The following is a 57671-nucleotide window of genomic DNA, read 5'->3' as shown; positions in this document are numbered from 1 at the left end:
CGGTCCAGGTCGTCCAGACCCTGACCGCCGGCATCGACGACGTACGGGGCCGCCTCGGAGACCTGCGTCCCGGCGTACGGCTGTGCAACGCCGCCGGGGTCCACACGGCCAGTACCGCCGAACTCGCCCTCGCGCTGGTCCTCGCCTCGTTGCGCGGGATCCCCGGCATGGTCCGTGGTCAGGACCGCGAGGAATGGCGCTCCGGCTTCTACGACGCCCTCGCGGACAAGTCGGTTCTGATCATCGGCTACGGATCGATCGGCTCCGCCATCGAGGACCGGCTCGTGGCCTTCGAATGCGGGCCGGTCGCGCGGGTGGCGCGGACGGCACGGGCCGGCGCGCGCGGGCCCGTGCACGCCCTCGCCGACCTTCCCGCGCTCCTGCCCCGCGCCGACGTGGTGATCCTCGTGACGCCGCTGACCGATGCCACCCGGGGCCTGGTGGGCGCCGACTTCCTCGGACGGATGAAGGACGGCGCCCTGCTGGTGAACGTGGCGCGCGGCCCCGTCGTCGACACCAAGTCCCTGCTGGCGGAGGTGGAGTCGGGCCGGCTGCGCGCGGCACTCGACGTCACCGACCCGGAACCGCTGCCCGCGGGCCACCCGCTCTGGCATGCTCCGAATGTCCTGATCACACCTCATGTCGGCGGCAGCAGCTCGGCGTTCGAGCCGAGGGCCAAGCGCCTGCTGGCCCGCCAGCTCACCCGGTTCGCCGCCGGGGAGCCGGTGGAGCACACGGTGTTGATCACCGAGTGACGCGTGATGCGCACGCTCCGCAGTCACTCGAATGCGCTGCGTGGGCACAACTCCCCGATCGGTAACGGAGAGTAGAGAGACTATGTCCCTGAGTGACGAAAGTGGTGTATCGTCCGGAAGAAGGGGCTGCGCCGGGAACGTCTGGCGCTGGGGAGTGATCGGACACTTTGGGGGGCGACGGGCGATGCACGGCCAATGGACGAAGGATCCGACGCGGTACAACCGCCGAAGGCGACGCGGCCGAGACTGGGCTGCACCGGAACCAGGCAGCGAGGGGGACCGGTGAGTACCCCGGGGGCGGCTCTCCTGAACCGGCCGTCCGTCTCGGGCGGAGGCAAGGGCCTGGCGATGCAGCTGCTCCTCGCGGTGGTCAGCGGCGGGTACGCCGTCGGCGCCGCACTCAACTGGGGCTCGGAGGAAGTCGCCGAGATCATGGGCGACTTCGGGCTCAGCGCGGCCGGCTTACTCGCCGCGGTCTCCTGCTACTCCTACGCCAGGGCGATCGACAGCCGCGAACGCCCCGCCTGGCTGCTCTTCGCCTTCTCCTCCCTCATGGGAGCCGGCGGGAACGCGGTCTGGGGCTGGTACGAGGTGATCCTGGGCGAGGAAGTGCCGAAACCCTCGCTCGCCGACTTCGCCTTCCTCTGCTTCGCCCCGCCCGCCATCGTGGGCCTGCTCGTCCTCGCCAAACGCCCGGTCACCCGCGCCGGCTGGGTGTGCCTCGGGCTCGACTCCTGGCTCATCGGCGGCTCGCTGCTCACCCTCTCCTGGAGCCTGGCCCTGGCCCACGCGGCCCGGACCGCCCAGTCGGGCGCCCCCGGCAGCGTCCCGCGCGCCGCGCTCTCCCTCGCCTATCCGCTCCTGGACATCGCGCTCGTCTCGATGGTCCTGGTCCTGCACTTCCGGCGCAGCGAGACCAACCGCTCCGCCGTCAACACCGCCATCGCGGCGCTGGCCCTGACCGTGCTCAGCGACGCCCTGTTCACCTCGCCCCTGCTGAGCGCCGAGTACCAGTCCGGACAGCTGCTCGACGCGGGCTGGTTCGCGGGCTCGCTGCTCCTCGCGTACGCGCCCTGGGGCGCCCGGCGCCTCCATCCGGGCCCGGAGCCGCTCGGACGCCCGCGGATGGACCGGACGCAAAGCCGCCCGATCACCGGCTCGCTCCCCGCCCTCACCCCGTACCTCGCGGCCGCCGTGTGCACCCTGGGGATCCTGTACAACGTCGTGGACGGCCGGAAGGTGGACCGGATGGTCGTCTTCACCGGCTGCACGGTCGTGCTCGCCCTGGTCATCCGGCAGGGCATCATGCTCCTCGACAACATCGCGCTGACCCAGGAACTGGCCCAGAAGGAGAACCACTTCCGCTCCCTGGTCCAGGGCTCCAGCGACGTCATCATGATCGCCGCACCCACCGGGACCCTGCGCTACGTCAGCCCCGCCGCCGCCGGGGTCTACGGCCGCGAGGCCGAGGAGCTGGTCGGCACCGAGCTCGCCACCCTGATCCACCCCGACGACCTCGGCCGGGTGGTCCACGAGGTGCGCCGCTTCCTCGCCGCACCGCCGACCGAGGAACCCACCACCCGAATCGAATGCCGCTTCAAATCGGGCGGCGGCGAATGGCTCAACGTGGAGTCCACCGTCAACCGGCACCAGGGCGGGCTCATCCTCAACAGCCGGGACGTCACCGAACGGGTCAGGCTCCAGGCCCAGCTCCAGCACAGCGCCGAACACGATCCGCTGACCGACCTGCCCAACCGGGCCCTGTTCACCCGGCGCGTGCGCCAGGCCCTGACCGGCCGGCGCGCGGGCGACCACAGCACCGCCGTGCTCTTCATCGACCTCGACGGCTTCAAGGCGGTCAACGACACCATCGGCCACCAGGCCGGTGACGAACTGCTCGTCGAAGCCGCGCGCAGGCTCCAGGACTCGGTCCGGGCCGGGGACACGGCGGCCCGCCTCGGCGGCGACGAGTTCGCCGCGCTGATCCTGGGCGACGGCAGCCGCGACCCCGGCGCCCGTGAGTACCAGGTGCGGGAGATCGCCGACCGGCTGCGCACCACCCTTTCCCAGCCGTACCGGATCGGCGGCAGCGAGGTCCGCGTCGCCGCGAGCATCGGGGCGGCCTTCGCCGACCCCGGCATCACCCCTTCGGACCTGATGCGCAACGCGGATCTCGCGATGTACAGGGCCAAGGCGGGCGGCAAGGACCGCGTCGAGATGTACGCCCCCCAGATGCAGGCCGAGGTCGTCCGCAAGGCCGAGCTGGCGGGCCGGCTGCGGACCGCGCTGCACGAGGGCGAGTTCGCCCTGCTGCACCAGCCCGTGGTCTCGCTGACCACCGGCGAGGTGTCGGCCGTGGCCGCACAGGCCCGCTGGCGCTCCGCCCAGGGGATCCTCTTCACCCCGGCGGAGTTCCTCCGGGTGGCCGAGTACAGCGAGGGCGGCGCCGGCGGGGCGGGCGCCCCCGGCGCCGCCGGCCAGGACGCCTCACGCACCGCCGAGCTGGGGCGCTGGCTGCTGGAGGAGGCCGTGGAGCAGGCCGCCGACCGGCACCGGGCCGGGCACGACGTCCCCGTGGCCGTGCGGATGACCGCCCAGCGGCTCCTGGACCGGTCCATGCCGCTCGGCTCCGTGGAGGCGCTGCTGACCCGGCACGGGCTGCCCTCCGGGGCTCTGGTGCTGGAGCTCGCCGTATCCGACCCCAGAGTGCCCTTCGACGACCTGGAGCGCCGTCTGACAGCCCTGCACCGGCTCGGGGTGGGTATCTCCCTGGACGGCTTCGGCAGCGGCTACGCGGCCATCAGCGCCCTGCGTCGGCTCCCCGTGGACATGCTCAAGCTGGACCGGGGCCTGGTGGAGGGCGTGGTCGAGTCCGCCCGGCTGCACAAGATCACCGCAGGACTCTTGCGGATCGCAAACGACCTGGGCATGCGGTCGGTGGCGGACGGCGTGGACCTGCCCGAGCAGGTCCTGGCGCTGCGCGCGATGGGGTGCACGCACGGCCAGGGAATGGCCTTTTCCGGACCGCTCGACGAGTACAGGCTGCGGCGTGCGCTGGTGCGCGGTACGTTCCCAGTACCGGGCGGAGCGGCCCAACCAGCACTGGCCGGCGGTCCCCCCGGCGGCTCCATGGCCATCCGTAGAGGCTCACATAATGAGACGCCCGTCCCACCTACTTGACATCACCCTCCCGCCGGAGGGAGGGTCAATGCCATGCGCACCCGAATTCTCGTACTTGGAAAGCGCGTCGGCTGAAGCTGGGACCTGCATGTCCCCGCTCAACACCCCCGACGCGCTCCCCTCGCTTGCCTCCTGGCACGAGGGGTTTTTTGTTGCACTGGCACAGAGTCGAATCCGCGTAAAACCCTCAGCTTCGAGAAGAGAATGCCGATGACCGAGCAGGCCACCGGGGCCCACCATCCGCAGCCGCGGCCCCGTTCCGGCGGACAGCAGTCCGCCGCAGTTGAGCACGTCACGGGTGCGCAGTCCCTCATCCGCTCTCTCGAAGAGGTGGGGTGCGACACCGTCTTCGGTATTCCCGGCGGCGCCATCCTTCCCGCGTACGACCCGATGATGGACTCCAAGAAGGTCCGTCACATCCTGGTCCGCCACGAGCAGGGGGCCGGCCACGCCGCCACCGGCTACGCCCAGGCCACCGGCAAGGTCGGCGTCTGTATGGCCACGTCCGGTCCGGGCGCCACCAACCTCGTCACCCCCATCGCCGACGCGCACATGGACTCCGTCCCGCTCGTCGCGATCACCGGGCAGGTCTCCTCCAAGGCGATCGGCACCGACGCCTTCCAGGAGGCGGACATCGTCGGCATCACGATGCCGATCACCAAGCACAACTTCCTGGTCACCAAGGCCGAGGACATCCCGCGGACGATCGCCGAGGCGTTCCACATCGCGGCCACCGGCCGTCCCGGCCCGGTCCTGGTCGACATCGCCAAGGACGCCCTGCAGGCGAAGACCACCTTCTCGTGGCCGCCCACCCAGGATCTCCCCGGTTACCGGCCGGTCACCAAGCCGCACGCCAAGCAGATCCGCGAGGCCGCCAAGCTCATCTGCCAGGCCAAGCGCCCGGTCCTGTACGTCGGCGGCGGTGTCATGAAGTCCGGCGCGACCGCCGAACTGAAGGTCCTCGCCGAGCTGACCGGCGTCCCGGTCTGCACCACCCTGATGGCGCTGGGCTCCTTCCCCGACAGCCACCCGCTGCACGTCGGCATGCCGGGCATGCACGGCTCCGTCACCGGCGTCACCGCGCTGCAGAAGTCGGACCTGCTGATCGCGCTCGGCACGCGCTTCGACGACCGTGTCACCGGCAAGCTGGACAGCTTCGCCCCCTTCGCCAAGATCATCCACGCGGACATCGACCCGGCCGAGATCGGCAAGAACCGCGCGGTCGACGTCCCGATCGTCGGAGACGCCCGCGAGGTCATCGCCGACCTGATCCAGGCCGTCCAGGCCGAGCACACCGAGGGCAACGCCGGCGACTACACCGCCTGGTGGAACGACCTCAGCCGCTGGCGCGACACCTACCCGCTGGGCTACGACCTGCCCGCCGACGGCAGCCTCTCCCCGCAGCAGGTCATCGAGCGGATCGGCGCCCTCGCCCCGAAGAGCACGATCTTCGCGGCCGGCGTCGGCCAGCATCAGATGTGGGCCTCCCACTTCGTCAAGTACGAGGAGCCCCGCACCTGGCTGAACTCCGGCGGCGCCGGAACCATGGGCTACGCGGTCCCGGCCGCGATGGGCGCCAAGGTCGGCATGCCCGAGCGCACGGTCTGGGCGATCGACGGCGACGGATGCTTCCAGATGACCAATCAGGAACTGGTCACCTGCGCCCTGAACAACATCCCGATCAAGGTCGCGATCATCAACAACGGTGCGCTGGGCATGGTCCGCCAGTGGCAGACGCTGTTCTACAACCAGCGGTACTCCAACACCGTTCTGCACGCCGACGAGACCGGGCACGACACGGTCGGCTCCCAGCTCGGCGAGTCCATCTCGCCCCGCAAGGGCACGCGCGTCCCGGACTTCGTCAAGCTGTCGGAGGCCATGGGCTGCGTGGCGCTGCGCTGCGAGGACCCGGCCGACCTGGACAGGGTCATCGCCGAGGCCAACGCGATCAACGACCGTACCGTCGTGATCGACTTCATCGTCCACGAGGACGCCATGGTGTGGCCGATGGTCGCCGCCGGCACCTCCAACGACGAGGTCATGGCAGCCCGGGGCGTCCGTCCCGACTTCGGCGACAACGAAGACGACTGAGCCGAGAGAGCCGAGAGAGAGAACGCCCCACATGTCCAAGCACACGCTCTCCGTCCTGGTCGAGAACACGCCCGGCATCCTCGCCCGGATCGCCGCCCTGTTCTCCCGCCGCGGGTTCAACATCGATTCCCTCGCGGTCGGTGTCACCGAACACCCCGACATCTCCCGCATCACCATCGTGGTCAACGTCGAGGACCTCCCGCTGGAGCAGGTGACCAAGCAGCTGAACAAGCTGGTCAACGTGCTCAAGATCGTCGAGCTGGAGTCCCACAACGCCATCGAACGCGAGCTCGTCCTGGTGAAGGTCCGTGCCGACAACGAGACCCGGTCGCAGATCGTCGAGATCGTCCAGCTGTTCCGCGCCAAGACGGTCGACGTCTCCCCGGAGGCCGTCACCATCGAGGCCACCGGCGGCTCCGACAAGCTCGGCGCGATGCTCAAGATGCTGGAGCCCTTCGGCATCAAGGAACTCGTCCAGTCCGGCACGATCGCCATAGGGCGTGGCGGCCGGTCCATCACGGACCGCAGCCTGCGCGCGCTCGACCGCAGCGCCTGACCCGGCCGGCCGGGGGCGGCCGCGGTCCAGCGGCAGCCCCGGCCCCGGCAGACACGCTCAGCTCGCATAGCGAGACCGAGAAACTCAGATTCCGTTCCCCGCCGTACGGTGGGAGCAACACCAGCGCACCAAGGAGATATCCCAGTGGCCGAGCTGTTCTACGAGAACGACGCCGACCTGTCCATCATCCAGGGCCGCAAGGTCGCGGTCATCGGTTACGGCAGCCAGGGCCACGCCCACGCGCTGTCGCTCCGTGACTCCGGCGTCGACGTCGTCGTCGGTCTGAAGGAGGGCTCGAAGTCCAAGGCCAAGGCCGAGGAGCAGGGTCTGAAGGTCGTCCCCGTGGCCGAGGCCGCCGCATGGGCGAACGTCATCATGATCCTCACCCCGGACCCGCTGCAGGCCGAGATCTACGAGGAGTCCATCAAGGAGCACCTCGAGGAGGGCGACGCGCTCTTCTTCGGCCACGGCTTCAACGTCCGCTACGGCTTCATCAAGCCCCCGGCCAACGTGGACGTCGCCCTCGTCGCCCCGAAGGGCCCGGGTCACCTGGTCCGCCGTCAGTACGAGGAGGGCCGCGGCGTTCCCTGCATCGCCGCCGTCGAGCAGGACTTCACCGGCTCCGCCTTCGCCCTCGCGCTCTCGTACGCGGCCGGCATCGGCGGCACCCGCGCCGGCGTCATCAAGACCACCTTCACCGAGGAGACCGAGACCGACCTGTTCGGTGAGCAGGCCGTCCTCTGCGGTGGCGCCTCCGCGCTGGTCAAGGCCGGTTTCGAGACCCTGACCGAGGCCGGCTACCAGCCGGAGATCGCGTACTTCGAGTGCCTGCACGAGCTGAAGCTCATCGTCGACCTCATGTACGAGGGCGGCCTGGAGAAGATGCGCTGGTCGGTCTCCGAGACCGCCGAGTGGGGCGACTACATCACCGGCCCGCGCGTCATCACCGACGCCACCAAGGCCGAGATGAAGAAGGTCCTCGCGGAGATCCAGAGCGGCGAGTTCGCCAACACCTGGATGGCCGAGTACAAGGCCGGTCTGCCGAAGTACAACGAGTACAAGAAGGCCGACGAGGAGCACCTGCTGGAGACCACCGGCAAGAAGCTGCGCAAGCTGATGAGCTGGGTCGACAACGACGAGAGCTGATCTCGTGACGGAGGGGCCGGGACACGCGAGGTCCCGGCCCCGCCGTGCATCACCGGACGGGTGTCGCACGCCGGGAATCCGGCCCTCACGGGCGCGGGTTGTCCACGCCGGCCAACCACGGACGGGTGATCCTTCCGTACAGGCGGAAATCCGGCCCGCCGGCGCCACTACACTGCTCAACACATACGCGTCAGGCCCACAGTGTCGTGCGTCTTCCACGCGGCTACCCCCTCCACCGCCTGCGGCCGTCGGGACGGCCGTCCGCACTGGACTTGTGAGGACCCACGTGAGCTCGAAACCTGTCGTACTCATCGCCGAAGAGCTGTCGCCCGCCACCGTCGAGGCGCTGGGCCCGGACTTCGAGATCCGGCACTGCAACGGCGCGGACCGCGCCGAGCTGCTGCCCGCGATCGTCGACGTCGACGCGATCCTCGTCCGCTCCGCCACCAAGGTCGACGCCGAGGCCATCGCCGTGGCCAAGAAGCTGCGGGTCGTCGCGCGTGCCGGCGTCGGTCTGGACAACGTGGACGTCTCGTCCGCCACCAAGGCCGGCGTGATGGTCGTCAACGCGCCGACCTCGAACATCGTGACCGCGGCCGAGCTGGCCTGCGGCCTGCTCGTCGCCACCGCCCGCAACATTCCGCAGGCCAACACCGCCCTGAAGAACGGCGAGTGGAAGCGGAACAAGTACACGGGTGTCGAGCTCAGCGAGAAGACCCTCGGCGTCGTCGGCCTCGGCCGCATCGGCGTCCTGGTCGCCCAGCGCATGTCGGCCTTCGGCATGAAGATCGTCGCGTACGACCCCTACGTACAGCCCGCGCGCGCCGCCCAGATGGGCGTCAAGATGCTGACGCTGGACGAGCTCCTGGAGGTCGCCGACTTCATCACCGTGCACCTGCCCAAGACCCCCGAGACCCTCGGTCTCATCGGGGACGAGGCCCTGCACAAGGTGAAGCCGTCGGTCCGCATCGTCAACGCCGCCCGTGGTGGGATCGTCGACGAGGCCGCGCTCTACACGGCCATCAAGGAGGGCCGCGTCGCCGGCGCCGGCCTCGACGTGTACGCGAAGGAGCCCTGCACGGACTCCCCGCTCTTCGAGCTCGACCAGGTCGTCTGCACCCCGCACCTGGGCGCGTCCACGGACGAGGCCCAGGAGAAGGCCGGTGTCTCGGTCGCCAAGTCGGTACGTCTCGCGCTCGCCGGTGAGCTCGTACCGGACGCCGTCAACGTCCAGGGTGGCGTCATCGCCGAGGACGTCCGTCCGGGCCTGCCGCTCGCCGAGAAGCTCGGCCGCATCTTCACCGCTCTCGCGGGCGAGGTCGCGGTCCGCCTCGACGTCGAGGTCTGCGGCGAGATCACCCAGCACGACGTCAAGGTGCTGGAACTCTCCGCCCTCAAGGGTGTCTTCGAGGACGTCGTCGACGAGACGGTCTCCTACGTCAACGCCCCGCTGTTCGCGCAGGAGCGCGGCGTCGAGGTGCGGCTGACCACCAGCTCGGAGTCCCCGGACCACCGCAACGTGGTGACCGTACGCGGCACCTTGTCGGACGGTCAGGAGGTCTCGGTCTCCGGCACGCTCGCGGGCCCGAAGCACCTTCAGAAGATCGTCGGCGTCGGGGAGTACGACGTGGACCTGTCGCTGGCCGACCACATGGTCGTGCTGCGCTACACCGACCGCCCCGGCGTGGTCGGCACCGTCGGCCGCGTCCTCGGCGAGGGCGGTCTGAACATCGCGGGCATGCAGGTCGCCCGCGCCGAGGCGCACGGTGAGGCGCTCGCCGTCCTCACCGTCGACGCCGCGGTTCCGGCGAACGTCCTCGCGGACATCGCCACCGAGATCGGCGCCGTCTCGGCGCGCACCGTCAGCCTCGCCTGAGCCCGCAAGGGTGATCACGTGAAGGAAGGGCCCGGGGGAGACCCCGGGCCCTTCCGCGTTCCGTCGGCCGTGCGCAGCGGCGGGCGGTTCAGTGGTACGACGCCTCGTGGAGGCGGTCCTCGGTCCGGGCCCCGGGCTCCGCCGCGGGCGGGGCGGGCGCTTCGATCCCCCGCATCAGAGCCGCGGCGAGCACGGCCGCCCCGAGCAGCAGCGCCGCACCGCCCCAGGCCGCGTACTGCATCCCGTGGACGAAGGCCTCCCGGGCCAGGGCGAGAACCTGCTCCCCGGCCGGCCCGCCGATGTGGTGGGCGGTGGCGACGGCGCCGCCCAGGGTCTCCCGTACCGCGGGCTCGGCGTCGGCCAGGTCGGCGCGGTAGATCGCGGTGCCCAGGCTGCCGAGGACCGCCATGCCCAGGGCGCCGCCGAACTCCGTCCCGGTCTCCAGCAGGGAGGCGGCGGATCCGGCCTTCTCGGCGGGGGCGGAGGCCAGCGCCATGTCGGACACCAGGGACAGCACGGTGACGATGCCCGAGGCCAGCACCCCGGCACCGGTGAGGATCAGCCACAGGGAGTCGGTGTCCACCAGGCCGACCAGGACGAATCCGGCGGCGGCCAGGACGAACCCACCGGCGATCACGTAGGCCCGGTCCAGCTTCTGGGCGAGGGCGGCGGAGACCGGGGCCGCGGCGCCGATGACGACCGAGGGGGCCAGGCTCCACAGGGCGGCTTCCAGGGTGCCCATGCCGAGCACCGACTGGAGGTACTGGGTGGTGAAGTAGGCGGAGCCCATCATGGCGAAGGCGGCGACGGTGTTGAGGCCGATGCCCGCCCCGAAGCCGCGGCCGGCGAACAACGCCCGGCTCACCATGGCGTCCTCACGGGAGCGCTGACGGCGGACGAAGGCGTACCCGAAGGCCAGTCCGGCGGCGAGGCAGCCGGCGTAAAGGGGTTCGAAGCCCTCGGCGGCGATCTCCTTGAGTCCGTAGACGACCGGCAGCACCGCGGCCATGGACAGCGGGACGCTCAGCAGGTCGAAGCGGCCGGGGGTCGGGTCCTTGAACTCCGGCACCAAGGCCGGGACCAGGAGCAGCAGGAGCAGCATCGCGGGCACGTTGATGAGGAAGACGGAGCCCCAGTAGAAGTGGTTCAGCAGCACCCCGCTGAGCACCGAGCCGAGGGCGATACCGCCGGTCATCGCCCCGGACCAGATGGCGATGGCCTGCCCGCGCTGCTTGTCGTCCTGGAAGAGGTTCCGTACGAGGGCCAGCGTGGAGGGCATCAGGGTGGCGCCGCCGACACCGAGCAGCACGCGGGCCGCGATGAGCATCTCGGCGCTGGTGGCGCAGGCGGCGCCGATCGAGGCGAGGCCGAAGGCGGTCGCGCCGATCAGCAGCAGCTTGCGGCGGCCGATCCGGTCACCGAGCGAGCCCATCGTGATCAGCAGGCCGGACAGGGCGAAGGCGTAGCTGTCGAAGATCCAGAGCTGCTGGGTGGAGCTCGGGTCGAGCTGCTCGGTGATGGCCGGGATGGCGAAGTAGAGGACGGAGACGTCCATCGAGACCAGGAGCAGCGGCAGCAGGAGGACGGTGAAGGCGGTCCATTCGCGGCGGCCGGCACGGGGCGCTGTGACAGCGGGGTTTGTCATGAGCAGGAATATACAGACGTCTTAAACGTCTGTCTATGACGTCTGTCTAGAACTGTTGTCTTGGACGCTTGTCTTGCTACCGTGTGGTCATGGGACACCGCGAAGATCTGCTTGAAGGCGCCAAGAAGTGCCTGGTCGAGAAGGGGTTCGTGCGTACGACCGCACGCGACATCGTCAGCGCCTCCGGGACGAACCTGGCCTCCATCGGCTACCACTACGGCTCGAAGGACGCCCTCCTCGCCCAGGCGTTCATCGGTCTGATGGAGGAGTGGGGCGCGGTTTTCCAGGACGGACTGGCCGGCGAGGGCGGGTCGTCGGAGCGCTTCCGCGCGCTGTGGGAAGGCGTGCTGGCACAGCACGAGAAGTCGGGCCCGGTCTGGGCCGCCAGCCTGGAGGTGGCGCTCGGCCGGGACCAGCGGCCGGAGTTGAGGTCCATGCTCGCGGCCTCGCAGGCCGAGGGGCGCCGGGGGCTGATCTCGATGCTCACCGGAACCCCGGAGGACCAGCTCGACGAGCGGGACGTACGTACCCTGGGCGGCTTCTACCAGGCGCTGCTCAACGGCCTGATGATCCAGTGGCTCTTCGACCCGGAGTCGGCCGCGACCGCCGAGGAGTTCACCGAGGGCATGCGGCGCGCGGCGGAGGCGATGACCCGCTCCGGGGGATGACCGAAGCCGGAACCGGAGGGGCCGCTACGTCAGGCGCGCGGCCTTGAGGGCCATGTGGAGCAGCAGGCGGTCCTCGCCCTCGTCCAGGTCGAGCCCGGTCAGCTCCTCCACCTTGGCCAAGCGGTAGTAGAGGGTCTGGCGGTGGATGCCCAAGGCGGCCGCCGCTCGGCCCGCTTGGCCCGCGCAGTCCAGGTAGACCTCGGCGGTACGGGCGAGTTCGCGGTGGGCCGGGGTCAACAGGGTGCGCGCCGCCGGGTCGTCCACCGGATCGGCGGCGAGCGCCGCCAGCATCCGGTACGGGCCGATCGCCGACCACTGGGCGACCGGGCCGAACCGGGGCTGGGCCGCCGCGGCCCGGGCGGCTGCGACGGCCCGCTCCCAGGCGGTGGGCAGGTCCGCGAGACCCCGTACGGGATCGGCGACGCCGGCGGTCGCACCACGGGCCGTGACCGTGGCGGCCGTGGTGGTGGCGGTGGCCCCGGCGCTCCCGCCCTTTCCGCCCGTCCCCTTTCCGCCCGCGCCCTCTCCACCCGGGACCTTTCCGCCTCCGGCCTTTCCGGCCGTGTCCTTGCCGCCCGTTCCGGTCACCTCCGCCGCGCGCGGCAGCAGTCGGGCCACCGCCGCCAGGGCCGGAGTCAGCGCGTCCGTCGAGCGCAGCCGGAGCAGTACCGCCAGAGCCGGTTCACCCGCGGCGTGCGACCCGGACCCCGCTCCCGTACCGGTACCCGCCCCGGCGCCCGGCTCGCCCCCGCCCCGCCGCGGTACGACGCACACCGCCGCCGCGCCCGGTACCGACGCCGGAGCCTCCCCGGGCCAGGGCGTCACGCAGACCGCCGCGTGCAGTCCGTCCCCGCCCGGGCCGAGGGCCACCCGCAGCGCGGCCACCGCCATGTCCTGCTGCCAGCCCCGGCCGGCCGTGAGCACCGCCAGGAACTCCCGCGACAGGTCGGCCCCCGCCTTCGCCTCCTCGGCGAGCAGCACACCGATGCGCTGGGCCACCTCCATGGCCGCGTCCAGCGCCGCGGGCCCCGGCCCGGGCTTGCCGGGCTCCTGGTCGAGCAGCCATACGTAGCCCTGCACGATGCCCCGGTACCGCACCGGCAGGCAGATCCGCCCCCGGAACACCCCCGCGTCGGGCGCCGCCGGGATCCGGACGGGTCCGGTGGCGCGGGCGATGCCGAAGGCCTCGAACCAGGACCGGACGTCCGCCGTGGACTGTCGGGTCAGGATCGAGCGGGTCCGGACCGGGTCCATGGCGAGATCGTCGTCGCTGTCGTGGGCGCCGAAGGCGATCAGGCGGAAGTCCCGGTTCTCCAGGGTCGCCGGGGCGCCGAGCAGCGCGGAGATCTCGTCCACCAGGTCCTGGTAATCGCCCTTCACGCGGATATTCTCCCACCCCGGAGCGGACCCTTCAGACAGATGTATGAGATCCGGGACACGGATGCGTGACAGCTGTCGATGGCAGAGGATCAAAGCGATCCTTAGGTTTCACGGTGGTTTCACTTGCGCTTTTCTTCTGCCACCCGCTGGAGGTGCCCCGTGCTGGGTCCCGTGATCCTCGCCGCTTCGCGCAGCGACAAGATGCGTCGTATCGTCTCCGCCGCCCCGGTGACCAAGCCCGTGGTGAATCGGTTCATCCCCGGCGAGACCGTCGATCAGGTCATCCCGATCGTCGAGGAGCTCACGCGGGCCGGCCTCGAGGTCACCCTCGACGTCGTCGGCGAGGACATCACCGAGGTGGCGCAGTCCCACGCCGCCCGCGACGCCTACCTCGAGCTCATCGAGCGCCTCGCGGAGCTCGGCCTCGGCGAGAAGGCCGAGATGTCCGTCAAGCTGTCCATGTTCGGCCAGGCCCTGGAGGGCGGCCACGAGCTGGCGCTCGCCAACGTCCGCCCGGTCGTCGAGGCCGCCGCCGCCATCGGTACCACCGTGACGCTGGACGCCGAGGACCACACCACCCTCGACTCGATGTTCGCGATCCACGAGGAGCTGCGCCGGGACTTCCCGCAGACCGGCTGCGTGATCCAGGCGTACCTCTTCCGCACGGAGGCCGACGCCCGCCGCCTGGCCGCCGCCGGCAGCCGCGTCCGTATCGTCAAGGGCGCCTACAAGGAGCCCGCCGAGGTCGCGTACCTGGACAAGGCGGAGATCGACAAGGCGTACGTCCGGATCCTGAAGATCCTCATGGACGGCGAGGGCTACCCGATGATCGGGTCCCACGACCCCCGCCTCATCGCCATCGGCCAGGAGCTCGCCCGCAAGGCCGGGCGCAAGCTGGACGAGTACGAGTTCCAGATGCTGTACGGCATCCGCAGCGAGGAGCACCTGCGGCTGGCCGCCGAGGGCCACCGGATGCGTGTCTACACCGCCTACGGCACGGACTGGTACGGCTACTTCATGCGTCGCCTCGCGGAGAAGCCGGCCAACCTGCTCTTCTTCGTCCGCTCGATGATCACCAAGAACTAGGCACCCCACTAGCTCAAGGAGTTACCAGCCCCATGGATGCTGTGACCCAGGTCCCCGCGCCGGTCAACGAGCCGGTCCACTCGTACGCCCCCGGCACCCCGGAGCGCACGCGGCTCGAAGCGCAGCTCAAGCAGCTGTCCGAGAACCCGATCGACCTTCCGATGACGATCGACGGCGTCAAGCGGATGGGCGGCGGTGAGCGTTTCGACGTGGTCCAGCCGCACGACCACAAGTCGGTGCTCGGCACCTACGCCAACGCCACCGAGGCCGACGCGCAGGAGGCCATCGACGCCGCCCTCGCCGCCGCCCCGGCCTGGCGCTCGATGTCCTTCGACGACCGCGCCGCGATCATCCTGCGCGCCGCCGAGCTGCTGTCCGGCCCGTGGCGCGAGAAGCTGGCCGCCTCGACCATGCTGGGCCAGTCGAAGACCGCGCAGCAGGCCGAGATCGACACCCCGTGCGAGCTCGTCGACTTCTGGCGCTTCAACGTCCACTTCGCCCGCCAGATCCTGGCCGAGCAGCCGGTCGCGAACTCCGCCGGCGTGTGGAACCGCAGTGACCACCGCCCGCTCGAAGGCTTCGTCTACGCGATCACGCCGTTCAACTTCACGGCCATCGCCGGCAACCTGCCGACCGCCCCCGCCCTCATGGGCAACGTGGTCCTGTGGAAGCCCTCCCCGACGCAGACCCACTCCGCGATCCTCCTCATGGAGCTCCTGGAGGAGGCCGGCCTGCCCAAGGGCGTCATCAACCTGGTGACCGGCGACGGCATCGCCGTGTCCGAGGTGGCCCTGAACCACCCCGAGCTGGCCGGCATCCACTTCACCGGCTCGACCAAGACCTTCCAGTACCTGTGGAAGACGGTCGGCAACAACATCGAGAAGTACAAGTCCTACCCGCGCCTGGTCGGCGAGACCGGCGGCAAGGACTTCGTCGTCGCGCACCCGTCCGCAGACCGTGCCGTCCTGAAGACCGCCCTGACCCGCGGTTCCTTCGAGTTCCAGGGCCAGAAGTGCTCTGCGTCCTCGCGCGCCTACGTCCCGGCCTCGATCTGGAACGACGGCTTCAAGGAGGCCTTCGCGGCCGAGGTCGACGGCATCACCATGGGCCCGGTCACCGACCTCACCAACTTCATCGGCGCCGTCATCGACGAGCGCTCCTTCGCGAAGAACAAGGCCGCGATCGACCGCGCCAAGGCCGACCCGACCTGCGAGATCATCGCCGGTGGCACGTACGACGACTCGGAGGGCTACTTCGTCCGCCCGACCGTCATCGCCTGCACCGACCCGGAGAACGAGGTCTTCACGACCGAGTACTTCGGCCCGATCCTGGCGATCCACGTCTACGAGGACGCCGACTTCGACGTGATGCTGGCCCAGATGGAGTCCGTCTCGGCGTACGCCCTGACCGGCTCGATCATCGCGGGTGACCGCTACGCGGCCGCGGACGCGATGGAGAAGCTCCGCTTCGCGGCGGGCAACTTCTACATCAACGACAAGTCCACCGGCGCCGTCGTCGGCCAGCAGCCCTTCGGCGGTGGCCGTGCCTCGGGTACGAACGACAAGGCGGGCGCCGCGTCGAACCTGATGCGCTGGACCTCCACCCGCTCGATCAAGGAGACGCTGGTCGCGCCGACCGACTACGCGTACCCCCACATGGGCTGACCTCCGCCCCCTGCTGAACCCCGCCCCCGCTCCGGTACCCCCAAGTCCGGAGCGGGGGCGGTATCCATTTCCCCCCTCGGCAACTCCTGCTAGCCTGGCCGCAGTTGTCGTGTACGGCGACCAGCTCCGCCACTCGGGCCCGGACACCCGAGGGAGCCAAGGGCTCTGACGAGTTCCCGTACGGGGTGGCAGCAGACCGCTGGAGATACGCAACCTCTACGCGCCCGTACCGGGACCGGCGCCCGGGGAGACGTATGTCCAGGCGCACCGACAACCACCACCGTGCCGCATCCATCTGCCGTGAGGCCACCGGCCTGCCGCACCGCACCTGTCTCGGCTGGGCCGAAGCCGGCCTCATCACCCGCAGCCGACCGGTCCCGGAGCCCGAGGACGAGGCGCAGCGCGCCCTCGAATCGCTCCTGGTGGCCGAGCTGGCCGACGGGCTCCGGGAACACGAGCGCCGTGACGGGGCCCTGCTCGGCTTCACATCCGCCCGGCCGGCCCGCGTGGGCCTGACGCTGGCCCTGCACCCGGCGCTGGCGGACCGGGTCCTCGCCACGGTGCTGCCACGCATCGACGAGCGCCACGGCGGACTGCGCGGTGTGCCGGGGCTGCGCATCGTCGCGACGGGCGGCAGTTGGGCGCTGAACCAGCTGCAGGGGCGGGCCACGGTGGCACTGGTGCACCCCGACCCGGACTGGCGCCCACTGCTGCCGGAGCACGGTGACGGACTGATGCAGGTGTGGCGGCGCGACGGACACCGCCTGCACCCCGCCGAAGCGGCGGAGCTCACAGGCCGCGCCGGCTCAGGGGGCGACCCCGGGTCGGTCAGGGCACAGGACTGGTTGAACAGCAGGCTGCTCAGGCGCCCGGGGCTGCTGGGCGCTGCCGGAGCCGTGCACGGATCGGCGAACGTCTACACCCACGGCGGCGGGGACGTGGTCGTCGAATGGTGCTGCGGCGTGGAACGGGACGAACTCGAACGACGGCTGCGCCGCAGCGGCCTGGCGAAGCGGCCGGACCGGATCGCCGAGCGGCTGCGGGACCAGCCCTGGTTCCCCGGTGAGATCGCCATGGGCGGCGCCTTCGTCACCCTGCGGCGCGGGCCCTGCTACGCGCCGCACCCCACGGCGCGGAGGGCCCACTGATGCTGACCGCGGTGATGGTGACGGCGGCCGTGCTCGGCGTCGCGAAAGTGGTCCGGGACTGGCTGATCCTGCGGCAGGTGCGGGCCGCCATGGACGCCGGCACCCCGCAGGACCGGGTGCGGATCGGGATGCGGCTCGCCGAGGCCCTCGGGGGCGGACCGGCCGCCGAGGCTCCGGGGCAGGTCCCGGAGCCGCCCGGCGGCGAGACGCTCACACCTCGACCATGACCTGGTCCAGGGACTTGCGCAGGAGGTCCGGGACCTCGCAGTCGTCCGCCGGGTAGCCCACCGGGACGACCGCGAAGGCCTTCTCGTTCTCCGGGCGGTCCAGGACGTGGCTGAGGAAACGCATGGGGCTGGGGGTGTGGATCAGCGCCGCCAGGCCCGACAGGTGGAGGGCGGACAGGAGCATGCCCACCGCGATGCCGACCGACTCGTCGACGTAGTAGTGCTTGCGTTTCGTGCCGTCCGGGCCGAGCCAGTAGCGCTGCTGGAAGACCACGATCAGCGCCGGGGCGTCCGTGAGGTGGGTCTTCACCGCGTCCGTGCCGATGGGGCGCAGGGCGGCGAGCCATTCGTCGCCCAGCCGGCCGTCGTAGGACAGTTGCTCCTCCTGCTCGGCGGCGGCCCGGATCTGCTGCCGTACGGCCGGGTCCTTGACCAGGACGAAGGTCCACGGCTGTTGGTGCGCCCCGGAAGGGGCGGTCGCGGCGCAGGCGATGGCGTCCCGGACCACCTGTTCGGGCACCGGGTCGGGGGAGAAGTGGCGTACGGTCCGCCGCTCCTCCATCCGGGCCCGCAACCCGGCGGCGTGCGCGAGGGATTCCTGGTGCGGCATCCGTTCGGGACGGTAGGCGACCGGGCGGTAGGGATCGCCGTGGGTGGGCGTCCACCGCCCGGTCCCAGGAGCGGTCCCGGAGGCGGTCTCGGGTGTGGTCTCAGGCGACATGGAGCAGATCCTCACGCCGCCGTGCGACCCGCCGCCAGGGCGGTACACGAATCTCTCGCCCGGTATGGGAGGACCCGGGCGTTTTCGGAGGCGGTGATCACCGGTCGATTCCTCGGGCGCGGCGGCCTCCTCCACCGGTGTGACCTCGGCCCCGGCGGATCCGCTCGGGGGCCCGCCCGGGGCCGCCGGGCACGGGTGGACCACCCCGCCCCCACCGGCCGTACGTCCCTTCGGCGGGCTGGGCGGCGAGGCCGCGGCCGCGGTGGACCACCGGGCCCGCATCCGCCCGCCGGCCCGGTGTCCGCCCGCCCGGGTACGGCCACGGGGGACACGGGCGGCCCGGTCCCGCGGCTCTCCGGGTTTCGAACCCCTCGGCTGTTTCCGGCCTTTCCCGGCCCCACCGGGGCCGCCGACGCGCGTTGGTACGGTCGCCCCATGGAGAACCTCGTACGGCACACGGCGGAGCTGACCGGTACGGAGCTCCGCGAGATCCGGACCCTGCTCGACGGGGCCTTCGACGGTGACTTCGCCGACGAGGACTTCGAGCACGCCCTCGGCGGGATGCACGTGCTGGTCCGGGACGCGGGCGGCGACCTCGTCGCGCACGGCAGCGTCGTCATGCGGCGCGTCGTGCACCGGGGGAGGGCCCTGCGCACCGGGTACGTCGAGGCCGTGGCCGTACGGGCCGACGCGCGGCGTCGCGGCCTCGGCGGGCAGGTCATGGCCCGGCTGGAGCAGGTCATCGGCCGGGCGTACGTGCTCGGGGCGCTGTCGGCGTCGCGGGACGGGGCGGGGCTGTACCTGGGCCGCGGCTGGCAGGTGTGGGGCGGGCGGATCGGCGCCCTCTCGCCGGCGGGGCCCGTCCCGCTCCCGCAGGAGGAGGGGTCGACGTACGTGTGGGCACCGCCCGGCGGGATCCGGCTGGACCCGGCCGGGCGGCTCGACTTCGACTGGCGGGACGGGGACGTGCTCTAGGCGCGTCTTTCGGATCAGGACGGCCTAGGAGCCCGAGATACTGGCCGCGCCCGTTTCGATGTGGCCCGTGTAGCGGCGCGACCAGGTGCCGTCGCAGTCGCCGAGGATCGTGAAGTCGTACCAACCCTTGCTGTAGGCGACGGCGTTGAAGTAGTCCTCACGCGCGGAGTTCGCCGGGACCGTGTACGTCCACGGGCCGTCCGTGCGGTAGGCGTTCGAGCGGATGGTGAAGGTGACGGGGGAGCCGGAGGAGTTCTTCATCTTGAAGTAGACCGCCGGCTTGCCGGTGCCGGGCTCGACCGCGAAGCGGGCCGCCACCTCGATGTCCTTGCCCGGCTTCGACGCGTCGCCGATGAAACGGCGCAGGAAGCGGTTCGGCCCGTGCATCGAGATGTCGTACTTGCCCGAGCCGTACCCCAGGCCGATGTGGAAGTAGTCGCCGGCGGTACCACCCGGGTCGACCGTGTACTGCCAGGGCGTCGTGTCCCGGTGCTGGTGCGGGTGGATCGAGAAGTGCGCCGCCCGCTTCGCCTGGGCCCCCTGGTTGGTCATCGAGAACCAGGCCGTGATCTGACCGGCCGGCCCGAATTCGAAGCGGTCCAGATTGCCGTTCACCTGGTACGGCAGGGCCCGCGCGGGGCGGGTGCCGGGCTCCTGCGCCGGGAGGGCGTTGTCCTGCGGCGCCGGGTTGGGGAGCGGGGCGCAGGTCGCCTGGCCGATCACCTTGGCGGTGGAGGGCAGACCCGCGGGGTACCCGTGGACCGGGTGTGCGAAGTCGAAGACACCGGTCAGGTCGCCGACCACCTTGCGGCGCCAGTCGCTGATGTTCGGGCAGGTGGCGGGGGTGCCGAGGGCTGCGGTCCACTTCTCCATGAACCGCAGCACCGAGGTGTGGTCGAAGACCTCCGAGCTCACCCAGCCACCCCGGGTCCAAGGGGACATCACGATCATCGGGACGCGGAAGCCGAGGCCGATGGGGAGGCCGTCGAGGTACTCGCCGGGGGTGCCGGGCGGGGCGACCGGCGGCGGCACGTGGTCGAAGAACCCGTCGTTCTCGTCGTAGTTGAGGAAGAGCACCGTGGAGTCGAACACCTCGGGGTCGGCGGCCAGGGCGCGGTGCACCAGGTCCACGAAGTGGGCGCCGTCGCCGGGCGGGGCGTACGGGTGCTCCGAGAAGGCCTCGCTCGCCACGACCCAGGACACCTGGGGGAGCGTGCCCGCCACCACGTCGGCGCGGATCGCGGCCGCGATGTCGTCCGGGGTGGAGCCGGTGACCTTGGGGACCGAGCCCATGCCCCGGTCCCACAGCGGATCGCCGGGGCCGGCGTCGGTGAACCGCTTGAAGTAGGCGAGCCCGTTGTCCCCGTAGTTGTCCTGGGCGTTCTGGTAGACCTTCCAGCTCACGCCGGCCCGCTGGAGGGCCTCCGCGTACGTCTCCCAGGTCAGCCCGGACTCCTCGCCGCCGTCCTTGCTGGTGGCGTCGATCTTGCCGCTCCACAGGAAGGTGCGGTTCGGGCCGGTCGCGCTGAGGGCGGAGCAGAAGTACGCGTCGCAGACCGTGTAGGTGTCGGCGAGGGCGTAGTGGAAGGGGATGTCCCCCCGGTCCAGGTGGCCGAGGGTACGGGCGTTGCCGACGCCGGTGACCCAGCTGTCCATCCGGCCCTTGTTCCAGGCGGCGTGCTGCGAGGTCCAGCTGTGCGGGAGGTCGCCGGTGCACTGCGCCAGGGTCTCGCTGTCCACGCCACCCGCCGGCGGGGTGGCCGACAGCTTCCACGGGTACTGGCGGCCGACCCAGTTGGGCTGGTTGAACATGCCCCAGCCCCCCGGGATGTTGCCGGCGGCGCGGTCGCCGAACCCGCGGACGCCCTTCAGCCTGCCGAAGTAGTGGTCGAAGCTGCGGTTCTCCTGCATCAGGATCACCACGTGCTTCACATCGGTGATGGTGCCGGTCGCGGCCGCCGCGGCCGCCGTCGTGGGTGTGACGGCGGGCAGGGTGGCGCCCGCCACGAGCCCGGCGCCGATTCCCACGAAACCTCTGCGGCTGATCGGTGTCACTGGCCTCTCGCCTCCAACTCAAGTGCCCCGTCGGCACATCGACGGAAAGAGTGGCGGCGCCGGGGTCAAAGGTCTACATCCGTGCGGTAAGAAATCGGTGAACATAAGGGTGGCCGGAATCAGGCGCCGATCCGGACGGGCATCCTGCCCGGATCGTCCCCGCGGAGCATACCCAGGAAGGCCTCCACCGTCCGGTCGAAGCCCTGGACAACAGTGGTGCCGGCGCCGATCCGACCGCTGCGCGGATGAGGGACCGGGAAGTCCTCCAACTCCTCCTGGTGATTGGTGTGATTGCGAACCAATACCCCTTCCCGGCGACGGGACTTGTCCACGGCCTCGAAGAGGTGCCGGGAAGCGGGGTGCTCGCGCGGGAGGCGTACGGCTGGTCACCCGGTCGGTCACCCGTCGGTCACGCGGACCCGAGGGGACCGCCGCTCATGGACCGGGACGAGATCCGCGGCTCCGCCGCCCGCTCCTGGTGCGCGCCCAGGACCGGATCCCGCAGGCGACGGTCACGGCGGACGGCGACGCGGCGGCGCTGACGACGGTCGGCTGCGGGCTCGGTACGGCGATCACGCCCGAGCCGCCCCTGAAGGAGACGACCGAGGCGGTGGACATCGCCGATCTGGGCCGAACGGGGCCGCTGAGACAGGTGGGATACGTCACTACCGCGGAATCTGCCTCGACTTTCGCCATATGGGCTCTGATCAGGGAATTTCGCTCCGACAGGGGCTGAAACGGACCCACGAGGCGGGGCTTTTCGGGGGGCCGCGCGTCTCAGATAGTAGGAAGCCCGAGTAATTGCCGAGACATACAACGGGACCTGCCCTAGCTTTGTAGAAGCCGAACGTCTCGCCGATCAGGCGAATGGCGGTCGAGAGCGCGCGCCCCTGGCAGGCAACCCCTGCGGCGCATCGCTCCCCGCCTCTTCCGGCGCCTTGAAGGAACCCCTCATCCGTGGCCCCGCCACGCCGTGATCTCAAGGAGTCGATCACCATGACCGCTTCCACCGCCACCCGCCGCGTCCGCCACAGCTCCGCCTCGGCCGACGACCGCAAGAACGCCGCCGCCGCTCTGCAGCGCGCCCTCGACCGCCGTGACAACGGCGGGTCGACCGGACACTGACCTGCGCCGCCCGAGATGTTCTGCGTCCACATGGACCCGCATACGTCCACATGGTGGACGCAGAATGTCTGAGGGCTGGGACACGGAGTACGGTTCCGTCATGTCGACCAGCATCAATCTCGCAGTGATCCCCGGTGATGGCATCGGCCAGGAAGTCGTGGCTCAGGGACTCAAGGTCCTTACCGCGGTCCTGCCCCAGGATGTGAAGCTGGAGACCAAGCAATACGATCTCGGGGCCCAGCGCTGGCACCGCACCGGTGAGACCCTCCCGGAGGCGGAGCTCGAAGAGCTCAAGCACCACGACGCGATCCTGCTCGGCGCCATCGGTGACCCGTCGGTCCCGTCCGGCGTGCTGGAGCGCGGTCTGCTGCTCAAGCTCCGCTTCGCCTTCGACCACTTCATCAACCTGCGCCCGTCGAAGCTGTTCCCGAACACGGCCACCCCGCTCGCCGGCCGCCCGGAGATCGACTTCGTCGTGGTCCGCGAGGGCACCGAGGGTCCGTACACCGGCAACGGCGGCAGCCTGCGCACCGGCACCCCCGCCGAGGTGGCCACCGAGGTCAGCATCAACACCGCGTACGGCGTCGAGCGGGTCGTGCGTGACGCGTACGAGCGGGCGAACGCCCGCCCCCGCAAGAAGCTGACGCTGGTCCACAAGAACAACGTCCTCGTGTACGCGGGCCACATGTGGAAGAACATCTTCGACAAGGTCGGCCAGGAGTACCCCGAGGTCACCACCGACTACCTGCACGTCGACGCCGCGACGATCTTCTTCGTCACGCAGCCCGAGCGCTTCGACGTCATCGTCACGGACAACCTCTTCGGTGACATCCTCACCGACCTGGCCGCCGCCGTGACCGGCGGAATCGGCCTCGCCGCCTCCGGGAACATCAACCCGACCGGCGCCTTCCCGTCCATGTTCGAGCCCGTCCACGGCTCGGCCCCGGACATCGCCGGCACCGGCAAGGCCGACCCGACCGCGACGATCCTCTCCGTCGCCCTCCTGCTGCGTCACCTGGGCTACGAGGCCCAGGCCGCCCGTATCGAGGACGCGGTCTCCGCCGACCTGGCGGAGCGTGACGGAACCTTCCGCTCCACCGACGCGATCGGCGATGCCCTCGCCGCTCGAGTAGCCGGCTGACCCGGCAGTTCCACTTCAGGAAGCCGCCGGGTCACAATGGGACCCGGCGGCTTCACCTGTGCGGCCCCGGGTGCCACCATCTCCCCTGGGCCGCTTTCCCCGCTTCTCCGAAGCCTGCTCGCGCGCGATAATCGAACGCGAGGCCGCGGAATGCGGGGAAGCTCGGACGTCCTAGTACGCCGTGAGCGCGGTCCGCCATACACAACCGGTGAAGGACAAGCACTCATGACGACGCCCACGATCGAGCTCAAGCCCTCCTCGAACCCGCTGTCCGATGCGGAGCGCGAGGCGATCCTGGCCAGCCCCGGCTTCGGCCGCCACTTCACCGACCACATGGTGACGATCAAGTGGACCGAGGGTCGCGGCTGGCACGATGCCGAGCTGGTCCCGTACGCGCCGCTCGCGATCGACCCGGCGAACATGACGCTGCACTACGCGCAGACGATCTTCGAGGGCCTCAAGGCCTACCGCCAGCCCGACGGCACCGTGGCCACCTTCCGCCCCGAGGCCAACGCAGCGCGCTTCCAGTCCTCCGCGCGCCGCATGGCCATGCCGGAGCTGCCGACCGAGCTCTTCATCGAGGCCTGCGACGCCCTGATCAAGCAGGACCGTGCCTGGGTGCCGGACTCCGGCGAGGCCTCCCTGTACCTGCGCCCCTTCATGTTCGCCTCCGAGGTCGGCCTCGGCGTCCGCCCGGCGAACGAGTTCCTCTTCATCGTCATCGCCTCGCCCGCCGGCGCGTACTTCCCCGGTGGCGTCAAGCCCGTCTCCGTCTGGCTCTCCGAGGACTACGTCCGCGCGGTCAAGGGCGGCACCGGCGCGGCCAAGACCGGCGGCAACTACGCGGCCTCGCTGGTCGCGCAGGCCCAGGCGGCGTCCCACGGCTGCGACCAGGTGGTCTGGCTCGACGCCGTCGAGCACCGTTGGATCGAGGAGATGGGCGGCATGAACCTGTACTTCGTGTACGGCGACCGCATCGTCACCCCGGAGCTCACCGGCTCGCTCCTTCCCGGCATCACCCGCGACTCTCTCCTCACCATCGCCCGCGACCTCGGCTACACCGCCGAGGAGGGCCGCCTGACCACCGAGGACTGGCAGCGCGACAACGAGAACGGCACCCTCACCGAGGTCTTCGCCTGCGGTACCGCGGCCGTCATCACCCCGGTCGGCTCCGTGAAGTCCGAGCGCGCCAACTGGACCCAGGGCGACGGTGAGCCGGGCCAGGTCACCATGCGCCTGCGCAAGGCGCTGCTGGAGCTCCAGACCGGCCACAGCGCCGACACCCACGGCTGGATGCACCCGCTGGGCTAGTCCCCGCGCGTCCTGCTCACGCCACAGGCCCGCACCCCCGGATGTCCGGGGTGCGGGCCTGTGGCGTACGTACGGGGCGTGGTCTCAGGCGTTCGCCGGCTCCTCGGCGGCGGCGACCGCCACGGCCGGGGCGGGGGAGCGGCGGGCGGTGAGCGCGGCGTAGACGAGCCCACCGGTCAGTCCGGACAGGACGAACGAGCAGTCCACGCCGCCGGTGAGGGCGAGCAGCGGGCCCTCGTAGAAGGGGGTGGTCACGGCGAGCAGGCCGACGCCGGCGCCGATCGCCCACGAGGCGGTGGCGGCGAGGTTCCAGCCGGAGCGGAACCAGTAGACGCCGCCCACCGAGCGGCGGTTGAAGACCTGCAGCGCGTCGGCGTCGTAGCGGCCGCGGCAGCGCACGTAACCGATGAGGGTGATCACGGCCCATGGGGTGCCGATCGCGGTCAGCAGCAGCACGAACGAGGTCATCGCGGACTGCACGTCCCACTCGAAGGAGCCGATGAAGACGAAGGCCGTGGCGACGGCCGCCGCGACCAGGGTGGCGGTGGTCCGGGTGGCCTTGGGCACGATGGCGTCGAGGTCGAGGCCCATCGAGTAGAGCATCAGCCCGGCGTTGCCGACGGAGCCGGCAGCGGCGGCGGCGAGCAGCGGGACCAGGTACCAGAAGGGCGAAGCCGCCACCAGCGGGCCGGCGTACTCGGCCCCGGCCCGGGCGGCGAGCGCCGTGTAGGTGCCGAAGAGCTGCGGGACCAGGAGGCCGAAGAGCAGGCCGAAGCCGGTGGCCCAGAGCACCTTGCGGGAGCTGTGCCGGTGCGGGGAGATGTAGCGGGTGTAGTCGCCGAGCAGGGTGATGAAGGCGACCGGGCCGCTGAGCCCGGCGGCGACGGCGGCGAGGATCCAGGTCGGCCAGAAGGAGCCGAGCAGGTACGCGGTGTCCGGCGGGGCGGCGGTGGTGAAGTCCCCGGAGTAGGCGAAGAGGCCGATGGCCAGCAGCACCACCATGCCGATGGCCAGGATCTTGCTCATGCGCAGCAGCAGCCGGTAGCCGAAGACCGCCGCGACGACGGTGCACGCGGCGAGTACGCCGTACATCACGCCTCGCGTGGCCCCGGTGTCCGGCAGCCCGGTGAGCCGCGAGAGGACGCCCACCATCACGTCGCCGCCGATCCACAGGGTGAGCGCGGTGTAGCCGAGCGAGAGCAGCAGACCCACCACCGAGCCCACGAGCCGGCCGCGGACGCCGAACTGTGCGCCGCTGGAGGTCGAGAGGTTGGTCGCGGTGCGCAGGGAGACGAGTGCCAGCGGCGCGGTGAAGGCGATACCGACGAGCGTGCCGGTCACGATGGCGGTGACCGAGGGCCACAGGCCCAGTCCGAAGGACGGGGGCAGCCAGCCGAAGACGATCACACCGAGGCAGAGGTTGGAGCCGAGAAGGATCGAGATCAGGTCACGGGGACCACTCGTCCGCTCGTCCTCGGGGATGGTGTCGACTCCGCGCTGTTCGATGGGCATGGGGGGACTCCCTTGGCAGGGCGGGGGGTGGTTGCGCTTTGTTTGAGCGACACTCAATGTGACTCAAGGCCGCCCCCCAGGTCAATGATTCCCTGCAAGGAAATGAAGAGTTAGAGTGATGCTCTAACCCATCGACTCAAGAGGTGGTGGATCGGCGTGCGGCTGACTCCTACGGAGCGCGACCGGCTGCTGCTCCGCAGCGCTGCGGAGCTGGCCAGGGCCCGCCGGGCCCGTGGCCTGAAACTGAATGTCCCGGAGGCCACCGCGCTGATCGCGGACACGGTCTGCGAGGCGGCGCGCGACGGCAAGCGGCTCGCGGAGGCCATCGAGGAGGCCCGCGGTGTGCTGGGTCCCGGCGATGTGCTGCCGGGCGTCGCCGACGTGGTCACCGAGGTCCACGTGGAGGCCGTCTTCGACGACGGATCCCGCCTCGCGGTGGTCTCGTCCCCCATCCAGGGCGCGGTCCCGCTCGGCGACGACGCCCCGGGCGCGGTCCTCCCCGGCCCCGGCGCCCCCCAGCCCGAGCCGGTCCTGCACCTGCGGGTGCGCAACACCGCCGCCGTTCCGGTGAGCGTGACCTCGCACTTCCACTTCTTCGAGGCGAACCCTCGGCTCGACTTCGACCGGGCCGCGGCCTACGGCATGCGGCTGTGCGTGCCGGCGGGCTCGTCCGTACGGTTCGACCCCCACGGCGAGGGCGAGGTGGGCCTCGTCCCCATCGGGGGCGACCGCATCGCGATCGGCTTCGCGGGACTGGTCGACGGCCCCCTGGACGCCCCCGGAGCCAAGGACGAGGCCCTGCGTCGCGCGGCGGCCTGCGGCTACCTCGGCGTCTTCGCCGCACACGAGGACGGAGGTCGGGCATGAGCCGTCAGACCCCCCACAGCGATCATTGCGCGCCGGGCAGCCGGCACATCGACCCCCACGAGTACGCGTCCGTCTTCGGCCCCCGCGCCGGGGACCGGGTGCGACTCGGCGATAGCGGGCTGACCGTCCGCGTGGAGCACGACGCGCAGAAGCCGGGTGACGAGTTCCTGGCCGGTTTCGGCAAGACGGCCCGTGACGGCCTGCATCTGAAGGCCGCGGCGGTCCGCGAGACCTGCGACGTGGTCATCAGCAACGTGCTGGTCATCGACGCCGTGCTCGGCATCCGCAAGGTGTCGATCGGTATCCGCGAGGGTCGGATCCACGCGATCGGTCGGGCCGGCAACCCCGACACCCTCGACGGCGTCGACGTGGTCGTCGGCACCGGCACCTCGATCGTCTCCGGCGAAGGCCTGATCGCCACCGCCGGCGCCGTGGACACCCACGTCCACCTGCTCTCCCCGCGCATCATGGAAGCCTCGCTCGCCGCGGGTGTCACCACGATCATCGGCCAGGAGTTCGGCCCCGTCTGGGGCGTCGGCGTCAACTCCCCGTGGGCACTGAAGCACGCCTTCAACGCCTTCGACGCCTGGCCCGTCAACATCGGCTTCCTCGCCCGCGGCTCCTCCTCGGACGCCGCCCCGCTGGTCGAGGCCCTCGCCGAGGGCGGCGCGTCCGGCTTCAAGGTGCACGAGGACATGGGCGCGCACACCCGGGCCCTGGACACCGCGCTGCGGGTGGCGGAGGAGCACGACGTGCAGGTGGCCCTGCACAGCGACGGGCTGAACGAGTGCCTGTCGGTCGAGGACACCCTGCGGGTGTTGGACGGCCGGACCATCCACGCCTTCCACATCGAGGGCTGTGGCGGCGGTCATGTTCCCAACGTGTTGAAGATGGCGGGCGTACCGAACGTCATCGGCTCCTCCACCAATCCCACGCTGCCGTTCGGGCGGGACGCGGTCGCCGAGCACTACGGCATGATCGTCTCGGTCCACGACCTCAAGCCCGACCTGCCCGGCGACGCCGCCATGGCCCGAGACCGGATCCGCGCCGGGACCATGGGCGCCGAGGACGTCCTCCACGACCTCGGCGCGATCGGCATCACCTCCTCCGACGCCCAGGGCATGGGCCGCGCGGGCGAGACGATCCGCCGGACCTTCGCCATGGCCGCCAAGATGAAGGGCGAACTCGGTCCGATGGACGGCGACGGCGAGGGCGACGACAACGCCCGCGTCCTGCGCTACATCGCCAAGCTCACCATCAACCCCGCCCTCGCCCACGGACTCGCCCACGAGATCGGCTCCATCGAGGTCGGCAAACTCGCCGACATCGTCCTGTGGCGACCGCAGTTCTTCGGCGCCAAGCCCCAACTCGTGCTGAAGTCCGGCTTCCCCGCCTACGGAGTCACCGGCGACCCCAACGCCGCCACCGACACCTGCGAACCGCTCGTCCTCGGCCCGCAGTTCGGCTCGTACGGGGCCACGGCCGCCGACATCTCCGTCGCCTTCGTCTCCGCCGCGGCCGCGGCCCTCGGCAGCGATGCGATGCCGACCCGCCGACGCCGCGTGGCCGTCCGCGGCACCCGGGGGATCGGCCCCAAGGACCTCCTGTTCAACTCCCGGGTGGGCGCGGTCGATGTGGACGCGCGCAGCGGACTGGTCTCCCTCGACGGGGAACCGCTGCGCTCCGAAGCTGCCGAATCGGTCTCCCTCAACCGCCTGTACTTCCTGTAAGTCAGCACCGCCCGTAAGGATCTGCCTGCCATGACCAAGCCTGTGAACGACGGCTTCCGGATGCCCGCCGAGTGGACGCCCCACGAGCGCACCTGGATGGCCTGGCCCAGCCCCAACCCCACCTTCACCAACGCGCAGGAGCTCGCCGAGGCCCGCGAGGCCTGGGGCGCCGTAGCCCGCGCCGTCCGCGCGTACGAGCCGGTGACCCTCGTGGTCTCGCCCGGCGACGCGGAGAGCGCCCGCGCCGTCGTCGGGGACGACGTACAGCTGGTCGAGCAGGAACTCGACGACGCCTGGATGCGCGACATCGGCCCGACCTTCGTCACCAACGACGCCGGCGAGCTCGCCGCCGTCGACTGGACCTTCAACGGCTGGGGTGCCCAGGAGTGGGCCCGCTGGGACCACGACTCGAAGATCGCCCGCCACGTCTCGGACGTGATCGGCACCCGCACCTACAGCACCGAACTCGTCAACGAGGGCGGCGCCCTCCACGTCGACGGCGAGGGCACCGTTCTCCTCACCGACACCGTCCAGCTCGGCGAGGGCCGCAACCCCGGCTGGACCCGCCAACAGGTGGAGGCCGAGATCCACGCGCACCTCGGCACCACCAAGGCGATCTGGCTGCCGTACGGTCTGGCCGGCGACTACGGCACCTACGGCACCCAGGGTCACGTCGACATCGTCGCGGCCTTCGCCCGCCCCGGCGTCGTCATGGTCCACACCCAGCCCGACCCGGCCCACCCGGACCACGAGCGCTGCAAGACCATCGCGGCCATCCTGCGCGCGTCCACCGACGCCCGCGGGCGGCAGCTGGAGGTCGTGGAGATCCCGGCGCCGACCGTGCTGGAGGAGGACGGTGAGTGGGTGGACTACTCGTACATCAATCACTACCTGTGCAACGGCGGTGTCGTGCTGTGCGCCTTCGACGACCCGCGTGACGAGGAGGCCGCCGAGATCTTCCGCGGACTGTTCCCCGAGCGGACCGTGACCCTCGTCGACGCACGTACGATTTTCGCCGGGGGTGGCGGCATCCATTGCATCACCCAGCAGCAGCCGAAGGTCTGATCCGCAGACGACCGGCAGCCGACCGACAAGGAGTGGGTCCATGGTGGCGGGTGGAGTACCGGTACGCGCGGCGCGGAAGAACGCGCCCCCGCGCGAGGACGTACTCGTCGCCGCCATGGCCACGATCGCCGAGCGCGGCCTGGAAGGCCTGACCATGGCCGGACTGGGCCGCGAGGTCGGCATGAGCAGCGGCCACCTCCTCTACTACTTCCGCAGCAAGGACGAGCTCCTGCTGCAGACCCTGGAGTGGAGCGAGGCGGAGCTGGGCGGCGAGCGGCGGGCCCTGCTCGCCCGCCGCGGTCCGGTGGCCGAGCGCCTGCGGGCGTACGTGGACCTCTACGTGCCCACGCAGCCCCGCGACCCGCACTGGACGCTGTGGCTGGAGGTCTGGAACCGCTCCCAGAACGCCGGCCCCCAGGAGCGCGACCGGCAGGCGGCCATCGAGGGCGCCTGGCACCGCGACCTGGTGGCCCTCCTCGCCGAGGGCATCTCGCGCGGGGAGTTCCGTCCGGTCGACGCCGAACGCGTGGCGACCCGGATCCGGGCCCTGCTCGACGGATTCAGCATCCAGCTGGCGGTGGGCCTGCCGACGGTCGACCGACCGGCGATCCTCGCCCACGTGCGGGAATTCCTGACGGAGACCCTCGCTCCCCGGACGTAGCCCCCGCATCGGCGCGACACCCGTCACGGTCGCGCTGCCCGCATGCTGAGATGCCTGTCCATCCGCGGCGAGCGGTGTGGCAGACTGCCGCCGTGCCTGCTCAGCTCATGATTATCGCCAGCAGCGCGCCGGTCCCCAGTGGCCGCTGAACCGCGGAAGAACTTCGCGGAAGCGGCCACCGTGCCTCGGACCCGCGCGCAGACCTCTCGCTACCCGCGAGAGGTTTTTTCGTTTCCCGGACCATCCGTGCCGGGACCCGACCGCGCGCGATGATGGGGGCAGTGACGGCGGCCTGCCCCCTTCGGCGGGCATCCGGAACCACTCATCCGACAGGAGTCAGATCAGCATGACGACGACACCAGAGGCGGCAACTGTGTTGTCAGAAGGCCTGGACGACAGCTTCCACGTCTTCGACACCACCCTGCGTGACGGCGCCCAGCGTGAGGGCATCAACCTCACGGTCGCCGACAAGCTGACGATCGCCCGGCACCTGGACGACTTCGGAGTGGGCTTCATCGAGGGCGGCTGGCCCGGCGCCAACCCCCGTGACACCGAGTTCTTCTCCCGCGCCCGTGCGGAGATCTCCTTCAAGAACGCCCAGCTGGTCGCCTTCGGCGCGACCCGGCGCGCGGGCGGTTCCGCCGACCAGGACCCGCAGGTGCGGGCCCTGCTGGAATCCGGCGCCCCGGTCATCACGCTCGTCGCCAAGTCCCACGACCGCCACGTCGAACTCGCCCTGCGCACCACGCTCGACGAGAACCTGGAGATGGTCCGCGACACCGTCTCCCACCTGGTCGCCCAGGGCCGCCGCGTCTTCGTCGACTGCGAGCACTTCTTCGACGGCTACCGGGCCAACCCGGAGTACGCCAAGTCCGTCGTCCGCGCCGCCCACGAGGCCGGCGCCGACGTGGTCATCCTCTGCGACACCAACGGCGGCATGCTGCCCGCCCAGGTGACCGCGACCGTCGCCACCGTCCTCGCCGACACCGGCGCCCGTCTGGGCATCCACGCCCAGGACGACACCGGCTGCGCCGTCGCCAACACACTGGCCGCGGTGGACGCGGGCGCCACCCACGTCCAGTGCACGGCGAACGGCTACGGCGAACGCGTCGGCAACGCCAACCTCTTCCCCGTCGTCGCCGCCCTGGAGATCAAGTACGGGCGCAAGGTGCTCCCCGACGGGGCGCTCGCCGAGATGACCCGGATCTCGCACGCCATCGCCGAGGTCGTGAACCTCACCCCCTCCACGCACCAGCCCTACGTCGGCGTCTCCGCCTTCGCGCACAAGGCGGGCCTGCACGCCTCGGCCATCAAGGTCGACCCCGACCTCTACCAGCACATCGACCCCGAGCGGGTCGGCAACACCATGCGGATGCTGGTCTCCGACATGGCCGGCCGCGCCTCCATCGAGCTCAAGGGCAAGGAGCTCGGCGTCGAGCTGGGCGGGGACCGCGCGCTGATCTCCCGGGTCGTGGAGCGGGTCAAGGAGCGCGAGCTCAAGGGCTACACCTACGAGGCCGCCGACGCCTCCTTCGAGCTGCTGCTGCGCGCCGAGGCCGAGGGCCGCGCCCGCAAGTACTTCCGTGTCGAGTCCTGGCGGGCGATCATCGAGGACCGCCCGGACGGCACCCACGCCAACGAGGCCACGGTCAAGCTGTGGGCCAAGGGCGAGCGCATCGTCGCCACGGCGGAGGGCAACGGCCCGGTCAACGCGCTGGACCGGGCGCTGCGGGTGGCGCTGGAGCGGTTCTACCCGCAGCTCGCCAAGTTCGAGCTCGTCGACTACAAGGTCCGCATCCTGGAAGGCACGCACGGTACGGAGTCCACGACCCGCGTGCTGATCGCCACCACCGACGGCGAGCGCGAGTGGTCCACGGTCGGCGTGGCCCCGAACGTGATCGCGGCGTCCTGGCAGGCCCTGGAGGACGCGTTCACCTACGGCCTGCTGCACGCGGGCGTCGAACCGGCCGAGTAACCCGCGAACCACGACCCGCGACCCGCGACCCCGCCTCGCCGGGCCATGCCCGGCGAGGTCCTTATGTCCGGCTCACACGGGAAAGTATCGGTTCCGGTAGCGTCTTCGATATGAAGACCAGGCTGATGTCCATACGCTTCGGAGCGCTGCTGTCCGGTCTGCTGCTGGGGCTGTCGGCGACCGCACTGGTGGCCGCGCCCCAGGCGTCCGCGGCCGACGGGGTCTCCGGCGTGGCGGAGGCTCTGAAGCAGGGGCCGGTCTACGTCGCCCCCGGGGCCGAGGCACAGCTGTCCACGGCGCAGGCGGACGCGCTCGCGAAGAAGATCAAGGACGCGGGGAAGCCGGTGTTCGTGGCCGTGCTGCCGGCCACCGCCGAGTTCCCCGCGGACAAGGTGCTGGGTGCCGTCCGGGCCGAGACCGGGATCACCGGGCTCTACGCGATCCGGCTGGGCGACGGCTTCGACGCGGGCGCCGACAAGGCGGTCATGCCGAACAACGCCGTACGCAACCTCACCGAGGCCGTGAAGACCGGCGCGCCGGTGGACGCGAACACCCAGCTCGACAACTTCGTGGACCAGGCCCTGACCCAGGTCCAGGGCAGCGCCCCCGCCTCATGGGGCACCACCGGAGCCGAGCAGGGGGCCCCGGTCGGCGGGCTGATCGCCCTCGGTGCGGTGGCCGTGGTGGGCGGCGGCGGTGCGTACGCGCTGGTCCGCCGCAACCGGAAGAAGAAGGAGGAGGTCCGGCGCGAGGCGCTCGCCCGGCTGAGCGTGGTCGTCGACGAGGACATCACGGCCTTCGGCGAGGAGCTCGAACGGCTCGACTTCCACCCGGGCGAGCCCGGCGCCGACGACGCCATGCGGGCGGACTACGAGCAGGGGCTCGACTCGTACGAGAAGGCCAAGCGGATCATGGCCTCGGTGCAGCGCCCCGACGAGGTCAAGGGCGTGACCCAGGCGCTGGAGGACGGGCGCTTCGCGCTGGCCACCCTCGACGCGCGCCGGCAGGGCAGGCCGTTGCCCGAGCGTCGCTCGCCCTGCTTCTTCGACCCGCGTCACGGGCCGAGCACCGAGGACGCCACCTGGGCTCCGGCCGCCGGGGCGGCCCGTACCGTGCCGGTCTGCACGGCGGACGCCGTACGACTGCGCGACGGCCAGGACCCGGCGGTCCGCACGGTGGACACCGAACGGGGGCCGCGGCCGTACTACGACGCCGGCCCGGCGTACGGTCCCTGGGCCGGCGGGTACTTCGGCGGCGGCATCCTGCCCGGCCTGCTGGTGGGCACGATGCTCGGTTCGATGATGTCGAGCCCCGCCTACGCCTCCGACTTCGGCGGCGGCACGGGCAGCGGCTTCGAGGGCGGTGACTTCTCCGGCGCCGACTTCGACCCGTCCGACTTCGGTGGCGGGGACTTCGGCGGCGGTGGGTTCGACGGGGGTGGCGGCTTCGACGGCGGGGGCGGCTTCTGACCGCCCCCGGTTCCGGGCGTCCGTGAGGTCGACCGTCAGGCCTGCTTGATGGCCGAGATGTCGAAGGTCAGCTTCACCTTGTCGCTGACCATCACACCGCCGGCCTCCAGGGCGGCGTTCCACGTCAGGCCCCAGTCGGAGCGCTGGATCTCGGTGGAGCCCTCGAAACCGACGCGCTCGTTGCCGTAGGGGTCGGTGGCCGAGCCGTTGAACTCCAGGTCGATGGAGAGCGGGCGCGTGACGTCCTTGATGGTCAGCTCACCGGTGATGCGGTAGGTGTCCCCGCCGAGCTGACGCGCCTCGGTGGAGCGGAAGGTCATCAGCGGGAAGGTCTCCGCGTCGAAGAAGTCGCCGCTGCGCAGGTGACCGTCGCGGTCGGCGATGCCGGTGTCGACGGAGGCGATCTTGATGTCGATGGAGGCGGTGGAGCGGGCCGGGTCGGCGCCGTCCAGGTGCAGGGTCCCCTCGTGCTCGGTGAAGGCACCGCGGACGTTGGTGACCATGGCGTGGCGGACGGTGAAGCCGATGCTGCTGTGGGCGGGGTCGATGACGTAGTCACCGGTGAGGGCGGCGAGCGCCGGGTCCACGGTCAGGGTGGCGACGGCGGCGCCGTCCTGGACGTTCACGTTCTGGTTGCGGCGGGTGAAGAGACCCATGACGTGCTCCTTGGGGGGTGTCCTGCTCGGTCGGAATATTCTGTTGAATGTTCAACGACTTCAACGGGAACGACGCTAGACCCATTCCGTTCAAATTTCAACATCTGGGTGGGGTGTCAGGGCTTTTTGTGAAAGTCCCACAAAGGGCGACTGCCCCGTCTGGCGGAGTCCTTACATCCGTCGGGCGTACTGTGCGGGCCGGACAGCGGAAGACTCCCGAGACTGTGCGGAATGAACGGAGGTTTTTCATCGCGATCTTCGTAAGGTCGGTACATGACCGTTGTGGACCAGACCCCGAGCGAGCCGACGGACGCCCGCGGGCGCGTGGCCGAGCTGCACTCCCTGCGTGAGCAGGCGAGGCGCGGCCCCAGCGACCGTGCGACCGAGACGCAGCACGCCAAGGGCAAGCTGACCGCCCGTGAGCGCATCGCGCTGCTGCTGGACGAAGGTTCCTTCAGGGAGGTCGAGCAGCTGCGCAGGCACCGGGCGACCGGGTTCGGCCTGGAGAACAAGAAGCCCTACACCGACGGTGTGATCACCGGCTGGGGCACGGTCGAGGGCCGCACGGTCTTCGTCTACGCGCACGACTTCCGTATCTTCGGCGGCGCGCTGGGCGAGGCCCACGCCACGAAGATCCACAAGATCATGGACATGGCCATCGCGGCCGGTGCTCCGCTGGTCTCCCTGAACGACGGCGCCGGCGCCCGTATCCAGGAGGGCGTCTCCGCGCTCGCCGGCTACGGCGGCATCTTCCAGCGCAACACCAAGGCCTCGGGCGTCATCCCGCAGATCTCGGTCATGCTGGGCCCCTGCGCCGGTGGCGCCGCCTACTCCCCGGCCCTGACGGACTTCGTGTTCATGGTCCGGGAGACCTCGCAGATGTTCATCACCGGCCCGGACGTGGTCCGCGCGGTGACCGGCGAGGAGATCACCCAGAACGGCCTCGGCGGCGCCGACGTGCACGCCGAGACCTCCGGCGTCGCGCACTTCGCGTACGACGACGAGGAGACCTGCATCTCCGAGGTCCGCTACCTCATCTCGATGCTGCCCTCCAACAACCGCGAGAACCCGCCGGTCCACGAGACGAGCGACCCGGCCGACCGGCGCAGCGAGGTCCTCCTGGACCTGGTGCCCGCCGACGGCAACCGCCCCTACGACATGCTCAAGGTCATCGAGGAGCTCGTCGACGAGGGCGACGTCCTGGAGATCCACGAGCGCTGGGCCCGCAACATCATCTGCGCCCTGGCCCGGATGAACGGCCAGGTCGTCGGCATCGTCGCCAACCAGCCCGGCCACCTGGCCGGTGTCCTGGACATCGAGGCCTCCGAGAAGGCCGCGCGCTTCGTCCAGATGTGCGACGCCTTCAACATCCCGATCATCACGCTGCTGGACGTCCCCGGCTTCCTGCCGGGCGTCGACCAGGAGCACGGCGGCATCATCCGCCACGGCGCCAAGCTGCTGTACGCGTACTGCAACGCCACCGTCCCGCGGATCTCGCTGATCCTGCGCAAGGCCTACGGCGGCGCGTACATCGTCATGGACTCCCAGTCCATCGGCGCGGACATCACCTACGCCTGGCCGACCAACGAGATCGCCGTGATGGGCGCCGAGGGCGCGGCCAACGTCATCTTCCGCAAGCAGATCGCGGACGCCGAGGACCCCGAGGCCATGCGCGTGCGCATGGTCAAGGAGTACAAGGCCGAACTGATGCACCCGTACTACGCGGCCGAGCGCGGCCTCGTCGACGACGTCATCGACCCCGCCGAGACCCGCGAGGTGCTCGTCAGCGCCCTCGCGATGCTCCGCAACAAGCACGCCGATCTGCCGTCCCGCAAGCACGGCAACCCGCCGCAGTAACCGCGAAGGAGACCTGCCACCACATGACCACCGCCACTGACACCCTGCTGCGCGTCGAAAAGGGCAACGCCGCCCCCGAGGAGCTGGCCGCGATCACCGCGATCCTGCTCGCCCGCGCCGCCGCCACGCCCGAGGCGACCCCGGCGCGCGTGCCCGGCCAGGCCGGCTGGCGCCGCCTGGAGCGCACGCCCGGCTTCCGCGCCCCGCACAGCTGGCAGGGCTGAGTTCCCGAGCCCCGAAGGCCCCGCACCCCTCTCCAGGGTTGCGGGGCCTTCCGCGTACCCGTCGTCCCCTGCCGAGGGCCGCGGGGCCGCGCGCAGCCGCACAGGCGCCCAGCAGACGGCGGGGCCGGCGCTCCGGACACCCGTGGCATGGCGAAGGCCCCCGCGTCGTACGACACAGGGGCCTGTCGGGTGCGGCGGGGCTGCTACCGCAGGCGCGCCATGAGGGCGTGCTCGACGAGCGTGATGAGCGCGCTCTTGGCGTCCGCGCGGTGGCGGGCGTCGGTGGTGATGATGGGGGCGTCCGGGCCGATCTGCAGGGCCTCGCGGACTTCCTCCGGCGTGTAGGGCTGGTGGCCCTCGAAGCCGTTGAGGGCGATGACGAACGGCAGGCCGCTGTTCTCGAAGTAGTCGACGGCGGGGAAGCAGTCGGCGAGGCGGCGCGTGTCGACGAGGACGATGGCGCCGATGGCGCCGCGGACCAGGTCGTCCCACATGAACCAGAAGCGGTCCTGGCCCGGGGTACCGAAGAGGTACAGGATCAGGTCCTGGTCGAGCGTGATGCGGCCGAAGTCCATGGCGACGGTGGTGGTCGTCTTGTCACCGGTGTGGGTGAGGTCGTCGATCCCGGCCGAGGCGCTGGTCATCACGGCTTCGGTGCGCAGCGGGTTGATCTCGGAGACCGCGCCCACGAACGTGGTCTTGCCCACGCCGAAGCCGCCCGCCACCACGATCTTCGCGGAGGTGGTGGAGCGGGGAGCCGCTCCGCCGTTAGAGCTTGCGAAGTCCACTGAGCACCCTTTCGAGCAGTGTCACGTCTGGCTGGCCACCGGCAGACTCGTCGCCGCCGGGCTGGTGAATGGCGACAAGGCCCGCCTCCGCCAGGTCGGCTACGAGGATGCGGGCGACACCAAGAGGAATGGAGAGAAGTGCCGAGATCTCCGCTACGGATTTGATCTCCTGGCACAGGCGGCAGATGCGCTGGTGCTCGGGCAACTGCCCTTGCAGACGAGCGGGATCCGCCGTGGTACTGACCAGCGCCTCGATGGCGAGCTGGTAGCGCGGCCGAGTACGGCCGCCGGTCATCGCGTACGGACGCACCAGCGGGTTGTGGGCCTTCGGAGCAGGCTGCCGCGCGGCGCGCGGCGGCGGTTGCTGTTGAGGCATCTGGGGCTGTCCGTACTGCTGCTGTTGATAGGGATGCTGCTCCGGCACAGGGCGGCTGGGCGCGGAGGGAAAGTTGAAGCGGTTCTGGTCGTGCCCACCCTGCGGCTGCTGCGCGCCGCCATAAGGATGTCCTCCGGGTGTTGTCACGTGTCCTCCTCCGACTCCAAGTACGCAGTACTCCCTGTGGAACCGCGCCACCGCACCCTATGGTGCGATGGCGCGAAACGCACTGCCTGTCTGCTAGTTGAGCAGACTTCCTTGCAGCTCGGCGCGCAGATCCGGAGTGAGGACACTGCCCGCGCGATCCACCAGAAGGGCCATCTCGTAGCCGACGAGGCCGATGTCGCACTCGGGGTGCGCCAGTACGGCCAGCGAGGATCCGTCCGAGACGGACATGAGGAAGAGGAACCCTCGGTCCATCTCGACCACGGTCTGATTGACGGCGCCACCCTCGAAGATGCGGGAGGCACCGGCGGTCAGCGAGGTCAGTCCGGAGGCCACGGCCGCCAGCTGATCGGCGCGGTCCCGCGGAAATCCGTCGGACATCGCCAGAAGAAGGCCGTCGGCGGAGACCACCACCGTGTGGGACACCCCAGGGGTGTTGTCCACGAAGTTGGTGATCAACCAGTTCAGGTTCTGTGCCGCCTGGCTCATCGGGCTCACACTAACGCTCCTGGTCATAGCTGTTACTTGACTGCTCAGAACCCGCGCTGCGTCCTTGCTGGACACCGCGCCGCAGGTTGCTCAACCTGCCGCGGACGTCCTCCGGAGCGCGGGAGACCTGGGGGCCGCCCTGCGGGGTCGTCTCCGCTGCGCCCTCGACCAGGTTGGCCTTGGGCACTCGCCGAGGGAGACCGGACGGGGTGACCCCGCCCGCCTTCGGCTCACGGAGCTTTCCGGCCTGCTGCCAGCGTTCGTCGTTGCGCGAACGCCAGGCGGCGGAACCTTCAGTTTCCTCCGGGGCCCGCTCCGGTTCGGCGGGCTGCTGCTGACGCGGCGACCGCTGTTCGAAGAGGGATCCGGTGGACTCCGTTTCCTGCTTCCCGGGCGGCCACTGCTGCTGGCTGCCGCGTCGCGGCAGGCCCGCTCCGGTCATCGTGTGACCGGTGTCGGCAGCGGCACCCGGACGGTCGAAGCCTACGCGCTCCGGAGCCGGTTCGGGGACGGCCGGGGATTCCGATTCAGTCCCGTAATCCTGCTGGTAGGCAGCCGGATACGTGTTCTGTTCGGGCCATTCGGCCTGTCCCGACCCGGCTTCGAAGCCGTTGTCGTAGCCCTGCGTGGCCGGCTGCGGATCCGGATATCCGTCTTCCGTATAGCCGTAGCCCTGCTGCGGGTACGCCTCGTAGCCCTGCTGTGCCTGCTGAGCCTGCTGTGCCTCGTAGGAGGTGTCGTAGGCCTGCTCGGACTGCTGCTCGAAGCCCTGGTACTCCTGGTACCCGTGCTCCGGCTGGGGTTCCGGATACTCCTGGCCGTAGCCCTGCTGCTGTTCCTGCGGGTAACCCACCTGGGCCGCCAGCGCGGCCCGGCGCTCCTGCTGTCCCAGGGACCGGCCGACCGGGTCGGCCGGGAGGCCGTCGGCGCCCTGCTGGTCGTACCGCGAGTCGTCGAAGCCGAGCTCGGCGGCGGTGCGCAGCGGGGGAGCCAGCTGGGCCTGCTGCTCCGGGATGATCTGCGAGACGGTGAAGTCGTCGTCCGGAATGCCCTCGCCACCGCCACCGTGGGTGATGGCGTCGGGGAGCATGACCAGCGAGGTGGTACCGGCTGCCTCGCCCGAGGGGCGCAGCTGGACGCGGATGCTGTGGCGGTCCGCCAGCCGGCCGACCACGAACAGACCCATGCGCTGCGAGATCGCGGCGTCCACGGTCGGCGGGTTGGCCAGCTTGTGGTTGATGTCCGCGAAGTCCTCGGCGGTGAGGCCGATGCCCTTGTCGTGGATCTCGACCATCACGCGGCCGTCGGGCAGACGCGTGGCGTTGACACGGACCTTGGTCTGCGGCGAGGAGAACGTGGTGGCGTTCTCCAGGAGCTCGGCGAGCAGGTGCACGAGGTCGGTCACGGCCTGGCCGTGGATCTCGGCGTCCGAGACACCCGAGAGCTCGATGCGCTCGTACTGCTCCACCTCGGAGGAGGCGGCGCGCAGCACGTCGACGAGCGGGACCGGCTGGTCCCAGCGGCGGCCCGGCTCCTCGCCCGCGAGGATGAGGAGGTTCTCGCCGTTACGGCGCATACGGGTGGCCAGGTGGTCCAGGCGGAAGAGGTTCTCCAGCTGGTCCGGGTCGGCCTCGTTGTTCTCCAGGTCGGTGATGAGGGTCAGCTGGCCCTCGATCAGCGACTGGTTGCGCATGGAGAGGTTGGTGAAGATCGCGTTGACGTTCCCTCGCAGGAGAGCCTGCTCGGCCGCGAGCCGTACGGCTTCCCGGTGGACCTGGTCGAAGGCGCGTGCGACCTCGCCGATCTCGTCCTGGGAGTCGATGGGGATCGGGTGGACACGGGTGTCCACCTTGCCGGGGTCGGTGCGCGAGAGCTGGTCGACGAGCATCGGCAGGCGCTGCTCGGCGATGTCGAAGGCGGCGGAGCGCAGGCGGGCCATCGCGCGGCCCATCTGGCGGGCCATCATGCCGGCCAGGATGAAGGCGGCGAGCAGGGCCACGACCACGATGGCGCCGTTGACGATCGCGTCGGTGCGGGCGTCGTCGGAGACCGCGACGGCGTCCTTGACGGCCTTGTCGAGGAGTTCCTTCTCGACCTCGTCGTAACCGTCGAACTTCGCGGTGGCGGCGGCCTGCCAGAAGGCGGGGGTCGACCCGGTCTCGGAGAGCTTCTTCTTGCTCTCGCTGTTGGCGATCGCGTCGGTCATGCCGAGCAGCGCCGAGTCCTGGATCGTGGGCGGGGGTATGAAGCGGACCCCGGCCTGCTCGGCCTGGTGCTTCGCCTCGGCGATCTTCGCCGCGCCGTCCTCGGACTTCTTGGCCATGACCGCCTTGAGGCGGTTCACGTCGTCCTCGGTACCCGCCGCGACGTACTCGCCGATGGCGATCTCTTCGAGGTAGGCGTAGGAGGAGAAGGCGACGAGCTGGGCCTTGCGGGTGTTCTCGTCGGCGCTCGGGCGCACCAGCAGGTGCGTACCGACGGCGCGCTGCAGCGAGTTCGCCGCCTTGGCCAGCTGGATCGCGTAGACCATGCGTCCGTACGAGGTCACGTTGCCGGTGCCGAGACCGAGCTCGTTCGCGAACTGCATGAGGTAGTGCTGGACCAGCACATAGCCCTCTTCGGTCGGGATGGGCCCGGCCGTCCTGGGCAGATCCTTCTTGGGGCTCTCGATGGCCGCCTGGTACGCCTTGTCGCGTACGGCGTCCAGCTTGGGCTCCTCCGCGCGGAAGAGGTCCAGGCGTCGCTCCAGGCCGAGGTTCTTCGGCATGTCCTGGACTGCCTTGTCGAACTTCTCCTTGGCCGCGGTGGTGTCCGCGTAGGCCTTGAGGACCTTCGGGTCCTTCGTCTGGCCGTTCAGGAGGGGCTCGGCGGTCAGGTCACGCTCGTTGAGCAGTGCCTGGCTGTAGCCCGAGGCCGCCTGGACGACCGTGGCTATCTTCTCGGCGTCCTGGGCCTCGTTCCAGGTGTCGATGGAACCCTTCACCTGGAAGCCACCCATGACCAGGCCCACGAGGGCCGGCACGAGCAGAATGGCGTTCAGACGGGTCGGCACACGCCAGTTGCGGGGCGAGAACCTGCTGCTGCTCCCGCTGCTCGCGGGCGGGTCCACGGGCACGTCGACGGGCGACGCGGCCGCTCGCGGCGGCGGGGTGAAGTTGCCGCGCGCGGGTTCATCCGCGGGGCTTGCGATGCTTCGCCTCACTCGACCAACAACCTCTCGGCGGTGCTACTAGCTAGTTCGTTGAATTCCAGCACGGTTGACGGCCGTGTTCCAAACAGTTGAAACCGGCCATACCCAGAACCTTATGCCCTACATAAATCGGACATAAAGAGCGTCCTGCGGCAAAAATAGGGGCAGTTGTGCGCACAGCGATACCAGGCGACCGCACCCCGTTGCCAAGTGGCCTTAATTCTCTGTCGAAACGTTATGAACGAGAGGGGCGGGCCGTGTCGTAGGACACAGCCCGCCCCTCCCGCGCGCCAACTGGAACCGTGTTATTTGAGCCGAGCCATGAGCGCGTGCTCGACGAGCGTGATGAGCGCGCTCTTGGCGTCCGCGCGGTGGCGGGCGTCGGTGGTGATGATCGGAGCGCCGGGGCCGATCTGCAGGGCCTCGCGGACCTCCTCCGGCGTGTACGGCTGGTGCCCCTCGAAGCCGTTGAGGGCCACGACGAACGGCAGGCCGCTGTTCTCGAAGTAGTCGACGGCGGGGAAGCAGTCGGCGAGGCGGCGCGTGTCGACGAGGACGATGGCGCCGATGGCGCCGCGGACCAGGTCGTCCCACATGAACCAGAAGCGGTCCTGGCCCGGGGTACCGAAGAGGTACAGGATCAGGTCCTGGTCGAGCGTGATGCGGCCGAAGTCCATGGCGACGGTGGTGGTCGTCTTGTCACCGGTGTGGGTGAGGTCGTCGATCCCGGCCGAGGCGCTGGTCATCACGGCTTCGGTGCGCAGCGGGTTGATCTCCGACACGGCTCCGACGAACGTGGTCTTGCCCACGCCGAAGCCGCCCGCCACCACGATCTTCGCGGAGGTGGTGGAGCGGGGAGCCGCTCCGCTAGATGTTCCGAAGGCCACTGAGCACCCTTTCGAGCAGCGTTACATCCGGCGTGCCGCCGGCCTCTCCATTGCCCGGCTGGTGGATGGCCACCATTCCGGCCTCCGCCAGGTCGGCGACGAGGATCCGGGCGACACCGAGCGGCATCGACAGCAGTGCGGAGACCTCGGCGACCGACTTGACCTCGCGGCACAGCGTGCAGATGCGCTGGTGCTCGGGGAGCAGGCCGGACAGGTGCATCGGATCGGCGGTGGTGCTGACCAGCGCCTCTATGGCGAGCTGGTAGCGGGGCCGGGTCCGGCCGCCGGTCATGGCGTACGGACGCACCAGCGGCTGATCGCCTTCCGAGTACGAGTCTCCGTACGAATCGGAGTAGGCGGGGGGCGGGGTCATTGATCCTCCGGGCTGGACAGCAGTGGTCAGCGTGCCGTCTTACGGGGCGGCCGGTGGGGGGAACGGGATGACGGCCTGGCGGGGGTACTGGATTCCGGGGCGGGGCCCCGATCTCCCGGCCGGTAGTACCGTCCGGCCGGGAGAGTGGGAAGTCAGCCGAGCAGACTTCCCTGAAGTTCGGCACGCAGGTCCGGGGTGAGGACACTGCCCGCGCGATCCACCAGAAGGGCCATCTCGTAGCCGACGAGGCCGATGTCGCACTCGGGGTGCGCCAGTACGGCCAGCGAGGATCCGTCCGAGACGGACATGAGGAAGAGGAACCCTCGGTCCATCTCGACCACGGTCTGGTTGACGGCGCCACCCTCGAAGATGCGGGAGGCACCGGCGGTCAGCGAGGTCAGTCCGGAGGCCACGGCCGCCAGCTGATCGGCGCGGTCGCGGGGGAATCCTTCGGACATCGCCAGAAGGAGTCCGTCGGCGGAGACCACCACCGTGTGGGACACCCCGGGGGTGTTGTCCACGAAGTTGGTGATCAACCAGTTCAGGTTCTGTGCCGCCTGGCTCATCGAACTCAACTAACGCTCCTGCTGGTAAGTGGGGTCGATGTGGTAACTGCCGGTCGCCGGTCCGTTGTTGCCGGCCTGACGGCCCTGCTGGATACCGCGTCGGAGGTTGGTCAGACGGCCGCGGACGTCGTCCGGCGCCCGAGAGACCTGCGGACCCGCCTGCGCCTCGGCCTGCTGCTGCGCGGTGCCGGCCACGAGGTTCGCCCGCGGGACCCGGCGGGGCAGGCCCGAGGTCGTGATGCCGCCTGCGGCGGGCTGACGCACGCGTTCGGCCTGCCGCATCAGTTCGTCGTTCGGCGAGGACCGCCAGCTGACGGTCGGCGTGGTGCCCGTCGCCGTGACCGCGGAGTCCGCCGCCGGCTCCTGGCCGCGCTGCGGCAGCGGCTGCTGCTGCGCCGGGGCCGCCGGAGCCGACTGCTGACCCTGCTGGGGGATGGTCGTGGCCGGTCCCTGCGCGGGGGGCTGCTGCCCCTCCTCGCGGAACCAGTTCGACTCCAGGGTGTCGAAGATCGGGCTGCGGGCGTCGCCGGAGCTCGGGGCCGGCGGCAGGGCCTCCGGCCGGTGAGCCTGCGGCAGCCGCGGGGTCTCGGGGCGCGCGGACGGCGCGGGTGCGTACCCGTTGCCGGCCTGCGGAGCCTGAGCCTGGGGCTGCTGCGGGGTCGGGCCGCCGACACCGGGACCGCCGGGACGCTGGGGCTGGTAGCCCGGGCGCTCGAACTGTCCGGTGGTGGACGGGTTCATGGGGCCCCGCACGTCCGGACGCTCGAACTGTCCGGTCGTGCTGTTGCCGCCGTCCGCCTGGGGCATCGGGGCGTTGAAGTCCGGGCGGGCGAACTCGGCCGTCGAGCCGGGGCCCGAGAGCTCGTCGTGACCGCGGGCCTGGTCGCTGCCCCAACTGGTGGTCTGCGGACCGGGGAGCTCCGCACGGGGAGCGCCACCGCGCGGCGGGAGCTGCGGCCGCGGGCCGTTCGGAGCCGGCGTCGCGGGAGCGGCCGGCTGCTGGGGCTGCTGCTGTGCCTGCTGGGGCTGCGGCTGCTGCGGCTGCTGGGGACGCTCGAAGCCGTTGCCCTGCGGGTACCCGGTCGGACCGGAAGCCGGACGGGCCTGCGGGCCACCACCGAATCCGGGACTGGGGACCGGACCACGGGTCGGCAGCGGAGCACCGGAACCGAAGGCACCCTGACCCTGACCCGCGGTGGTCGGACCCTGCTGAGGACGGCCACCGGGAGCACCGGGACCACCCTGCTGCGGGCGACCGCCCTGCGGCCCCTGCGGACGCTGACCGGCGGCGCCGTCGCGACCGGGCAGCGCGGCGCGCTGGTTGCCACCGGCGACCTGACCGCGCTGCGGGCCCGAGCCCACGGACGGACGCGCGGGCGCACCGCCCACGGCACCCTGCCCACCGGGAGCACCCGGAGCGCCACCGGGGCCACCCTGACCGCCCTGACCCGCCATCGGAGCCGGCTTCTTGCCGCCCTGGGCGACGTCCACCGGCAGCATGACGAGGGCGGTCGTACCACCCGAGTCGGAGGGGCGCAGCTGGATACGGATGCCGTGTCGCAGGGACAGGCGGCCGACCACGAACAGACCCATGCGGCGGGAGACGGAGACGTCCACGGTCGGCGGCGACGCGAGTCGCTCGTTGATCGCGGCGAGGTCCTCGGGGGAGAGGCCGATACCCGTGTCGTGGATCTCGACGAGCACCCGGCCGTCGGGCAGCGCGTGACCGGTGACCTTGACCTTGGTCTGCGGGGAGGAGAACGAGGTGGCGTTCTCCAGCAGCTCGGCGAGGACGTGCACGAGGTCGTTGACCACGCGGCCGGCGACATCGGTGCCGGGCACCGAGGAGAGCTCGACACGCTCGTACTGCTCCACCTCGGAGGCGGCGGCACGGAGCACGTCGACCAGCGGGACGGGGCGGGTCCACCGGCGGCCCGGCTCCTCACCCGCGAGGACGAGGAGGTTTTCGCCGTTACGGCGCATGCGGGTCGCGAGGTGGTCGAGCTTGAAGAGCGAGGACAGCTGGTCCGGGTCGGCCTCGCGCGACTCCAGTTCGGAGATGAGCGAGAGCTGACGCTGGATGAGGCCCTGCGAGCGGCGCGAGAGGTTGGTGAACATCGCGTTGACGTTGCCTCGCAGGAGGGCCTGCTCGGCGGCGAGTCGGACGGCCTCGCGGTGCACGTCGTCGAATGCCGCGGCCACCTGGCCGATCTCGTCCCGGGTGTGCAGACCGACGGACTCCACCGTCGTGTCCACGTCCTGCGGGTCGGACTCCGACAGCTGCTTGACGAGCTCGGGCAGTCGGTCCTGGGCCACGCGCGTCGCGGTGTCCTGCAGGCGACGCAGCGAGCGGATCATCGAGCGGGCCATGACGAAGGCGCCGACGAGGGAGACACCGAGGACGAGGAGGATCAGGGCACCGTTGATGATGGCGTCCTGCTGGGCCTCGTTCTTCAGCTCACGGGCCTTCTGTTCCATCTCCTCGAGCAGCGTCAGCTCGATGACCTTCATGGCCTGGAGCTTGGTGCCGTCGGCGTCGTACCAGTCGAGCCACGAGCGGTTCTTCTCCCGGAGGAAGGCGTCCTGGCTGGCCAGGACACGGCGGGAGTAGCCGTCGGCGGTGGAGATCTCGGAGTTGCTGTCACCCAGACCGGCGAGGAGCTCCTCGGTCCGGCCCTGGTAGACGAGTCCGAAGGTCGTCTTCGACTGCTGCTCGCCCTTCTGCGCGGAGAGGGCGTAGAGCCGGTCGTTCTCCTTCAGCTCACCCTGACGCTCATTGGTGTCGGGGAGCGAGGCGGCGATGATCGCGCGCTGGATGGAGGCGTACTCCTTGGCGGCGGAGAACGCGGCCAGGGCACGGGTACGCTTGATCATCTCCGGGTTGGAGGTGGCCTGCGCCATGTCCTGGGAGAGCGAGAGCAGCGAGACGATGACCGCGTTGTACTCACTGACGGTCTGCTGGGCGCCGTTGACGTAGGCGCGGGTGCGGATCGTCTCGATGTTGGTGAGCTGGCGACCGATCTGCAGGACGTTGTTACGGATCGACCGGAGCGTGTCGTCCTTCTCGCCCGTGCTGTCGACCTTGTCGGTCGCGGCGGCGAAGGCCTTGGCGGCGGTGTCCGTCTGCTGACGGACGACGTCGACACTGCTGGTGGTCCTGCCCTTGGAGAGGGAGAGCGGACCGGCGGAGAGGTCGCGCTCCTCCTGGAGCATGGCGGCCAGGTTGGTGGCCTGTCGCGTCATCGTCGTCAGCAGCTGCATGTGCTCCAGCTGCGCGATGTCGTTGAGCGAGTCGTTGATACGGAAACCACCGAGCGTGGTGGCGGCGACGACCGGCAGGGTCAGCAGCGACACCAGTCGCGTGCTGATGCGCCAGTTCTGCATGGCGAGACGAGAACCGGGCCCGCTGGGGGCCTTCGGTATCGCCGCGTCCTGCTCAGCCGGTCCCGCAGGCGCGGCGGGCGCGGCTTTCGCCTTGACCCTGGCCTTCACGGACTTCCCACGGCCCTTCGCCTTCACCGCGGCGGAGGTGTCGGGGCCTGCGCCCTCGACAGCCGGCCCGCGGTTCTGGGCGTGCTGGGGCGAGGAGCCACGGTCGGTCCCGCCGCGCGGCTCCTGCTCCGCCGCAGCGCTGCCATCCCTCTTGAATCGTCCCTGCACTAGCGTCGCAACCTCTGGACCAGGCGTCCCGCCGGGCGACCGGTGGGACGGTGTCGAGTCGTGGGGCACTTGCCGCCCCATGGTGGTCGTCGGTGACCGGCGCGTCTTCCTCTCTTTGCCACCGCGCTCGGCGCGGTGTCGCGCCACCTGCGCGCCGGCTGATACCCGCGGCGGTCCCGCGAATTCCAGCACAGTGGAGGATCTCCAACAAGGTGCGAGTGTCGGGCCGGAGAGTCGGTCACGGCTTGTGACAGACGGGCTACAGGATGTGCGACCGCATTCGGTAGAAACCGGACTTACGCCATCCAAACAACGCGGCTGTCAAGGTGTCCCAGTCGAGATGATCAGGAGCGGAATGGCGCATTCAGTGGCGCAATGTCCGTTTCGGGGGGTGAAGTTGACTGTCCACTATGACCCTATTGTCGGGTCAAGGGTGAGCAAACTCACATAGCCATGGCCATTACTTCCCGGTTCGCCGGGGGATTCAGATGTTTAGCCTTGCCCCTTAAAGGGTTGGCGCCAGGGTTGGTGCATGCGACAGCCGACACTCACAGATCGAACCGAGGACCCCGAACTCCGATGAAGACGACGACGATGTTCCGCAACATAGCCAACCCCCGCCGTACGACCCTCGCGCACCTCAAGGACGCCGAGGACCTGCAGGCGGCACCGGCCACCCCGGAGCACTCCGTCGAGCTGCCGACGCAGACCGCGAACCCGCGCCGCACCGTCCTGATGAACGTGCCGGTCGCCGCCGCCGCGGAGTAGCCACCCCGTAAAGGAACGTGAAGCGCCGCTGCCCGCCGCGTTAGCCTGGGGTCCGCAGACTCCAGCAGGCGGAAATACAGAGGGGCAGACGCAACAGGTGCGCATCGCCAGGTTCTCGATCGACGGCAACGTCGCGTTCGGCGCGGTCGAGGGCGACGGCGCCCCCGGCGACGACTCCACGCTCGTGCTCGACATCATCAAGGGCATCCCCTTCGCGGACTTCGAGCTCTCGGGCACGAAGGTCCCGCTGAGCAAGGTCCGGCTGCTGCCGCCCGTGCTCCCGAACAAGGTCGTGGCCATCGGCCGCAACTACGCGGAGCACGCGGCGGAGCTGGGCAACGAGGTCCCCGACGTCCCGATCACCTTCTTCAAGCCCTCCACCTCGGTGGTCGGCCCGGGCGACCCGATCACATATCCCTCCTTCTCCCAGGACCTCCACCACGAGGCGGAGCTCGCCGTGGTCATCGGCCGTATGTGCCGGGAGGTCCCGAAGGAGCGCGTCAAGGACGTCATCCTCGGCTACACCTGCGCCAACGACGTCACCGCGCGCGACGTCCAGAAGCGGGAGAAGCAGTGGGCCCGGGCCAAGGGCTTCGACAGCTCCTGCCCCCTCGGCCCCTGGATCGAGACCGACCTGGACCCGAGCGACCTGACCATCCAGTGCACGGTCAACGGCGAACAGCGCCAGCTCGGCCGCACCAGCGACATGGTCCGCTCTGTCGAGGACCTGATCGTCCACATCTCCGAGGCCATGACGCTGCTCCCCGGCGACGTCATCCTCACGGGGACCCCGGCCGGAGTCGGCCCCCTCAACGTCGGCGACGAGGTCGCCGTCACCATCGAAGGCATCGGCACTCTCACCAACAAGGTGATCAAGCGTGGTTAACGGACCTGTCCGCGTACGTTTCTGTCCCTCCCCGACCGGCAACCCCCACGTGGGCCTGGTCCGGACCGCACTCTTCAACTGGGCGTTCGCCCGCCACCACGGCGGTACGTTCGTCTTCCGTATCGAGGACACCGACGCGGCCCGTGACTCCGAGGAGTCCTACGACCAGCTGCTCGCCTCGCTGCGCTGGCTCGGCTTCACCTGGGACGAGGGCCCCGAGGTGGGCGGCCCGCACGCCCCGTACCGCCAGTCCGAGCGCATGGACATCTACGCGGACGTCGCGAAGAAGCTGCTCGACGGCGGCCACGCGTACCACTGCTACTGCTCCACCGAAGAGCTCGACGCCCGCCGCGCGGCCGCCCGCGCCGCCGGCAAGCCCTCCGGCTACGACGGTCACTGCCGCGAGCTGACCCCCGTGCAGATCGAGGCGTACCAGGGCGAGCACCGCCCGGCGATCGTCCGCTTCCGGATGCCCGACGAGCCGATCACCTTCACCGACCTCGTCCGTGGCGAGCTGACCTTCACCCCGGAGAACGTGCCGGACTTCGGCATCGTCCGGGCCAACGGCGCCCCGCTCTACACGCTGGTCAACCCGGTCGACGACGCGCTGATGGAGATCACGCACGTCCTGCGCGGCGAGGACCTGCTCTCCTCCACCCCCCGCCAGATCGCCCTCTACAAGGCGCTGATCGAGCTGGGCGTCGCCAAGAGCACCCCCGCCTTCGGCCACCTGCCGTACGTGATGGGCGAGGGCAACAAGAAGCTCTCCAAGCGCGACCCCGAGGCCTCGCTCAACCTCTACCGCGAGCGCGGCTTCCTCCCCGAGGGCCTGCTGAACTACCTCTCGCTCCTCGGCTGGTCCTTCTCCAAGGACCAGGACGTCTTCTCGATCGAGGAGATGGTGTCGAAGTTCGACATCGACGGCGTGAACGCCAACCCGGCCCGCTTCGACCTGAAGAAGGCCGAGTCGATCAACGGCGACCACATCCGCCTGCTGGACCCGAAGGCCTTCGCGGACGCCTGCGCCCCGTGGCTGCAGGCCCCGCACGCCAACTGGGCCCCCGAGGACTTCGACGCCGAGGCCTGGGAGCGGATCGCCCCGTACGCCCAGACCCGGGTGACCGTCCTGTCGGACATCACGGCCAACGTCGACTTCCTGTTCCTGAAGGAGCCGGTCGCGGACCAGGCCTCGTGGGACAAGGCGATGAAGGGCGAGCCGGCCGCGCTGCTCACCACGGCGCGCGCCGGCCTGGAGGCGGCGGACTGGACGGACCCCGAGTCCCTCAAGCAGGCCGTCCTGACCGCCGGTGAGGCCCATGGCCTCAAGCTCGGCAAGGCCCAGGCGCCGGTCCGCGTGGCCGTCACCGGCCGCACGGTCGGTCTGCCGCTCTTCGAGTCCCTGGAGATCCTGGGCAAGGAGCGCTCGCTGGCCCGCATCGACGCGGCGCTGGCCAAGCTCGCCGCGTAGCTCTCGACGTACGTCCCGCAGGGGGCGGTGACCGGCATGGCCGGCCGCCGCCCCCTGCGGCGTTGTCGGAGGCGGGTCCTATGCTCCCGGGAACGATCACCGTTCGCTCCCGCACTCCGGAGGCCCCCGTGCCGATGACCCCGCCCGACTACGCCTGGCACTTCACCCCGGGCGCCGCTTTCACCTACGAGGACGGCATGACGGGGACCCTCGCCCCGGTCGTCATCGGCGACGTGACGTTGCCCACGGGCCGGGTCGTCGCCTGCGACCCCTTCGTCTACCTCGGGCAGGAGGAGGTCGAGCCGTTCGGTGTCGTGGTGGAACCGGGCCGGTACCGGGCGGAAGCGGCGATCGCCACGCTGGTGCGCCCCGGCGTCCCGCAGGGACCCCGCCCGCACACCCGGGTCGCCGCCGCGCGCCTGGTGATCCGTGACACCCCGACCGTGAGCTGGGAGATGGCCGTCGACGAGGACCAGGACCCTTCCGTCCTCGGCGAGGACGAGTTCTACGGCTACGGCGTGGACGCCGGCACCGGCTGCTTCTACGACGCCGCCGCCGACGGCTCCTTCCCCGGCACCGAGGACGAGGAGGGGGCGGTGTGGGCCGCCATGGACGCGGTCGGCGACGGCCCGGACGTCTTCCTGGCGGAGGGGGAAGGCGGTCACACCCTGGCCGGCTTCACCTCCGGGTGGGGCGACGGCTGCTACCCGACCTGGATCGGGCGTGACACCGAGGGCCGGGTCACCTGTTTCGTGACGGACTTCCTGGTCGTACCCACGGCGCTGGTGCCCGCGGCGTAGGCTCGGCCCCATGCCGATCCGCGCCGTGCTGTGGGACATCGACGACACCCTCTTCGACTACACGGGAGCCGACGCCGCCGGACTCGCCGCGCAACTGGAGGCCGTCCGGCTCGCGGAGCGGTACGGGACCCCCGTGCAGGCGCTCGCGCTGTGGCGGGAGATCACCGACCGGCACTGGGCCCGCTTCGCGGCGGGCGAAGGCACCTTCCAGGGGCAGCGGCAGGAGCGGGTGCGGGAGTTCCTGGAGCGGCCCGCGATGACCGCGGACGAGGCCGACGCCTGGTTCGACCAGTACGTGGAGCACTACAAGGCGGCCTGGACCGTCTTCCCCGACGTGGTGCCCGCCCTCGACGCCCTCGCGGCCGACTACCGGCACGGGGTGCTCTCCAACTCCTCCACCGCCAACCAGGATCCCAAGCTGCGCCACCTCGGTCTGCGCGACCGCTTCGAGGTGCTGGTCTGCGCCGTCGAACTCGGCGTCAGCAAGCCCGATGCGGAGGCCTTCCTGGCTGCGTGCGAGGCGCTCGGGCTGCCGCCCGGCGAGGTGGCGTACGTGGGGGACCAGCCGGAGATCGACGCACGGGGAGCCCGTGACGCCGGATTGACGGCCGTCTGGATCGACCGCGCGGGCGGCCGAGGCCCCGCGCCCGACGGCACGCACCGCATCGAAGGCCTTGACCAGCTCCCGCTGCTGCTGGCACGGGATACCCGTTTTGGAGCACGGTCAGGCATCCGGTAATGTTCTTTCTGCGCCGCCGGAGCGGGCCGAAAGGCCGGACGGAGGCGCCACCCGAAGAAAAGCCCCGGTAGGGGGTTGACTTTTGGTGGGGTATAGTGTAATTGGCAACACGAGGGTTTCTGGTTCCCTTATTCTAGGTTCGAGTCCTGGTACCCCAGCGCAGTGCAGTAGTAACGCAGTGCTTTGCCCCCGTTGTGTAGCGGCCTAGCACGCCGCCCTCTCAAGGCGGTAGCGCCGGTTCGAATCCGGTCGGGGGTACAGATCCTTCCCGCGAGATCTCTTGGGTCGCACCCGGACGTCTCGAAGCAGGATCGCTAGGGCCCCCGTTGTGTAGCGGCCTAGCACGCCGCCCTCTCAAGGCGGTAGCGCCGGTTCGAATCCGGTCGGGGGTACTGTGGGTCTGGTCTAGACCACTTTGGGCTATAGTGTAATTGGCAACACGAGGGTTTCTGGTTCCCTTATTCTAGGTTCGAGTCCTGGTAGCCCAGCGCAGTAACAGCAACACCAGCTAGCCCCCGTTGTGTAGCGGCCTAGCACGCCGCCCTCTCAAGGCGGTAGCGCCGGTTCGAATCCGGTCGGGGGTACGCATCGAAGAGGCCCTCCGCGTTCATCGCGGAGGGCCTCTTTCGCGTTGTGTCGGGGCGCACGTAAGTGCGGGCCCGGAGGCGCGTGTTAGGACGTGTGCGGCGTCGTACGCGCCCCCGGACCCGGGGGTGGGTAAGTGGGACTGAGGGGTCAGCCGGAGCGGCGCAGGGCCTCCGTGAGTCGTGCGGCCGCGTCGATGACGGCCTGGGCGTGCATCCGACCCGGGTGGCGGGTCAGCCGCTCGATCGGTCCGGAGACCGATACGGAAGCCACCACACGGTTCGAGGGCCCGCGCACCGGCGCCGAGACGGAGGCCACACCGGGCTCCCGTTCGCCGATCGACTGCGCCCAGCCGCGACGCCGTACGCCCGAGAGCGCCGTCGCCGTGAAGCGCGCGCCCTGAAGGCCGCGGTGGAGCCGCTCGGGCTCCTCCCACGCCATCAGGATCTGCGCGGCCGAACCGGCCTTCATCGGGAGCGTCGAGCCCACCGGGACGGTGTCCCGAAGGCCCGAGAGCCGCTCCGCGGCCGCCACGCAGATGCGCATGTCTCCCTGACGGCGGTAGAGCTGCGCGCTCTCTCCCGTCACGTCACGGAGGTGGGTGAGTACCGGTCCCGCCGTGGCCAACAGGCGGTCCTCGCCGGCCGCGGCGGCGAGCTCCGCCAGCCGCGGTCCGAGGATGAACCGGCCCTGCATGTCCCTCGCCACCATCCGGTGGTGTTCCAGTGCCACGGCAAGGCGATGTGCCGTGGGTCGTGCGAGCCCTGTCGCCGCGACCAGCCCGGCGAGGGTGGCCGGACCGGACTCCAGTGCGCTCAATACCAGAGCTGCCTTGTCGAGAACGCCGACGCCGCTAGAGTTGTCCATGAAACGATATTCGCGTCTCACACTGTGAAACGCAAGTTCAATTTTTCCAAGAACGAGCGAGTCTGTATGTGCGGGTCCACGAACCACTGGGTCCGAGCCGTCGTCCGGGACGTGGGGTACGGGCGGCACGGCGCACAAGATCTCTATGAAGCGCCGGCACAACCGGCCGGCCGGAGGGAAAGCGATGGGTAGGACACTCGCGGAGAAGGTCTGGGACGACCATGTCGTCCGGCGCGCCGAAGGCGAGCCCGACCTCCTCTTCATCGATCTGCACCTGCTGCACGAGGTGACCAGCCCGCAGGCCTTCGAAGGGCTGCGCCAGGCCGGCCGCAAGGTCCGACGCCTCGACCTCACCATCGCGACCGAGGACCACAACACCCCCACCCTCGACATCGACAAGCCGATCGCCGACCCGGTCTCCCGCGCCCAGCTGGAGACCCTGCGGGCGAACTGCGCCGAGTTCGGCGTACGCCTGCACTCGCTGGGCGACGTCGAGCAGGGTGTCGTCCACGTCGTGGGACCGCAGCTGGGTCTGACCCAGCCCGGCACCACCGTGGTCTGCGGCGACTCGCACACCTCCACGCACGGCGCCTTCGGCGCGCTGGCCTTCGGCATCGGCACGAGCCAGGTCGAGCACGTGCTGGCCACCCAGACGCTGCCGCTGGCCCGCCCGAAGACGATGGCGATCACCGTCACCGGCGCACTGGCCGAGGGCGTCACCGCGAAGGACCTGATCCTGGCGATCATCGCCAAGATCGGCACCGGCGGCGGCCAGGGCTACATCCTGGAGTACCGGGGCGAGGCCATCGAGAAGCTGTCGATGGAAGCCCGCATGACCATCTGCAACATGTCGATCGAGGCCGGTGCCCGCGCGGGCATGATCGCCCCTGATCAGACCACCTTCGACTACCTGCAGGGCCGCGACCACGCCCCCACCGGCGAGGACTGGGACGCGGCGGTCGCCTACTGGAAGACCCTGCGCACCGACGACGACGCGGTCTTCGACGCGGAGGTCGTCGTCGACGGCGCCGCGCTGTCCCCATTCGTCACCTGGGGCACCAACCCGGGCCAGGGCGCGCCGCTGTCGGCAGCCGTCCCCGACCCGGCTTCGTACGAGGACGCTTCGGAGCGCCTGGCCGCCGAAAAGGCCCTGGAGTACATGGGGTTGACCGCCGGGCAGCCGCTGCGGGACATCAAGGTCGACACCGTCTTCGTAGGTTCCTGCACCAACGGCCGCATCGAGGACCTGCGCGCCGTCGCCGGCATCGTCGAGGGCCGCAAAGTCGCCGACGGCGTACGGATGCTGGTCGTCCCGGGCTCGGTCCGGGTCGCCCTGCAGGCCGTGGAAGAAGGCCTGGACAAGGTCTTCAAGGAGGCCGGCGCCGAGTGGCGGCACGCGGGCTGTTCGATGTGTCTGGGTATGAACCCCGACCAACTGGCGCCCGGTGAACGCTCCGCGTCCACCTCCAACCGCAACTTCGAGGGCCGGCAGGGCAAGGGTGGGCGCACCCACCTGGTCTCCCCGCAGGTGGCCGCCGCCACCGCGGTGCTGGGCCATCTGGCCTCGCCCGCCGACCTGTCCGCCGCCGACGCGACCGCCGGAGTCTGAACCATGGAAGCCTTCACCACCCACACCGGCCGGGCCGTCCCGCTGCGCCGCAGCAACGTCGACACCGACCAGATCATCCCGGCCCACTGGCTGAAGAAGATCACCCGTGACGGGTTCGAGGACGGGCTCTTCGAGGCCTGGCGCAAGGACCCGGAGTTCGTGACGAACCGACCCGAGCGCGCCGGCGCGACCGTCCTGGTCGCCGGTCCCGACTTCGGTACGGGTTCCTCGCGCGAGCACGCCGTCTGGGCCCTGCAGAACTTCGGCTTCAAGACGGTCATCTCCTCCCGCTTCGCCGACATCTTCCGTGGGAACTCCCTGAAGAACGGTCTGCTGACCGTCGTCCTCCCGCAGGAGACCGTCGAGCGGCTGTGGAAGCTGACGGAGGCCGACCCGACCGCCGAGATCACGGTCGACCTGGTCGACCGCCAGGTGCGAGCGGAGGGTGTCGTCGCGGAGTTCGAGCTCGACGACAACGCCCGCTGGCGTCTGCTGGAGGGCCTGGACGACATCTCGCTCACCCTTCAGAACGAAGCGGACATCGCCACGTACGAAAGCACTCGGCCCACCTTCAAGCCGCGCACGATTCAGCTCTGATTCCTGCCTGATCAGCGCTTATTCACCTGCTGGTGATCACATCGACAACACTGTGCCCCCCGCCTTCCGGCGGGGGGCACAGCCGTTTGTTGAGGCCCCGTGAGGCGACAACTCGCCCCAGATGGCACAATCTGTGCATGGAACGCGACAGTCAACTCGAGCTCTACGAACTCGTCGCGGACCGGTTGAAAGAAGCACACACACGGGTGCGCTCACTGCAAGTCCCGGAGGGCGTAAGGATGGCGCTGTCCCGGAAGCTGTTGGTCGTCACGGCCGCGACGAAGCATGATCTCGCCGATGCGGCCAGGCGCCTGGACAGGTTGATGAAGGACCTCGACGAGGGTCGATTCCCTGAAGGCGACTGATGCGAAGGAACTCCGTAACGGCCTACAGCGTTGCGGCACTAGGGTGATTAGCCCGTTTCGTGTTTGATTTGCGGTATATATCCGCCTAACGTGCGAAATAAGCTTGAACACATTCGTTCTGGCGAAGTCTCCGAAGGGGAAGACGTGAACAAGGCGCAGCTCGTAGAAGCGATTGCCGACAAGCTGGGCGGCCGTCAGCAGGCCGCGGACGCTGTCGACGCGGTACTGGACGCGATCGTCCGCGCTACCGTCGCGGGCGACCGGGTCTCGGTCACGGGCTTCGGCTCGTTCGAGAAGGTCGACCGTCCGGCCCGTTACGCCCGCAACCCGCAGACGGGTGAGCGCGTCCGGGTCAAGAAGACCTCTGTGCCCCGCTTCCGTGCCGGCCAGGGCTTCAAAGACCTGGTCAGCGGCACCAAGAAGCTCCCCAAGGGTGGCGAGGTGTCCGTGAAGAAGGCGCCCAAGGGCAGCCTCACGGGTGGTGCCTCCGCGACGGTGAAGAAGGCCGCCGCGAAGAAGGCCACCACCGCCAAGAAGGCCGCGGCGAAGACCGCGGTCGCAAAGAAGGTAGTGGCCAAGAAGGCCACGGCGACCGCCAAGAAGGCGGCGGTGAAGAGCACCGCCACGGCCAAGAAGGCCACCGCGGCCGCCAAGAAGACCACCACCGCGGCCAAGAAGGCCACGCCCGCCGCGAAGAAGACCACCGCCGCGGCGAAGAAGACCGCGCCGGCGGCCAAGAAGGTCACCGCAGCGACGAAGGCGCCCGCCAAGAAGACGGCGACGCGCAAGGCCACCGCGAAGAAGACCACCGCCCGCAAGAAGTAGGGGCACGCGTCACACAGGCCGGGCCGGCTTTCCCCATGTGGGGGAGCCGGCCCGCGGTGCGTTCGGCGCGCCGCGGACCCGTACGGGTCGCGGGCGGCCGTCCCTTCAGAACGTCTGCAGCGTCACCAGGGTGATCCGCAGGCTCGCGCCCGCGCCGTCCGTCTCGATCCGGACCCGCTGCCCGGGGCGCAGCAGCCGCAGGCCGCCCGCGTCGAAGGCGGGGGCCTCGAAAGGCACCGGAGTGCCGTCGTCCAGCAGCACACTGCCGCTGCGGGTCCGGGAGTCGTACGTGTACGCGGTCGCCTGCATACGGGCACTGTATCGGGCGGTGTGACGCCCCACGCCGAGGGTGAGGGCGCTGCGTAGATCGGCCGCCGTGTCCACGTCCCGGCGCACGCTGTCGACGTCCGCCAGGGCGATTTCCACCGCCCCCGAGGCCGAATGCCTGGCCCGTGACGGCCCGCCGAACGAGGGGGTCAATTCCACGTCCGGCGCGGCGGAAAGCAGGGTCGTCCCGATTCCGGCCGCATCCGCCAGAAATGCCCGCGGAAATACCGAAGCGTTTTCGAGCACGCGTTGCAATTCCGGTGGCCTCAGCGCCGGCAGATCGGCGTTCAGCGCGGCCACCGCGGCGCCCGGCCGCCCCGCCCGCACCGCCCGCGCCCCGTGGTCCAGGGCCGCGTTGAGCCCGGCCGCCGGGGCGTCGGAGACGATCCGCGCACCGAGCCGCGCCAGTTCCGCGCCGGCCGCGGGGTCGTCCGTGACGACCACCACATCCGCGACCGCCGCGCAGGCCAGGGCCCCCGCGACGGTGTCCTGGGCGAAGGCCAGGGCGAGGCCCGGGCGAGCGGCGCCCACGGCCCGCGCGAGACGGCTCTTCGCCACCGCCAGAGGCTTCAGCG

49 protein-coding genes, 5 tRNA genes and 1 pseudogene (2 of these 55 only partly in view) are annotated in these 57671 nt (G+C 70.3%); 38 read left to right on the top strand and 17 right to left on the bottom strand.

The window, feature by feature from the left end; translation table 11 throughout:
- From BCL76_RS24435 to serA, 6 genes are all read left to right on the top strand, one after another.
- Positions 1-755 carry the 3' portion of a 2-hydroxyacid dehydrogenase gene (locus tag BCL76_RS24435; protein WP_109781663.1) on the top strand. It extends 193 nt beyond the left edge of the window, so the window shows 755 of its 948 coding nt (coding positions 194-948); the start codon falls outside the window, past its left edge; it ends in the stop codon at positions 753-755.
- Between the two features lie 282 nt (positions 756-1037).
- Positions 1038-3935 carry a putative bifunctional diguanylate cyclase/phosphodiesterase gene (locus BCL76_RS24430; RefSeq protein ID WP_375137959.1) on the top strand — a complete coding sequence of 966 codons (2898 nt, stop codon included), beginning with the start codon at positions 1038-1040 and terminating at the stop codon, positions 3933-3935.
- A gap of 204 nt (positions 3936-4139) precedes the next feature.
- Positions 4140-6026 carry an acetolactate synthase large subunit gene (locus tag BCL76_RS24425; protein ID WP_109781546.1) on the top strand — a complete coding sequence of 629 codons (1887 nt, stop codon included), beginning with the start codon at positions 4140-4142 and terminating at the stop codon, positions 6024-6026.
- A gap of 31 nt (positions 6027-6057) precedes the next feature.
- Positions 6058-6582: an acetolactate synthase small subunit gene (gene ilvN / locus BCL76_RS24420; protein ID WP_030010002.1), complete on the top strand. Its 525-nt coding sequence runs from the start codon at positions 6058-6060 to the stop codon at positions 6580-6582.
- 144 nt (positions 6583-6726) lie between these two features.
- A complete protein-coding gene (gene ilvC / locus BCL76_RS24415; protein WP_030763764.1) occupies positions 6727-7728 on the top strand; it encodes a ketol-acid reductoisomerase in 1002 nt (333 codons plus the stop codon).
- Between the two features lie 286 nt (positions 7729-8014).
- Positions 8015-9604 (top strand): phosphoglycerate dehydrogenase, encoded by a 1590-nt coding sequence (serA, locus tag BCL76_RS24410; protein WP_030763761.1) that lies wholly within the window; start codon positions 8015-8017, stop codon positions 9602-9604.
- A gap of 88 nt (positions 9605-9692) precedes the next feature.
- On the opposite strand, the gene BCL76_RS24405 is transcribed toward serA, so the two are convergent.
- Entirely contained in the window at positions 9693-11249 is a 1557-nt protein-coding gene (locus BCL76_RS24405) for an MFS transporter (RefSeq protein ID WP_109781545.1), read from the bottom strand.
- A gap of 89 nt (positions 11250-11338) precedes the next feature.
- Here BCL76_RS24405 and BCL76_RS24400 point away from each other — a divergent pair, with 89 nt between their 5' ends.
- A complete protein-coding gene (locus BCL76_RS24400) occupies positions 11339-11917 on the top strand; it encodes a TetR/AcrR family transcriptional regulator (RefSeq protein ID WP_109781544.1) in 579 nt (192 codons plus the stop codon).
- A gap of 24 nt (positions 11918-11941) precedes the next feature.
- Here BCL76_RS24400 and BCL76_RS24395 read toward each other — a convergent pair whose 3' ends face one another.
- On the bottom strand, positions 11942-13297 hold the full coding sequence (locus BCL76_RS24395; protein ID WP_258309870.1) for a PucR family transcriptional regulator: 1356 nt from the start codon (positions 13295-13297) through the stop codon (positions 11942-11944).
- 159 nt (positions 13298-13456) lie between these two features.
- Here BCL76_RS24395 and BCL76_RS24390 point away from each other — a divergent pair, with 159 nt between their 5' ends.
- The 4 genes from BCL76_RS24390 (at position 13457) to BCL76_RS24375 (ending at position 17422) form a co-directional block, all read left to right on the top strand.
- The gene (locus BCL76_RS24390; protein WP_109781543.1) at positions 13457-14383 is read left to right on the top strand and encodes a proline dehydrogenase family protein; all 927 of its coding nucleotides are present in this window, start codon (positions 13457-13459) and stop codon (positions 14381-14383) included.
- 32 nt (positions 14384-14415) lie between these two features.
- Positions 14416-16047 (top strand): L-glutamate gamma-semialdehyde dehydrogenase, encoded by a 1632-nt coding sequence (pruA, locus tag BCL76_RS24385; RefSeq protein ID WP_109781542.1) that lies wholly within the window; start codon positions 14416-14418, stop codon positions 16045-16047.
- A 254-nt stretch (positions 16048-16301) separates the two neighbouring features.
- Complete coding sequence (locus tag BCL76_RS24380; RefSeq protein ID WP_109781541.1) at positions 16302-17195, top strand: hypothetical protein; 894 nt, start codon at positions 16302-16304, stop codon at positions 17193-17195.
- A complete protein-coding gene (locus BCL76_RS24375; protein WP_109781540.1) occupies positions 17195-17422 on the top strand; it encodes a hypothetical protein in 228 nt (75 codons plus the stop codon). The genes BCL76_RS24380 and BCL76_RS24375 overlap by 1 nt, the downstream gene beginning before the upstream one ends.
- On the opposite strand, the gene BCL76_RS24370 is transcribed toward BCL76_RS24375, so the two are convergent.
- A complete protein-coding gene (locus BCL76_RS24370) occupies positions 17406-18143 on the bottom strand; it encodes a nitroreductase family protein (RefSeq protein WP_109781539.1) in 738 nt (245 codons plus the stop codon). The two genes, BCL76_RS24375 and BCL76_RS24370, sit on opposite strands and share 17 nt — an antisense overlap.
- A gap of 435 nt (positions 18144-18578) precedes the next feature.
- On the opposite strand from BCL76_RS24370, the gene BCL76_RS24365 reads away from it, so the two are divergent.
- A complete protein-coding gene (locus BCL76_RS24365) occupies positions 18579-19118 on the top strand; it encodes a GNAT family N-acetyltransferase (protein ID WP_109781538.1) in 540 nt (179 codons plus the stop codon).
- 24 nt (positions 19119-19142) lie between these two features.
- On the opposite strand, the gene BCL76_RS24360 is transcribed toward BCL76_RS24365, so the two are convergent.
- Entirely contained in the window at positions 19143-21173 is a 2031-nt protein-coding gene (locus tag BCL76_RS24360) for a phosphocholine-specific phospholipase C (RefSeq protein ID WP_109781537.1), read from the bottom strand.
- 119 nt (positions 21174-21292) lie between these two features.
- Complete coding sequence (locus BCL76_RS24355) at positions 21293-21475, bottom strand: hypothetical protein (protein WP_181382698.1); 183 nt, start codon at positions 21473-21475, stop codon at positions 21293-21295.
- Positions 21476-21651: 176 nt separating this feature from the next.
- On the opposite strand from BCL76_RS24355, the gene BCL76_RS24350 reads away from it, so the two are divergent.
- From BCL76_RS24350 to BCL76_RS24340, 4 genes are all read left to right on the top strand, one after another.
- The gene (locus tag BCL76_RS24350) at positions 21652-21909 is read left to right on the top strand and encodes a hypothetical protein (RefSeq protein WP_109781536.1); all 258 of its coding nucleotides are present in this window, start codon (positions 21652-21654) and stop codon (positions 21907-21909) included.
- Positions 21910-22169: 260 nt separating this feature from the next.
- Positions 22170-22298: a hypothetical protein gene (locus tag BCL76_RS39905; RefSeq protein ID WP_257789859.1), complete on the top strand. Its 129-nt coding sequence runs from the start codon at positions 22170-22172 to the stop codon at positions 22296-22298.
- Positions 22299-22398: 100 nt separating this feature from the next.
- Entirely contained in the window at positions 22399-23439 is a 1041-nt protein-coding gene (locus BCL76_RS24345) for a 3-isopropylmalate dehydrogenase (protein ID WP_109781660.1), read from the top strand.
- 225 nt (positions 23440-23664) lie between these two features.
- Positions 23665-24750, top strand: coding sequence for a branched-chain amino acid aminotransferase (locus BCL76_RS24340; protein WP_109781535.1), 1086 nt, complete (start codon positions 23665-23667; stop codon positions 24748-24750).
- An 84-nt stretch (positions 24751-24834) separates the two neighbouring features.
- Here the strand turns inward: BCL76_RS24340 and BCL76_RS24335 are convergent, their stop codons facing one another.
- Positions 24835-26262, bottom strand: coding sequence for a cytosine permease (locus tag BCL76_RS24335; RefSeq protein ID WP_109781534.1), 1428 nt, complete (start codon positions 26260-26262; stop codon positions 24835-24837).
- Between the two features lie 156 nt (positions 26263-26418).
- On the opposite strand from BCL76_RS24335, the gene ureA reads away from it, so the two are divergent.
- From ureA to BCL76_RS24305, 6 genes are all read left to right on the top strand, one after another.
- On the top strand, positions 26419-27129 hold the full coding sequence (gene ureA, locus BCL76_RS24330; RefSeq protein ID WP_109781533.1) for an urease subunit gamma: 711 nt from the start codon (positions 26419-26421) through the stop codon (positions 27127-27129).
- Positions 27126-28859 (top strand): urease subunit alpha, encoded by a 1734-nt coding sequence (locus tag BCL76_RS24325; RefSeq protein ID WP_181382697.1) that lies wholly within the window; start codon positions 27126-27128, stop codon positions 28857-28859. Before ureA ends, BCL76_RS24325 begins: the two co-directional genes overlap by 4 nt.
- A 30-nt stretch (positions 28860-28889) precedes the next feature.
- Positions 28890-29924 (top strand): agmatine deiminase family protein, encoded by a 1035-nt coding sequence (locus tag BCL76_RS24320; RefSeq protein ID WP_109781532.1) that lies wholly within the window; start codon positions 28890-28892, stop codon positions 29922-29924.
- Between the two features lie 40 nt (positions 29925-29964).
- A complete protein-coding gene (locus BCL76_RS24315; protein WP_109781531.1) occupies positions 29965-30585 on the top strand; it encodes a TetR/AcrR family transcriptional regulator in 621 nt (206 codons plus the stop codon).
- A 346-nt stretch (positions 30586-30931) separates the two neighbouring features.
- Positions 30932-32560 carry a citramalate synthase gene (gene cimA, locus BCL76_RS24310; RefSeq protein ID WP_109781530.1) on the top strand — a complete coding sequence of 543 codons (1629 nt, stop codon included), beginning with the start codon at positions 30932-30934 and terminating at the stop codon, positions 32558-32560.
- A 110-nt stretch (positions 32561-32670) separates the two neighbouring features.
- A complete protein-coding gene (locus tag BCL76_RS24305) occupies positions 32671-34029 on the top strand; it encodes a hypothetical protein (RefSeq protein WP_181382696.1) in 1359 nt (452 codons plus the stop codon).
- A gap of 35 nt (positions 34030-34064) precedes the next feature.
- Here the strand turns inward: BCL76_RS24305 and BCL76_RS24300 are convergent, their stop codons facing one another.
- Entirely contained in the window at positions 34065-34685 is a 621-nt protein-coding gene (locus tag BCL76_RS24300; protein WP_109781529.1) for a YceI family protein, read from the bottom strand.
- A gap of 273 nt (positions 34686-34958) precedes the next feature.
- On the opposite strand from BCL76_RS24300, the gene BCL76_RS24295 reads away from it, so the two are divergent.
- Positions 34959-36542 (top strand): acyl-CoA carboxylase subunit beta, encoded by a 1584-nt coding sequence (locus BCL76_RS24295; protein ID WP_030763696.1) that lies wholly within the window; start codon positions 34959-34961, stop codon positions 36540-36542.
- A 23-nt stretch (positions 36543-36565) separates the two neighbouring features.
- Positions 36566-36766, top strand: a complete 201-nt coding sequence (locus BCL76_RS24290; RefSeq protein ID WP_030763694.1) for an acyl-CoA carboxylase subunit epsilon — start codon at positions 36566-36568, stop codon at positions 36764-36766.
- A gap of 203 nt (positions 36767-36969) precedes the next feature.
- On the opposite strand, the gene BCL76_RS24285 is transcribed toward BCL76_RS24290, so the two are convergent.
- The 8 genes from BCL76_RS24285 to BCL76_RS24250 all read right to left on the bottom strand — a co-directional run bounded on the left by BCL76_RS24285 (position 36970) and on the right by BCL76_RS24250 (position 47260).
- A complete protein-coding gene (locus BCL76_RS24285; protein WP_109781528.1) occupies positions 36970-37554 on the bottom strand; it encodes a GTP-binding protein in 585 nt (194 codons plus the stop codon).
- Positions 37535-38077 (bottom strand): DUF742 domain-containing protein, encoded by a 543-nt coding sequence (locus BCL76_RS24280; RefSeq protein WP_030774762.1) that lies wholly within the window; start codon positions 38075-38077, stop codon positions 37535-37537. Before BCL76_RS24280 ends, BCL76_RS24285 begins: the two co-directional genes overlap by 20 nt.
- Positions 38078-38170: 93 nt before the next feature.
- Positions 38171-38584, bottom strand: coding sequence for a roadblock/LC7 domain-containing protein (locus tag BCL76_RS24275; protein WP_030037347.1), 414 nt, complete (start codon positions 38582-38584; stop codon positions 38171-38173).
- Between the two features lie 10 nt (positions 38585-38594).
- Positions 38595-41786: a nitrate- and nitrite sensing domain-containing protein gene (locus BCL76_RS24270; RefSeq protein WP_109781527.1), complete on the bottom strand. Its 3192-nt coding sequence runs from the start codon at positions 41784-41786 to the stop codon at positions 38595-38597.
- 293 nt (positions 41787-42079) lie between these two features.
- Positions 42080-42661, bottom strand: coding sequence for a GTP-binding protein (locus BCL76_RS24265; protein WP_046776286.1), 582 nt, complete (start codon positions 42659-42661; stop codon positions 42080-42082).
- Positions 42642-43034 (bottom strand): DUF742 domain-containing protein, encoded by a 393-nt coding sequence (locus BCL76_RS24260; protein ID WP_030014827.1) that lies wholly within the window; start codon positions 43032-43034, stop codon positions 42642-42644. Before BCL76_RS24260 ends, BCL76_RS24265 begins: the two co-directional genes overlap by 20 nt.
- A 152-nt stretch (positions 43035-43186) precedes the next feature.
- Entirely contained in the window at positions 43187-43600 is a 414-nt protein-coding gene (locus tag BCL76_RS24255) for a roadblock/LC7 domain-containing protein (RefSeq protein WP_030708442.1), read from the bottom strand.
- 9 nt (positions 43601-43609) lie between these two features.
- Positions 43610-47260, bottom strand: a complete 3651-nt coding sequence (locus BCL76_RS24250) for a nitrate- and nitrite sensing domain-containing protein (RefSeq protein ID WP_109781526.1) — start codon at positions 47258-47260, stop codon at positions 43610-43612.
- A gap of 579 nt (positions 47261-47839) precedes the next feature.
- Between BCL76_RS24250 and BCL76_RS24245 the strand changes: the two genes are divergently transcribed.
- The 10 genes from BCL76_RS24245 to BCL76_RS24200 all read left to right on the top strand — a co-directional run bounded on the left by BCL76_RS24245 (position 47840) and on the right by BCL76_RS24200 (position 52505).
- Positions 47840-48028 (top strand): hypothetical protein, encoded by a 189-nt coding sequence (locus BCL76_RS24245; protein ID WP_030773475.1) that lies wholly within the window; start codon positions 47840-47842, stop codon positions 48026-48028.
- 97 nt (positions 48029-48125) lie between these two features.
- Entirely contained in the window at positions 48126-48914 is a 789-nt protein-coding gene (locus BCL76_RS24240; protein ID WP_109781525.1) for a fumarylacetoacetate hydrolase family protein, read from the top strand.
- Entirely contained in the window at positions 48907-50382 is a 1476-nt protein-coding gene (gltX, locus tag BCL76_RS24235; protein ID WP_109781524.1) for a glutamate--tRNA ligase, read from the top strand. Before BCL76_RS24240 ends, gltX begins: the two co-directional genes overlap by 8 nt.
- A 128-nt stretch (positions 50383-50510) precedes the next feature.
- A complete protein-coding gene (locus BCL76_RS24230; protein WP_109781657.1) occupies positions 50511-51182 on the top strand; it encodes a DUF4241 domain-containing protein in 672 nt (223 codons plus the stop codon).
- A gap of 10 nt (positions 51183-51192) precedes the next feature.
- A complete protein-coding gene (locus BCL76_RS24225) occupies positions 51193-51921 on the top strand; it encodes an HAD family hydrolase (RefSeq protein ID WP_109781523.1) in 729 nt (242 codons plus the stop codon).
- An 86-nt stretch (positions 51922-52007) separates the two neighbouring features.
- Positions 52008-52079, top strand: a tRNA-Gln gene (locus BCL76_RS24220).
- A 27-nt stretch (positions 52080-52106) separates the two neighbouring features.
- Positions 52107-52179, top strand: a tRNA-Glu gene (locus BCL76_RS24215).
- 61 nt (positions 52180-52240) lie between these two features.
- Positions 52241-52313 (top strand) — tRNA-Glu (locus BCL76_RS24210).
- A 24-nt stretch (positions 52314-52337) separates the two neighbouring features.
- Positions 52338-52409: transfer RNA gene (locus BCL76_RS24205), tRNA-Gln, on the top strand.
- A gap of 23 nt (positions 52410-52432) precedes the next feature.
- Positions 52433-52505 (top strand) — tRNA-Glu (locus tag BCL76_RS24200).
- A 151-nt stretch (positions 52506-52656) separates the two neighbouring features.
- Here the strand turns inward: BCL76_RS24200 and ndgR are convergent.
- Positions 52657-53373: an IclR family transcriptional regulator NdgR gene (gene ndgR / locus BCL76_RS24195; RefSeq protein ID WP_007266782.1), complete on the bottom strand. Its 717-nt coding sequence runs from the start codon at positions 53371-53373 to the stop codon at positions 52657-52659.
- 184 nt (positions 53374-53557) lie between these two features.
- Between ndgR and leuC the strand changes: the two genes are divergently transcribed.
- The 4 genes from leuC (at position 53558) to BCL76_RS24175 (ending at position 56769) form a co-directional block, all read left to right on the top strand.
- A complete protein-coding gene (leuC, locus tag BCL76_RS24190) occupies positions 53558-54982 on the top strand; it encodes a 3-isopropylmalate dehydratase large subunit (RefSeq protein ID WP_109781522.1) in 1425 nt (474 codons plus the stop codon).
- Positions 54983-54985: 3 nt separating this feature from the next.
- A complete protein-coding gene (leuD, locus tag BCL76_RS24185) occupies positions 54986-55579 on the top strand; it encodes a 3-isopropylmalate dehydratase small subunit (RefSeq protein WP_109781521.1) in 594 nt (197 codons plus the stop codon).
- 137 nt (positions 55580-55716) lie between these two features.
- Positions 55717-55944: a hypothetical protein gene (locus BCL76_RS24180; RefSeq protein ID WP_033222859.1), complete on the top strand. Its 228-nt coding sequence runs from the start codon at positions 55717-55719 to the stop codon at positions 55942-55944.
- 144 nt (positions 55945-56088) lie between these two features.
- Complete coding sequence (locus tag BCL76_RS24175) at positions 56089-56769, top strand: HU family DNA-binding protein (RefSeq protein ID WP_109781520.1); 681 nt, start codon at positions 56089-56091, stop codon at positions 56767-56769.
- Between the two features lie 312 nt (positions 56770-57081).
- Here the strand turns inward: BCL76_RS24175 and cofC are convergent.
- Positions 57082-57671: pseudogene (gene cofC, locus BCL76_RS24170) on the bottom strand (2-phospho-L-lactate guanylyltransferase); its annotated part runs 61 nt beyond the window's last position; the annotation flags it as partial.

It is taken from the genome of Streptomyces sp. CG 926 (assembly GCF_003148825.1).
Taxonomy (GTDB): domain Bacteria; phylum Actinomycetota; class Actinomycetes; order Streptomycetales; family Streptomycetaceae; genus Streptomyces.
The sequence above is the reverse complement of the archived record's forward strand: the minus strand, read 5'-3'. Positions and strand labels throughout refer to the sequence as shown.

Bases quoted from the DNA above. Each gene is read 5' to 3' on its own strand.
- BCL76_RS39905 (WP_257789859.1), top strand. From the start codon at position 22,170: ATGACCGCTTCCACCGCCACCCGCCGCGTCCGCCACAGCTCCGCCTCG.
- BCL76_RS24305 (WP_181382696.1), top strand. From the start codon at position 32,671: ATGAAGACCAGGCTGATGTCCATACGCTTCGGAGCGCTGCTGTCCGGT.
- BCL76_RS24335 (WP_109781534.1), bottom strand. From the start codon at position 26,262: ATGCCCATCGAACAGCGCGGAGTCGACACCATCCCCGAGGACGAGCGG.
- leuC (WP_109781522.1), top strand. From the start codon at position 53,558: ATGGGTAGGACACTCGCGGAGAAGGTCTGGGACGACCATGTCGTCCGG.
- BCL76_RS24300 (WP_109781529.1), bottom strand. From the start codon at position 34,685: ATGGGTCTCTTCACCCGCCGCAACCAGAACGTGAACGTCCAGGACGGC.
- BCL76_RS24295 (WP_030763696.1), top strand. From the start codon at position 34,959: ATGACCGTTGTGGACCAGACCCCGAGCGAGCCGACGGACGCCCGCGGG.
- ndgR (WP_007266782.1), bottom strand. From the start codon at position 53,373: ATGGACAACTCTAGCGGCGTCGGCGTTCTCGACAAGGCAGCTCTGGTA.
- leuD (WP_109781521.1), top strand. From the start codon at position 54,986: ATGGAAGCCTTCACCACCCACACCGGCCGGGCCGTCCCGCTGCGCCGC.
- ilvN (WP_030010002.1), top strand. From the start codon at position 6,058: ATGTCCAAGCACACGCTCTCCGTCCTGGTCGAGAACACGCCCGGCATC.
- BCL76_RS24290 (WP_030763694.1), top strand. From the start codon at position 36,566: ATGACCACCGCCACTGACACCCTGCTGCGCGTCGAAAAGGGCAACGCC.
- BCL76_RS24365 (WP_109781538.1), top strand. From the start codon at position 18,579: ATGGAGAACCTCGTACGGCACACGGCGGAGCTGACCGGTACGGAGCTC.
- pruA (WP_109781542.1), top strand. From the start codon at position 14,416: ATGGATGCTGTGACCCAGGTCCCCGCGCCGGTCAACGAGCCGGTCCAC.
- BCL76_RS24345 (WP_109781660.1), top strand. From the start codon at position 22,399: ATGTCGACCAGCATCAATCTCGCAGTGATCCCCGGTGATGGCATCGGC.
- BCL76_RS24405 (WP_109781545.1), bottom strand. From the start codon at position 11,249: ATGACAAACCCCGCTGTCACAGCGCCCCGTGCCGGCCGCCGCGAATGG.
- BCL76_RS24275 (WP_030037347.1), bottom strand. From the start codon at position 38,584: ATGAGCCAGGCGGCACAGAACCTGAACTGGTTGATCACCAACTTCGTG.
- BCL76_RS24255 (WP_030708442.1), bottom strand. From the start codon at position 43,600: ATGAGCCAGGCGGCACAGAACCTGAACTGGTTGATCACCAACTTCGTG.
- BCL76_RS24245 (WP_030773475.1), top strand. From the start codon at position 47,840: ATGAAGACGACGACGATGTTCCGCAACATAGCCAACCCCCGCCGTACG.
- BCL76_RS24370 (WP_109781539.1), bottom strand. From the start codon at position 18,143: ATGTCGCCTGAGACCACACCCGAGACCGCCTCCGGGACCGCTCCTGGG.
- BCL76_RS24180 (WP_033222859.1), top strand. From the start codon at position 55,717: ATGGAACGCGACAGTCAACTCGAGCTCTACGAACTCGTCGCGGACCGG.
- BCL76_RS24375 (WP_109781540.1), top strand. From the start codon at position 17,195: ATGCTGACCGCGGTGATGGTGACGGCGGCCGTGCTCGGCGTCGCGAAA.
- cimA (WP_109781530.1), top strand. From the start codon at position 30,932: ATGACGACGACACCAGAGGCGGCAACTGTGTTGTCAGAAGGCCTGGAC.
- BCL76_RS24260 (WP_030014827.1), bottom strand. From the start codon at position 43,034: ATGACCCCGCCCCCCGCCTACTCCGATTCGTACGGAGACTCGTACTCG.
- BCL76_RS24315 (WP_109781531.1), top strand. From the start codon at position 29,965: ATGGTGGCGGGTGGAGTACCGGTACGCGCGGCGCGGAAGAACGCGCCC.
- BCL76_RS24340 (WP_109781535.1), top strand. From the start codon at position 23,665: ATGACGACGCCCACGATCGAGCTCAAGCCCTCCTCGAACCCGCTGTCC.
- BCL76_RS24400 (WP_109781544.1), top strand. From the start codon at position 11,339: ATGGGACACCGCGAAGATCTGCTTGAAGGCGCCAAGAAGTGCCTGGTC.
- BCL76_RS24320 (WP_109781532.1), top strand. From the start codon at position 28,890: ATGACCAAGCCTGTGAACGACGGCTTCCGGATGCCCGCCGAGTGGACG.
- BCL76_RS24380 (WP_109781541.1), top strand. From the start codon at position 16,302: ATGTCCAGGCGCACCGACAACCACCACCGTGCCGCATCCATCTGCCGT.
- BCL76_RS24325 (WP_181382697.1), top strand. From the start codon at position 27,126: ATGAGCCGTCAGACCCCCCACAGCGATCATTGCGCGCCGGGCAGCCGG.
- BCL76_RS24225 (WP_109781523.1), top strand. From the start codon at position 51,193: ATGCCGATCCGCGCCGTGCTGTGGGACATCGACGACACCCTCTTCGAC.
- BCL76_RS24425 (WP_109781546.1), top strand. From the start codon at position 4,140: ATGCCGATGACCGAGCAGGCCACCGGGGCCCACCATCCGCAGCCGCGG.